Consider the following 41,055-nt stretch of genomic DNA (forward strand, 5'->3'; position numbering starts at 1 on the left):
GCCGGCCGGGGACGTGCCGGTGGCGCGGGACGGGAAGCCGGTGGGGACCGGGACGGATCGCGCGGGAGAGCGGCGTGAATGGGGGGAACGGGACGGGACGGGGCCGGATGGGGCACCGGACGCACGAGTGGTGCGCCCGCCCGGAGTCCGGTCCGTGCCGCCGGCCGCGAGGGGCGGTCCGGCTGTCCGCTGTAGCGGTTGTCGCGTGCCGCAACCGTACGCCGGTGGGTGGCGAGCATGTCAAGCCGCGCCCGGCGGATGACCGGTTCTCCACGCCTTCCGGCGTTCCGTGTCCGCTGTGGCGTACGCCGGACGGCCCGGCCCGTTACGCGTCCCGGCCGGTGGGAGCCGCTCCGCCGGCCCGGCACGCGTCCGGCACCCGCCCGGTCCCGGTGGCCGGGATCAGTCGCTGGCCGGTGAAGTAGCCAAGTTCCGCTGGCAGTTGCTGTTGTCAGCCGACATGGACGGCTGTTTGACTGGACCAAGGTCCCGGCCTGGTGTTCCGGGCCCGGTCCCCTCCGGGCTCCGGCCGACGCCGGGCCGGCCCGGACCCGCCCGACACACCCGGGCCGCCGAACACGGACAGGGGTGCTGGATGAGCAGCGAGCACGACACGGCGAGACCGTCGCCGGACCGGCCGGTGCCCGGCGGGTTCGACGAGCGGCTGGTCCGGCTGATCACCATCTACTACGCAGGCGAGGGCAAGCGCCCCGGCTACGCGCGGCTGGCCCGGGAGATCTCCGAGAAGACCGGCCGGGCCATCTCCGGCACCTATCTCTGGGAGCTCGCCACCGGGCGGAAGCGCAATGTGACGCTGGACCAGGTCGGTGTGCTGGCGGACTTCTTCGGCGTGCCGGCCGGCTACTTCGTGGACGACGAGGTGGCCGCCCGCGTCGACGCCCAGCTCGAACTCGCCGCCGCCCTGCGGGACACCCGGGTACGCAATCTCGCGCTGCGCGCCGACGGGCTGTCACCCGCCACCCTGGACGCTCTGCTGACCATGGTCAACGAGGCACGGAGAGTGCAGAACCTCCCGGTCGACGACTCCGCCGGGCCGCCCCCGGGCGAGGGAGGCCCCGGGGTGTAGCCTCCGCCACCACCCCGCCGGGCCCCGTGGCGGCCCGTGACCGGACACTCCGCCGGGGGCCCGCCCGGCCGTGCCGGCCCGGGCATCGCTCCGGGGGCGGGCGACCGGAGCCGATCGCCGCCCCGCGCCCGTACCCCACCCGCCTTCCCTCCCTCCGTCCGCCCCGCCCTTCTGCCCATCCCGTCCTTCCGGCGTCCGCCCCCTTCTGCTCGTCCCGCTCTGCTGCCCGTCCCGCCCTTCTGTCCGTTCCGTTCTTCCGGCGTTCGCCCTTCCGCCCGTCCCGCCGCCGACCGGGCCGGACACCGTCACGCGCGCGTTCCGCCCGCCGCCCCAGCCCCCGCCTCGCAGGAGAGCAGATGTCCTTGTGCGACACCCGATTACGCCGCCGCCGGTGCGAGGCCGCGATGGCCGGACTCCGGCTGTCCCGCCCCTTCTCCGTGCCGGAGCTCTGCAGCCAGGTCGCCGAGCGGCGCGGCCGGCCCCTGCACCTCCACCCGCTCCCGGTCGGCGCGGCGGCGGCGGGCACCTGCGGGCTGTGGATCGGCACCGAGACCGCCGACCACATCTTCTACGAGCAGCGCACCGGGCGGCTCCATCAGGAGCACATCGTGCTCCACGAGCTGGCCCACATCCTCCTGGACCACCACCGCATCGCCCCGGGCGGGGCGGGCGCCGAGCGACTGCTGCCCGACCTGGACAGCCGGCTCGTCCTCCGGCTGATGCCCCGCGCCGACTACTCCACCCCGCAGGAGCGGGAGGCCGAGACCCTCGCCACCATGCTCCGGCTCGGCGGCACGGCCCCCGCCCGCCGCCCGGGCGAGGTGCTGGACCGGCTGCGGGACGCCACCGGAGCGTGGCCCTGACATGGCGGCGCACCTGCCCGCCTGGGTCGTCTGGTACCAGGCGCTGACCACCGGGTTCCTGGTCGCCGCGGTCCTCTCCAGCCTGCCCGGCGCCGTCCGCCGCCCGCGTCAGCGCCTGCTGTGGGGCGGCGTGGCGCTGGCCGCCGTCGCCATGGTGCTCGACCTGCCGTTCCCCCGGCAGGCCTCCGGCGCGTCCGGCGCGCCCTGGGCCCTGCCGCTGGTCAGGAACGCCGCCGGAGTCCTCTCGGCCGGCGCCGTCCTGCTCTTCGTGGCCGACGCGGCGGACAAGCCCCGGCTGCGCACCGCGGTACGGGCCGGGGCCCTGATCGCCCTGACGGTGCTGCCGGCGCTCGTGCTCGCCGAACGTTCCCGCGCCCCCACCCTGGTGGACGGCGTGCTCCGGGTCACCCACTCGGCGCTCTACTGGCTGGTCCTCGGCGGCATCCACCTCGCGGCCAACACCGCCTGCGCGACGCTCTGCCTCCGCCACGGCCGCCGGTCGGCCGACCGGGGGCTCGGGCTGAGCCTGCGGCTCTTCGGCGCCGGTGCGGTCTGCGCGGGGATCTACTGGGCGGGCCGGCTCGCCGGGATCCTCACCCCGGCCCCGCTGCCCGGCGAAGGCGCGGCGCTGCGGCTGGTCATCGGGCTGCACGCGGTACTGCGCGGTGCCGCGCTGCTCGTTCCGCTGCTCGGCGCGGCCCGCCGGGCCGCCGGCGACGCCCGTGCCCTGTGGCGGTTGTGGCCGCTCTGGCACGAGCTGGTCCGGGCATCGCCGCAGGTGGTGCTCGACCGCCACCGCTCCCGCTGCGCCGAACTGCTGACCCCGCCCTCCCACTGGCGCTTCCTCGCCTACCGCAAGGTGATCGAGACCCGGGACGCGGTGCTGGTGCTCCGGGACCGCGCGGGACCGGCCGCCCTCGACTGCGCACAACGCCGGCCGGCCGGCCCGCCCGGCGGCGAGGGAGGTGCCGAACCCGCTTGCCTGTTCGGCGGTGGCTGTGCCCAGCAGCCCCGGTCCGTCCCGCCCGCCGCGCCCCGGGCCGGCCCGGTGGGCGACGGCGGGACGGCCGTGACCGCCGAGGTCGCCTTCCTGCTGCACGCCTCCCGCCACTGCCCGGCCCTCCGGTCGTTCCGGTCCGGCACCGGCACCGGACCCGGGGCGGACGGCGGCCGGCGCACCGCCTGAGCCCCCCGGGAGCCCCGGCCGGGGCCCCCCGGGGGCGAGGCCGCGGCCCGGGTCGAGACCCGGGCCGAGACCCGGGCCGTGGAAGTCCCCGGGAGGGGCCCGCCCACGCGGGGGCCGGGGACCTCCGGCCCCGGGGGCGGGCGGGAGCCGGGCCCTTCGGCGCGGTGGATGGGGCCCGTCCGCCCGGCCCGCCCGCGCCGCGTTCCGCCGAGACTGAGGGGACGAGGCCGGGGAGGGAGCATGCCCCGGCCCGGCGAGGACGGGACGTCGGTGACGCCGTGCCGGCCCTGGCGCCGGCGTGGAATCGCCGGCCGTCACCGGCTCCGGCACTCGGGCCGCCTCGTGGAGGCGGGCGTACGGCACAGGGGAGGAACGGCATGGAGACACGCGGCATCACGGTCGGGGTGGACGGCTCGCCGGAGAGCCTGCGGGCGGTGGACTGGGCGGCCGCCGAGGCCGAGCGACGGAAGGTGCCGCTCAGAGCGCTGCACGCCTGGCTGTGGCAGCCTCTCGATGTGGCGCCCGTGGTGGTGGAGGAGACCCGCGAACGGGTGTCGGCGGCCATCCTGCGCCAGGTGGAGACCAGGCTGGCCGCCCGCCGGCCGCAGGTGTCGTTGCGTACGGAAGCGGTCGCCGAGCCACCCGTCCCCGCCCTGCTCAAGGCCGCCCAGGAGTCCGGCCTGCTCGTCCTGGGCAGTCGCGGCCACGGCGCCGTTCTCGGTTTTCTCCTCGGCTCCTACGGCCTGCAGGTCATCGCCTCGGCCACCTGCCCGGTGGTCGCCGTACGGGAGGCCGGCCCGGACCGGGGAGAAGCGGCCACCGGCGAGGTGGTGGTGGGCCAGCAGGCCGGTGACGCCGACGACGCCGACAATGAGGTCCTCGCCTTCGCCTTCGGGTACGCGGCGCTGCACGGGGCGCGGGTGCGGGCGGTCCGCGCCTGGAACCTGCCGGTCCCCGACGCCTTCCGTCCCGCGGCGATGGAGCGGGCCGTCGAGGCCGCCGCCCTCGAACCGATGGAGCGGGCACGCCTCGCCGCCGCTGTGGCGCCCTGGCGGGAGCGCTACCCCGGCGTCCCGGTGGTCGAGCACGTCGAGCTCGGAAACGCCGGGCAGGTCCTGCTGTCGGCGGCCGCCGGCGCCCGGCTGCTCGTCGTCGGACGGCGTGCCCGGCCGTACGCGCTGGGGGCGCGCATCGGCTCCACCGCGTACGCCGCCCTCCACCACGCCGGCTGCCCGGTCGCCGTCGTCCCGCACGACTGAACACGACACGGACGGCCGGTGGCTGCCGCCATGGCACCCCGGGTCATCCCTCCCCGGTGGCGTGGGCCCGTGCCCTGACCCGTGCCGGGTACCACTTGGTGAACTTGATCGCCAGGACCAGCAGGATGACGGGGACGACCCAGTTGAGCCAGTCGTCCCCGCCCGTGGTGTGCAGGGCGATCAGTCCGAGGACGGCGGTGACCAGGAAGACCGCCGCCCATACGGCGGTGATCACCCGGTTGGTGCGATGGAAGCCGGGGCTGTCCCACAGTTCCCGGGGCACCGACTCCCGCGCGTACTGCTCGGTGAAGGGGACGGTGGCCAGCGAGGCGAGGGCGACCACCGCGAGGACACCGTTGGACAGCACCTGGGCATAGGTCTCCAGCCAGACGAGGTCCTGGCGGTCGAGGGCGAACCCGAGCAACCAGACCACGCCGAAGAAGAGGATGCCGGCCACGTTGAGGACCTTGGCCGTGCCGTGCCGGAAGTCGGGCAGGCTGAGCACCACCGAGGCGACGAACGCGGTGAAGGCGGCGAGCTTCCAGGTGCTGGGGCCGGCGATCACATCGAAGATGATCCAGGGCGCGAAGCTGATGAGGATGCCGCCGTGCGGGCCCGGTGGACGGGTGGAGTGCGCGCTGCGGGTCCGTTCGTGGGTGTGGGCCATGAGTGCCTCCGACGCGGGCCGGGAAACGGAGCTGCCCTTTCATGCTGCGAGCCCGACCCCCCTCCCCGCATCCCAGCCCGTGGATCATCCCGCACCACCGCGCCCGCGACCTGCCCGCCGGCCGCCGAGTGCCGCCTGCCCGCCGGCCGGCCGAACGCGGCCTTCAGGACCGGACGGCGGCGCGTGAGCGCCTGTCTCGTCAACATGACGAGAACGGCCCGGTCCACCGGGCCGGACGCCGAGCCGGTATCCCGCCGTCGCCAGGCGTTCGCGGACCTCGTCAGCGCCACCCGGCAGGACCGGCCCTGGGGCCGCTCTCCTCCCCGAAAGCGAGACAACACCACGTTGTCCGGTCCGACCTCGGCCGCTGCCGCCCGGGCGTCGGGCGCCGGGCGTGCGCGCCGGGCATCACCGCCCGGGAAGCCGACCGCGCCGAGTTCGGGGGAGAACGCCTGGCGGCGGCCTGTCGCCGCCTCCTCGAAGTCCCGGCGCGACGGTTCCGGTTCGTTCGAGGACGACTGGGGCGGTGGCGGCGGAGCTCGGTGGCACCGCCGGTTCTGTCAGTCGTCACCTGCGCGGTGCGTTCGGCATCACCGAGCGGACCGGCATGCGCCACCTCGGCGCGGCCCACCCGGAACACACCGCCAAGCTGCGCCGGCGGCCCGCCTGTTTCAGCTCTGAATCGTGGCGAGCCAGTCGGTCAGCAGGCTGTTGACCTCGTCTGGGCGTTCCTGCTGGATCCAGTGGCCGCAACCTTCCAGGAGGTGGGAGGCCGACAGGCGGGGGAGGGTGGTGGGGTGGGCGTCGATGGCGTCGGCCATCCAGGTGGTGGAGGCGTCCAGTGCGCCGCCGATGAACAGGGACGGCTGCTTGATCGGGGCGCCGTGGTGGGGGGCGAGGTCTTCCCAGTCGCGGTCCAGGTTGCGGTAGCGGTTGAGTGCGCCGGTCAGGCCGGTGCGCTCGAACTCCCCGGCGTAGACGTCGAGATCCTCCTCGCTCAGCCACGCCGGGAGCGGGCCGGCGGGGAAACGGTCGCGCAGCTGACAGCCCGGGGCGACGAAGTGCGGGTCGGGTTCGCCGTCGGCCGGCATGGTGCCGGCGGACAGGGCCGCGTAGAAGCCGGCGAGCCAGCCCCGGACGTCGGGCTCGATCTCCGCCTCGGCGCGGCCGGGCTCCTGGAAGTAGGAGACGTAGAACTCCTGCTCGGGGCCGCCGATCCGGTCGAAGATGTCGGTGGGGCGGGGACCGCCGGGCGGTGCGTAGGGGACGCTCAGCAGGCCGACGGCGTGGAAGACTCCGGGGTGGAGCAGGGCGGAGGCGGCGGCGATGTTGGAGCCCCAGTCGTGGCCGACGATCACCGCGCTCTCCTCGCCGAGGGCGCGCACGACGGCGACGTTGTCCTCCACCAGGTCGGGCATTCGGTAGGCGTCGGTCGCGGCGGGCTTGGAGGAGCGGCCGTAGCCCCGCACGTCGATCGCCACTGCCCGGTACCCGGCCGCGGCGAGGGCCGGGAGCTGACGGCGCCAGGAGTACCAGGACTCGGGGAAGCCGTGCACGAGCAGGACCAACGGGCCGGTGCCCTGCTCTACCAGGTGCAGCCGCCCGGCCGGGGCCTCGACGGTGCGGTGGCGGGGTGCGGCGGTCGGCTCGGATCGCATGGGGGACTTCTCCTCGGTTCGCGGGCGGCCGGTACCCATTGATCATGCGGCGCGGCGGCCACTCGGCGCGATCGGCGTTGCCATTCCGGCAAAGTCGCGGGGACAGGGCGGTGTTGCCGCCGCCCCGGCACGTCGGTGGCCCGCACCCCCACAAGGACGTCCTGCCTGCCGTCGCGGAGCCGGCCGGCGCCGACCCCGCCCCCCCCGGGTGTCGCCGCCGCACCCCCGGCCCCCGCGGAGGGACGCTCCGGCTCCTGCTGAGGGACGGACGGTCCGGCCGGGTACCGGGTCCCGGCCGGCGGAGGATGTCGGGTCAGGGGCGGCCGGCGACGTACCAGCGGGCGGGGAGTTGTACCGGGGAGCCATCGGGGCGGGTCTCGCTCATGGCGAGGGCGGTCGTGCCTTCGGCGAGGACGGTGAGGCCGCCCGCGCGCAGCAGGGCGGCGACTTCACCCTCGGCGACTTCGCCGGGGCGCAGGTCGTGTTCCTTGACACGGCGCAGTTTGGGGGAGGGGCCGCCGGGCTGCGCCGCGAGGGCGGAAATGACCTCCTTGGCCTCGCCGGTCGGTTCCAGGACCAGGGCGCGGCCGTGTGTGCCGGTCAGCCGGGCGACTGCGGCGGCCACCGCGGGTCGGTCCTCGGGGTCGCTCTGGTGCAGGACGGCCCGCATGTAGACGTTGGCGTCACCGAGGCGTTCGTGCAGGTCGCCGGCCTGGGCCGGGTCGGCGAGGTTGAGCTGTTCGTACGCGGCGGCGCCGTCCGGATCGGCGCGGCGGGCGTGGGCGACGGCGGCGGCGGAGAGGTCGACGCCGACGGCCCGGGCGAAGCGGGTGGCGAGGAAGCGGGTCTGGGTGCCGTTGCCGCACCCGAGGTCGGCGATCGGGAGGGAGGGGTCGGCGTACGGGGCGAGGTGATCGAGGTCGCGCCGCGCTGTCAGGGCCGGGTCCGCGTCCCAGAAGGGTTCGCCCTGTTCGCCGGAGCTCTGCTCCCAGAAACCGTCCCAGCTGGTGCGGTAGCGGTCGGACACGGTCATCAGGGCTCCTCGCGGTGTGCGGTGCGCGGTGTGCGGTGTGCGGTGGGTCGGGGTTTGCCGTGCCTGGTGAGTACCCGGTGGGCGGCCGGGCTAGCCTCCGGGGAGGGGTGAGGGAAGTGGTGTCACACAGCGGGGTATGACTTCGTCGCCGGGCCACCGCGCCGGGAGGGCCGCAGGGGCGTGGGGCTGCGGCGCAGGGGCCGGAGGACGCACGCGGCCGGGGCGCCGTGCGATCTCCACGGGGCGGGCGGGGCGCACGCCGGCGCGGACGGCGCCCGGGGCAGGCACCGGGCCCGGTCCGGGCCGGACAGGGCCGGACAGGGCTTCTGACGACCCCGCTCGCCTCGTCCCGCCCGCGAGAGAACCCATGAACCTGCGGGCCGCCAACGGCGGTGGGTGGTGAAGCGCCGGCTGGAGCTCTCCCCGGCCCGTGTCCGTGAGAGGGTCGCCGGCCGTCGGCGGCCCACCAGGGCTCCATAGCCCGCTGCCCCGGCGGAGCCGGTGGCCGCCTACCGGGGGGAGTGGCTCCGGGATGTCCGGTGGTCGCCGCCTCGAGTCCGTCTCCGGTCGATTGCCGGGTGCCGGAGCACACCACGGTCGGGTCGGACGCGCGGGCCCGCCGGCTGCCGGCCGAGAGTGCGCTGGAGGAGTGTCCGTGGTGTCGGCCCGTCGTGCGCTCGGGGACCCGGTCCGGGGGCGGCCGCGTACCGTGGGTGCGCCGGCCGGCGCTCGGGCCCGTGTTTTCGCTCGTCGTGGCCGGGTCCGTCGTTCCGCGGGACGACGGGGTCTCGGTGACGAGCACTCAGCGCAGTTGCTCGGCCAGCCCGACGATGATGCCCTCCGGGCCGCGGAGGTAGCAGAGCAGATAGCTGTCCTCGAACCGGGCGATCTCGCCCACGAGTTCGGCACCGTGGGGGCGCAGGCGGTCAACGGTGTCCTCGATGTCGTCGACGGAGAACATGACGCGGTGCGTGCCCAGAACATTGTGCGGACGGTTGCGCGGTCCGGCGCTGATCACCGCCGGGTGGTGGTACTTCGCCAGCTCGAGCCGGCTGTGACCGTCCGGGGTGCGGAGCATCGCGATATCACAGCGGACGCCGTCGAGTCCGGTGCACTGGTCGGCGAAGAGGCCCCCGACCTCCGCTCTGCCTTCCAGCTCCATGCCGAGTTCCACGAAGAACGCGATGGCGGCGTCCATGTCCTCGACGACGATGCCGACATTGTCCATCCGCTGGATCGCCATACCGGTTCGTCCTTCTTCCTCGTGCGGCCGGTGGTGGCCGCTGATGTTCCCGGGAGGGAGCCGGCGGTACGTTCCCGGCGTCCGCGGGCCGCCGGCCTCCGGAAGTACTTCCGTCGCCGTGACACTCTCTCGGAACGGTGACTCCCGTCCCACGTCACGCTCCCTCCCCGACCTGCCCTCGCGAGGTACTCACACACTCACTCGGCTGGTTGTTCAACCGGTTCGCCGTGGTTGGGTGCCGGCCTTGTGGCGGGCCGGTCGCCGGTGTGCCCGGCTGCTGGCGAGAGCCGGCCCCACGGCCGTGGCGGAATGGGACCAGCGGTTCTTCGGACCCGGCGGGCGCCCGGGCCGGGTCGTGCGGGTTTCGGCGCACAGGGGTGAACCGGTCGCCGACCGGCCGGGGAACCGGTCGCCGTGCGAAGGTTCCCGGACTCGCGCCGGGCCCGGGCCGGGTGTGCGCGCGGGCCCCGCCTGCCCCTCCCGCTCCGCGGCCTCCGGGTGACCGGGGCAGGCGGTGGAGACGGCCACCGCACCGTACCCGACGGGATCCTGTCCCGGATCCGCACCGGTGCCCCGTGGCCCGGCCCGCCGGGACTGCCGCGGCTGCCGGGAAACCGTCTGCGGGCGGCACCGGCGCCGGCCGGCGGAGCAGACCCGGGCCGGCCCCCACGGGCGGCCCGGACCGGCGCCGGCCGTGGGGACCGGTCGACTGGTCGATGATCGGCACCGACCCGGCGCCCTGTCGGGCCCGCCGGCCCGCGGCCGGCGCCCGCAGGCCCCGGCCGCAGGGCCCCGGAGAAAGGGACGGCACCCCGGTGCCACCGCTGCCCCGGCGCCGTCACCGCGGCAGCGGTGCGCTGATGGCTCCGCCCGTGACCTGCCGGGACAGTGCCTAGCAGGCGCGTCCGGTCACGACGCCGGTGGGCTGTGTGACGTTGACGAACTCGGTCGAGTAGTTGCCCCAGATGTCGGACGTGGTGATCGCGTAGACATTGGTCTGGTACTCGACGTACACGGCCCAGGACTCACCCGGCTTGAGAGTGAGCTCGGTGTTGTAGGTCTCGGTGACGGTGGTGTTGAGCTGCGTGCCTATCTGGGCGGTGAGCAGCTGGAGCGCCGTCGCCGAGATATTGGTGCTGGTCTGGGAGGAGACCGTGTAGGTCAGCCCCCGGCTGTACTTGGCCTCGACGGAGGTGGACTGGTTGCGGTAGCACTTCCCGCGCTCCTCCCACACCCTGCCCCGGCTGTGCACGGTGACCAGGGGGCCGGACCCGCTGAGACCGCCCCCATGGGTCGTCGGGATGCCGGGAGTGGCCGGGGCGGACGGGCGGGTGGCGTGTCCGGTGACCACGACCTCGGGCAGGGTCGCGTCGATGGGCTGGCCGATCGGCCCGTCCACGATCTCCACCCCCGGGCCTCCGGGATCGGACGGGACGTTCCCGGGGTCGCCCGGCTCTCCGGGGTCGCCCGGGTCGCCCGGATCGTCACTCCAGTCGCCGCTGCCGTCTCCGCCGTCTCCGCTGCCGCCTTCGCCGCCCCAGTCGCCACCGCCCCAGTCACCGCCGCCCCAGTCGCTGCCGCCGCCGCCCTCGTCGCCCGTGTCCTCGTCCGAGCACAGGGTGGAGCCGCCGCAGGCGTAGGCGGTGAAGGGGACGGCCGCGGCCGGAACGGCGGTGAAGACGACGGCGCCGAGTACGGCCGTCGCCGTCATGGATCTCAACTTCACGGGTTCTCCCGGGTCGGGGTGATGAGCTGACGGCTCAGCAGTCTTCCCGGTGGCCCGGCCCCGCACAGCCGTAGAACTACGCAACCGGCTACGCAGCGCGGAGTGCCGGCGGGACCGTCGGCATGCTCGGCGGTCCGGGTCCGTGCGGGCGCGCGATCTGTCCCGGAGCGAACCGTCGGCGGCGCCGAGTCGCTGTCAGTGCGGCGCGCTACTTTGGATCCGAAGTGAGGAGCGGGGGAGAGGTTTCCGAGACTGGCGTGCGGCCTCGCCGTGGCATTGCCCGGGGCGAGCAGCGGCCGCAGGGGGGAGGGGGTGGTGTTCGTTGTGCCGTCACCGATGGCGGACGGTCCACCGGTGGGACGTGAGGCGGAGAGCGCCCGGCTCGCCCAGGTTCTGGACGGGCTGGAGCGCGGCCGGGGGGCCGTGGTCGAGATAACCGGTGAACCGGGCGCGGGCAAGACGCAATTGGCCTGCGGGCTGGCCGAGCAGGCCGCGCGGCGCGGGCTTCCGGTGATCTGGGCCCGCGCGCCCCGTTCGGGCGAGGGCCCCTTCCGGGTCTTCCGCGACACCGCGGGGCCGGCCGGGGCCGCCGAGGCGTCCGACCCGGCCGCCTGGTGCGAGCTGATCCGGCGGCGGGCCGCCGGTGGCGTGCTGTTGGTCGACGAGCTGCACCGGGCCGATCCGTCCTCGTTGGAGCTGGCGCTCCGGCTGATCCGCTCCTTTTCCTCCTCCGCTCCCTTCTCCGCTCCTTCTTCCTCGTCCTCGCCCCCGCCCTCCTCCCCGCCCTCGTCCCGCTCTGCCTTCGTACTGGTTCTGGCGCACCGGCCCCGGCAGAGTCCGCCGGCCCTGCTGGAGGCGCTCGATCTCGGTGTGCGGACGGACCGGATCGTCCGGGTGGAGGCCGGCCCGCTGGACGTGGCGGCGGTGGCGGCCCTGCTCGACCGCTGGCGCCGGCCGGCCGGAGCGGTGGTGTACGGGGCCGGGGCGCCGGACGCGGACATGGCGCCCGCGCATGCGCTCCCGGGCGGGACGGGGGCCTCCGCGGCGGCCCTTCACACCGCGTCGAAGGGACTTCCGGGCTACCTGCGGCTGCTGGTCGCGGCCGGCTTCGATGCCGGGCTGTGGCCGGACCTGGCCGGCGGGGACGAGGATCGTCTGCTGCGTGAGGCGGCGCCGCTGCTCGCCGAGCTCGGCGAGCTGAGCGGACCGGCCCGGGCCGCCGCGCGGGCGGCGGCCGTGCTGGGCGGGATGTTCCGGCCGGCGGACGCCGCCCGGATCGCCGGGCTCGGCGCGCGGGAGGGCCTGGAAGCGTGCGCGGAGCTGGTCCGCGCGGACCTGGTGCGTCCGGCGGACCACGGCCAGCGGCTGGCGTTCCGCCACCCGGTCGTCGGACAGGTCGCTCACGCCGAGTGCGAGCTGCCCTTCCTGCTGGACGCCCATCGGCGGGCCCTGCGGATCGCCGCCGAGCGGGGTGCCCCGGCCCTGGAGCGGGCCCGGCACGCCGAGCACCTGGTGCACACCGACGGGGCCGCCGCGGCTCGCGTGCTCGCCGAAGGAGCCGCGCAGACGGTCACCCGGGCGCCCGCGCTCGCGGCCCGCTGGCTGCGGCTCGCCCTGGACGCGCTGCCCGCCCGGGGCCGGGGGACCGGGGAGCGGGCCGCCTGGGAGCTCGCGCACTGCCGGGCGCTGATCGCCTCCGGACGTGTCCGGGAGGCCCGCGCCCGCGCCCATGACCTGCTGGCCGGGGGCGGCCCCTCTCTCACCGGGCGGGCCGGCGACGGAGGCGCGCGGCCGGCCCCCGGGCTGCTGCTGCGGGCGTACGCGGTGTGCGCCGACGCGGAGCGGCTGCTGTGCCGCTACGAGGAGGCGGAGGCCATCGCCCGCGCCGGGATGGCGCTGCTGCCCCGGCCGCTGCCCGCCGTGCTGTCCGCCGAGGCCACCGAGCTGATCTACGAGTACGGGCTGGTGCACGTCCTGAGCGGCACCCACGACCGGATCCGGCCGCTGCTGCGGGAGGCCGCCCGGGCGCGGACCGAGGCCGGACCCTCCGCCTCGGTGGCCCTGGGCGTCCTCATCGCCTTCTGCGACGTCTTCTCCGGCGACATCGCGCGGGGAGCACCCGACGTGGCCCACTGCGCCGCGCTGGTGGACGCGTTGCCGGACGGTGTGGCCGGCCACACCCCGGACGTCCTCGCCCTGCTCGGCTGCGCGGAGCTGTACCTGGAGCGGTTCACGGACGCTCGCCGCCACCTCCAACGGGGTCTGGACGCCGCGACCGGCGGGGCGCACAAGCACATCCGCGCCCACCAGCTGCTGGGCCTGACCATGATCGACCAGTGGGCCGGCCGGCTCGACGAGGCGGAGCGCCGGGCCGCCGAGGCGGAGGAGCTGGCCCGCGCGGTCGGCGCGCCCGACGTGGTGACGCTGGCGACGGCGATGCGCGCCATGACGCTGGTCTGGGCCCGGGGGCGGCGGTACGCCGGCGAGGCGGTCGCGCTCGCGGCACGGGCGGTGGACACCACCGCCCTCGGCCGGGGCTGGTGGGCCACCTCCGCGATCAGCCTGCTGGCCCACGCGCAGCTGCTCACCGGGGACGCCACCGGCTGCCTGCGGACGCTGCTGGACGGCGGGGGCGGTGAGGGCCTGCCGCAGGTGCAGCCCACCTTCCGTCCCTCGCTCCTCGCCCTGATGGCGACCGCCGCGCTGGCCGGCGGGGACGCCGAGGGTGCCGGGCGGTTGCTCGCCGACGCGGAGGCGGACGCCGGCCGGCTCGGCCTGCCGCTGCAGTGGGCGTGCGTCCACCGGGCCGGCGCCCAGCTGCGGTCGACACGCGGGGAGCACGCCGGGGCGCTGGAGCTGTTCGAGCGGGCCGCGGCGGGCTTCCGTGGCGGAGGGCTGCCCGTGCAGCACGCGTGGACGCTCATCGCCGCGGCCCCGGTGACCGCGGCGGTACGCGGTCCGGCCGCCGCGCTGGACGTCCTGGGGCGGGCCGGGGCCCTGGCCCGGCTCCACGGGGCGACCCTGGCCGTGGAGGAAGCCGAACGTGTTCGCGGCCGGCTCTGCGCGGACAGCCGCCCGGGCCGGGGCGCCAGTCCGACAGCGGGCCCCCGGACCGCGGATGCCCCCGCCACCGATCCCTCGGCCGTGGATCTCCGGTCCGCGTTGAGCGAGCGCGAGCGGGAGGTCGCCGATCTGGCCGCCACGGGACTGCGCTCCCGGCAGATCGCCGAACGCCTCTTCCTCAGCCACCGCACCGTCGACTCCCATCTGGGCAGCGCCTACCGCAAGTTGGGCGTCTCCTCCCGCACCGCCCTGGCCCGGGCACTCGGCCCGGCCGTCCCCGGCCAAGCACTGCCCGGCGGCTCATGGGCGGAGCCGTAGCGGACTGCTGCCGCGGTGGCGGTGCCGTGGCCGACGCGGGCCCGCTTGTCCCAGTCGTAGCGGGTTGCGACCGCCGGAAGTTCCTGAGCCGGCCGATCGTCCATTCGACTCCCGTCGCGTGCGCCGGTGGCGGTCGCGGCCGACCCCGGAGGGCCGGCCGCCCGCACCGCCTCTGCGCCGGCGGGTGCCCGCCGGCCCCTCCGGCTCCGGGTCCCGTGCACCGGATCCGGTGTCGTCTCAGCCGGCGGCGGTCGCGGCGGGAACCATGTGCCGTATCGCCGCTGACATGGCTGGGCCGGGCCGGGCCCGGAGCCGTCCCCCGTCGGCCGGGCACCTGACCCCGGTCATCTGGCGCCGCCGGGCCGGCTGCCTCTTCTCCGACGAGCCCGACGGCTGGTTCGCGTACGCGAAGAAACCGTTCCGCCGAAGGCCGTGGGGCGGGGAACAGCGCAGCAGCAGAGACGGGTGGCCATGCCTGCTGGTCTTCGTCGGCGGGTAGCCCCGGGGCCGGTGTCCTGGCTGTGGGAGCGGCTGTCCGGGTGGCAGCAGGACCAGGTGGAGGCGGCCGCGAAGGCGGCGCCGGCGGGCCCGGGCGCGGCGCCGGAGGGTGCGCCGCCGCTGCTGGCCGACGACCGGGGCGGATGTCCGGGCCACGCACGTCCGGACGCCCGTCGTCCGCATCGGCACCACGGCGACGGTCGACGGCCCGGACCCGCGCCCGGTCGTTCCAGCCGGGCGGGGTGAAGACGAGGGAGAGCACGTCGGCCGACTACCACCGCGCCCCCGCCCCGCCCCATCAGGGACCCGGCCCTGGCCGCTGCCGTCGAACGGCAGGAACAGGTCCGCCCGCGAGCACGCCGAGCAGACTTCCCCGGTGTCGGCCGGGACCAGGAGGACGAGGCGCCGGCGACGTTCGGCGGCGCCCGCGCCCAGCAGCGGCAGGCCGCCGAAGCCGTGCGGACCGCCGCGATCCAGCCGACCCGCGCCGAACGCACCGGACGGCCGTCGGAGAACGTGGCTTCGTTGATCGCCAGGAACAGCGTTTCTCGAGGGGTTCCGGAGTCAGTTGGTGATCACCGGGTCCACGAGTGCTGGCCAGAATCGACGGCGTTGCCTGGTCGCGGCGCGAAAACGGGAGGCGGGCGCCAACGGGCCGTTGGCAGGATGTCCACGCTCAAGACTCCATGGGAAAGGACCCGACGACCGTGGCTCGTGCCATCACTCTGATCCGCTCCGCCTCCCTGTCCGACGTCGCCGAGTACGCCTACGCGGCCACGGCTCCCGCCGACTCCCGTCTGATCTTCCTCGCCGGGGCGTGTCCCCTGAATGACGACGGCTCGACGGCAGCGGTCGGGGACTACGCGGGCCAGGCGCTGAAAGCCGTCGAGAACATGCGGGCTGCTCTCGCTTCCTCGGGCGCGTCACTCCAGGACGTCATCAGTACAAGGGTTCTCGTCGCATCGGCCCGGCGGGAGGACCTGGTGTCTGCCTGGGAGGTAGTCCGTGACTCGTTCGCTGACCACGATGTCCCCAGTACCTTGATGGGGGTCACCGTCCTCGGCTATCAGGACCAGCTCGTCGAGATCGAGGCCGTCGCCGCGGTGCTCGACTCTTGAGGTCCATTCACACAACGCGGCGGCCGAGCGTGCCCCGGACCGGAAGTGCCTGGCGGTAGCGGCGCGAATGCGGGATCGCCGGCCGCCTGCGAAGGCGGCCGGCAATCGAGGCAGACAGCTCCGCGGGTCAGCCGGCCCTGACCGGTTCCTCGACTCGGGCTCGTGCGGAGGCGAGCCGGCAGGAGTCGGTGCCGGTTCCGATGATGGTGCCGTCGAAGGCGAGCCGGTCGACGACGCCCGCGCAGAGGCGGGGGTCGGTGAAGGTCTTGGTCCAGCCGTCGAACGACTCGTTGGAGGCGATCGCCAAGCGACTTCACTACTGCTCGGCAGAGCCATCGCGGAGTATCGGCACCAGGCGCTGGCGATGCTGGGACGCAGCGAGGAGGCAGAGGCCGGGGCCCGGCAGGCGTACGCCACCGGGCGCGGCAAGCCGTGGCACCGGTCTCGGCCCGAGGGCGACGATGCCCTGGGTGCCGCGACCGAGGCCACCGGGCAGGCCCAGGCCCGCACCGCCGAACACCTCCTGGCCGTGCCGCTGGAGCAGCTGCGTACCGATACCCGTTTCGAGCCGGTCCGGCCCGCGCCGGGTCGTGGCGCCTGTCCGAACCCGCTGCCTGCCCGCTGGACGGCGAAACCCCGGGGACGATCGCGTGAGCTCCGTCCCGGAGACGTCCGGCGTCGACCTCGCCCCCAGGCCCTCCTCGCCGCCCGCGAGAGGGCGAAGGCGAGGAAGGCCGAGGTCCGGCAGAAGCCGGAGCGGGGGACCGCCACCGTGGTGTGCGACGGCCGCTCGCCGCTCGCGTTCGGTACGGCGATCAGTGTGCCGATGACCGAGCGTGGCCTGGCCGCCCCGGCCGCCGGCGGCAACGTCCTGGCCCAGTGGCAGACCATCCTCACCACGGCCGCGTCCGAGTGGGCGGCGAGGAGCCGGATGATGGCCGGGCGGCGCCGGAACACAGCGGGTTATGCCTTCGCTTTGGAGGTTGTCGTGGTGCCAGAAGGAGGAGCGCGGGTGGACGGGTGTCGGACCGGTCGTCACGGGCCCCGGCGCGGGCCGTGGTCGGCGGACCGGATGAGGCGGGTGTGTTCGCCCACGAGAGGTGACCAGGGCCGGGGTGTCGGAGATGGTGTCGTGGAACGCGCCGGAGCCGAAGTCGGGCCGGTCGCCTCGATGGTGAGGCCGAACACTGCGATGAGAGCGTCGAACCAGGCGGCTCGCTCGGGGTGTTGGTAGGCTCTGAGCTGAGTCTGAGAGACGCTGCAGCGGGCCGAGCCCGCCACGCTCGGGCTTTCGTTTACTCAAAGGGCGTCTATACCCGGAGAGAGACGTCCATTGTATCCAGACACGAGTGAGTTGATCACCTACGCCTCCCCCGAGGCGGGCCGGAGCGAGGCGCTGAGGGCGATGGCGCGGTCGTCATTCTCAGCGGCGTTCGGGCACTTGTACGATGCCGACGCATTCGCCGTCTTCCTCGACCGCGTCTACGGTCCTGAGGGCAGCATGGAGCATGATCTCAGAGATCCGACGGTCCGCTGGCTCGTAGGTTCCCATCTGTCTGCCCCGGTCGGCTATGCCAAGCTCACGCCGCTTCGTGCCCCAGCTCCGGCGCCAATGCCCGGTGCTCTCGAACTGCAACAGATCTATGTCCTCGGCGAATGGCACGGCCGCGGGGTCGCCGCCCATCTCATGGAGTGGGCGTTGGCCACCGCCGTCGCAGACCAGGCCCCGGAAATCTACCTCACCGTCTTTGATCACAACGAGCGCGCGAAGCGCTTCTACCGCCGGTACGGGTTCGCAGAGGTCGGACACTGTACCTTCACCCTCGGCGATCGCGTCGACGACGACCGCATATGGCGTCGCGGCCTGTGAAGCACCGCGACAACCACCTCACCGAGCGCAGGGGCCGCCTCAGCAGTCGGTAACCGGGCATCAGGTACCGACCTCTACCGTCCTCTGCCGCGAGGCTCGACTTCAGACGGCTCCAGCCGATCATCAGCTACTTCGCGTCCGGCTGTGGCGACCGGAGAACTGGTGCCACCCGGTGCGGCCGGCCACGCCCCCAGTGCAGGCGTTCGGGTCGAGGTCGGCGGTCATGGCCCCCGAGCCGGCCGGGCATGTCGCCGTGTCGTACGACGCGGCTTCCGGCTGGTCGACTGTGTGCCCGCGGCCACCGGCCTGCCGGCGAGGCCCGTGCCCGGGGGCGGGTTCAGCGGGCGCCGGGGCCAGGCGGTTGATGTGGGAGCGGTAGGCGGTCGTCTCCTCCTCGGCCAGGACGCGCCGTCCGGGCCCGGGCGGCGCGGGCGGTCACTCATCGGCTTTCAGGAGCACGTCGAACATGGTGCCGGGGAAGCTGAGCATCGACTGGCCCTGACGCAGGCAGGGTTGTCCATCGGCAACCGCCCGCGGGGCGTCGGCCCGGCCCCCGCCGCTCCGCAGTCCCCGGCCGAGCGGGCGGCCGGCACGCCGGCCGCCCTGGAGACCGTGGCGGTCCGGGTGCCGGTGATCGACGCGGCCCTCGCGTTCCTGGAGGAGTTGGAGAAAGGGACGGCCGATCCGGCCGTACGGCACACGGCCGCCACCACGGCGCGGCTCCTGCGCGAGGCCCGGGAAACCGCCGGCCCCGGGCAGATGGCCGACTGACCGGCACGGTGCCGGGCGTCCGCCGAGGTCGGCTCCCCCGAAGGCTGCGCCCCCGCCCGCCACGGCCGGCATCACCGCCCTCGCTCTCACCCACGCCACTACCTGGGCCACCGCCCACTGCCGGCACGCCGCCCAGCCCACCGCCGACCGCCCCGACGGCGCCGTCGTCGTCACCACCACCTCCGACCAGTGGACAAGCCAGCCGGTCCGCGTCCTGGACCTCATACCCTGAACCACGCGGACGACGTGGACCGGGACCTGATCGCGCGCTGCGGCGGACGGAGCATCACCGGCTCGGGTTCGCGCTCCAGCTGTGCACGGTGCGATACGCCGGCGTGTTCCTGGAGGACCCGCTCGCGGTGCCGTGGCCCGGTGATCGAGCACCTGGCCGTGCACCTCGGCATTGAGGGCCCGTCGGTGGTCAAGCGGTACGCGGAGCGGCCTCAGACGCTGCACGACCACGCGTGGGAGGTCCGGAACGCCTACGGCTACCACCCCTGGGAGGACGCCGAGTGGGGCCGGCGGTTCCGAACGTTCCCGTACGGGCGGGCGTGGACGCACGCCCAGGGCCCGAAGGCGCTGTCCGACCACGCGGTGGGCCGGCCGCGCCGTCACCGGGTGCTGCCGCCCACTGACCCAGGCCGTCCCGGCCGGTGGGCGACCGGCCGGGACGGCCCGCCGTCCGAGGCCCGGGCGTCGGCTCGATCCCTACTGGTCACCGCTCCCGCTCCCCGTCAGGATGGGCGTCAAGAGCAGAAGGACGGTGGCACCGGCCGGGGCCGGTCGGGCTCCGGGAGTTGGCGACGACATGCCGTTACGCATCCACTTCACCATGGAGGACCTCGCGCGGACCCGTGTCGCAGACGGCCCTGCGCCCTGCATGGAGCTGACCTCCGCCACACGCCAGCTCCAGGAACGCTCGCACCGGGTGCGGCTCGGGGCCTGGCGCCACCGCACCCTCTCCGCCCTGCATCCCGCCTCCCGCATGGCCCTCACGCTCATGCCCCCGAGGGGAAGGATCACCGGCTTCCTCAGCGGCGCGGCCGGCGCGACCCCCGCCGAACTGCTCGAACAGATCCGGTCCACGCCTCGGGCCCGGCTGCGGGCCAGCCTGGAGACCACCGCCCGGCACCAGCCCCTGCCCAGCTGGGCCCACCGCCTGTCCGACGAACCGCTGCTGCTGCGCCAGTTGTGCGACAGCCTTGAGCACGTGGCCGAACACGCCCTCGTCCCCCACTGGCAGGAAGTCCGGGCCATGACAGCGGCCGATGCCGCCGTGAGGTCCCGCCAGATGCTCAACGGCGGCGTCGAGACCCTCCTCGGACGCGTCAACCCACGCTGGATCCGCTGGCGGGCGCCCGTCCTGGAGATCACGACCGTCTCCGGTCTGGACGCCGACGTACACCTGGCCGGACGGGGGATGCTGCTCCAGCCGTCGGTGTTCGCCGCCGAGGCCCCGATCATCGACCTCGACGCGATACCCCAACCCGTCCTCTCCTATCCGGTGGCCCGGCTCCAGGAGACGGCGATCGCCCCGCTGTTCGCCTCCTCCCCGCCCACCGACGGCCGGACGGCGTCGGCGGTCGACGCCGTCGGATCCGCGCTGGGCCACACCCGAGCTGCGGTGCTCAGGGCCATCGCCGGGCACCCGGGCTGCTCGACCCAGCAGCTCGCCGCGCTCGTCGGCATCGCCAAGGCCAGCGCCAGCGAGCACGCCACGATCCTGCGCAACGCGGGCCTCATCGACACCCACCGAGAGCACCGGACGACCGCGCACGTCGCCACACCCACAGGCATCGCGCTGCTCAACGCCCCCTCCGGGCGCTCCTGACAGGTCCCGGTTCGGGATCACTGGTAGGCGGACCCGGCCATCAGGTCGGCGGGCGCTCGGGGCATTCGGGGTGTTCGCGCGTTACTCGCGGCCAGGGTGCGGGGCCGCGGCCGGGAGCCAGGTATCCGGCGGCTGCCGGTTCGAAAAGGCACCCGGCTGTGTGGGCGTGAGGCACAGCGTTCGTGGCCGGAAGGGCGGTTCTGCGAGTTCTTGGGGGGGCAGAGCCGGGGGCGGCCGCAGCGTCGGGATGTGCAGCACGGCAGGCAGGGCCGGGTACGCCGGGCATCAGCGATCACCGGTCCGGTTACCGGAAGTCCACCGTCCGCTCGTTCGATGTCGCTTGGCCATTCTATGTTCGAGTTCTGCGTTTCTCGGTGAGGAGGCCCCGTGCACTCGCACGAGGAGAAGTCCCGTTCCGATGCCCCCGGCGGCCCACGCCGGGCGACGCGTGCCGCTCCGTCGGGGTTGCAGGCCAGCATCGGTAACCAGGCGGTGGCCAGGATGATGCGCGCCGCCCGCGAGGCGGAGGAGGACGAGCACCAGCAGGAGCACGTCGGCGAGTGCGAGCAGACCGTCCAGCGCCCGGATACCGGTGTCGCCGCGCACATGACGGCCTTCCCGGGAGGGCTGTTGGGCTTGCAGGCCACTGTCGGTAACCAGGCAGTGGCCAGGACGGTGCGTGCCGCCCGCGAGGCGGAGCGGGGCAGACACCAGCCCGCTGGGGGCCCCGGGCAGGCAGTGCAGCGTACGCATACCGGGGAAGGTCCGCGCGTTCCCGAGCGCTCCGATGTCGAAGCTGGCCTGCTGGCGCCCGGCCGTCCTCTGGATCCGGGGGTGCGGGCCCGTAAGGAGGAGCAGTTCCAGGCCGACCTGTCCAGTGTGCGCGTGCACACCGGCGCGGCCGCGGAGCAGGCTGCCGCCGCTGTCCAGGCACGTGCGTTCACGGTGGGGCAGGACATCATGATCGGCAGACAGGGCAGTGATTCCCGCACCCTGGACCACGAACTCACCCATATGATCCGTAACCAGCACAAGTCCTCGGTCGGGCATCAGACAGGCGGCGGGTTCCACATGACCCACCCGCACGACCATGAGGAACGCGAGGCGGAGTCGAACGCCGCGCGGATGAGCTCGGGCGGCGCCAGCACGGTCCGGGGACCGGGCCTCGCCGGTAACGTGCCGGTGCAGCGCTCGGAACACACGCCCGGGGAACCGCCGCCGGCCAGGAGCCCCGGGGCGCCGGCTGCACGAGCGTCGCGGAACGGCGGGCACCTTCCGCTGGTCCAGCGCGCGTCACCGGGATCGGACAGCGACATCGAACTCGACGACCTGCCGGTCCACATACCCCAGGCGGCACCACCGCAGCAGGACACGGTCATGCACGACGCCCCGGCCACCCAGGCGCCGGGGGAGACGACGCCGAGGAGCCGGCAGGGCAGCCACGTGCGCAGGACCGGAAGGATGCCTCCCGGCTACTCGGAGAGGCAGAAACAGATTTCCCAGCGCGAGGCAGAGGTGAGGTTTCTCGACAGGATCGCCCGCATCCTCATCGCCGGCGTGGAGGGCGCGCCGCGCCCTGACGGCCAGAAGCCGACGCCCCATATAGCGGTCGTCCTGCGAAACGGTGTGCTGCACGCGTCCCCGAACACGGACGTGCCGTTCACAGGACCTCAGAGGGTCCGGGCGGACGCGCTTCTGCGTCACGCTGTGCGGAATTCAGTGCCGCCCACCGACTCCGTTCCGGAGGACCGTCAGGAACGTCACCTGCGCGACACGCACAAGATCGCCGCCTTGGTGGACGGGAGTTACGACGACGAAGGCCGCATGACGCCTTGGATGGAAGCGGCGAGGGCAGCGGTACAGCGGGGCGTCACCTGGGATGTGCAGATGGGAAACAGGGCGGAACGCCCCAGAGGCGGGGGCTTGCACGCCGAGATGAGAATGCTCCAGTCCATCATCGCGGACCGCGCGCGAAACGGACCAGTTCCCGAGGGAGAGGAAGAGAAGGTCCGCCTCGGAGGTTCCAAGATGCCGTGTCTCCTGTGCCACTGGGTCATCGACGCGGTCAATGTGGTCATCGGCCAGGCGCACGGGTTCACGGTCGTGGCGACGCAGACACACAGCCGCCCCTACCCCTGGTTCCTGCCCCCTTGGCTGTTCGACGGAACGGCGCACATGGAGAAGGTCCGCCGAATGGTCATGGCGAGAGTGCAAGGGGACCGCCGCCTTGAAGCAAAAGGTCGGAAGATCGAAGTGAAGGGCACCCCGGCATCAACGAGCGAGGACCCGCCGTGGTCCGACTCCGAGTACGAGCCGGAGTGACGGCCCCCGCCGGCCCCAACGCGACGGGGAGGGTTCAGGCGGGCCAGGGCCGCTGAGTGCCTGATGAGGTACCTCCAAAGCGCAGGTCGGACGTCGGACCAGACATGTGACGTCAGGGGCGGGAGTGCCGTTCCTGGGCGGTATCTCGGATCCCTGGAGCTGTACGTCAGGGCCACAACGGGCCGCGCGGCTGGAGGCTCCCGCGTTGTCGCGGTCTGCCGCTCCACCACCTCCAAGGGTGCGGGGCTCACGGACGAGGCGCCCGTCTCCGGCCTCAGGCAACCGGCACCTGCTGGGTCGGCCGGCCTTGGCGACCTCAGATGCGGGCCGGTTCGTCCTCTTCGTAGTTCGCCAGCGCGAGTCCGAGGGCGAAGAAGGTCGGCGCCCACTCGCCGACGAAGATGCCCCACCGGTCTGCCCGGTCCATGCCCCGGCCCTCGGCCTTCAGCGATCCGAGCCACGAGACGACCGTCAGCCCGATCGACGCGAACCCGGCGCAGTAGGCGTGCTCGGCCTTCAGGCCCTTGTCGTGCAGCATCTTCACGATCATGTGCATCCTCCAGACGCTCATGGGGACCCCCGCGTTCCACCCTGCGGGGCGCTTCGGCCGGGCGCATCCCGGGCACCCGGCCGCCCGCGCCGGCGAGGGCACTCGACGGCCTGCTCACCGACGTCACGGGTGCGGACCGTTCCACCGGACACCGCGCCGGCCGGCATCCGGGGCGCTCTTCGCCGCTTCGGCCGCGACCCTGCCGGGCTGGCCGCGGGCGGATCGAACACGGCTCCGCCGGGAGCGGGCAGGGCCCCTGGCCGGCCGGGGGCGTCGATCGGGCGGTGGGGCGGAAGGGTAGCGTCGGGGAGACGAATGGAGACTCATGCCGCGTACGTTCACTGTCAGTGACAGCATCCTCATCTATGCCGACCGGGCCGCCATCTACCGGCAGGTTTCGCAACCTGCCCTCATGGGCCGGTGGAGCCCGGAGAATCGGGGCGCCACCGTGCGGGAGCCGCGGGAGCACACCCGGGTGGGCCTGGTCTTCGACGGACACAACAAGCGCGGCGCCGTCCGCTGGACCACTCGCTGCACGGTGACCGCGGCCGACGAGGGCCGGCTCTTCCGCTTCCGCGTCCACGCCATCGGTCTCAAGCGGCCCCGCCTGCGGGGCCCGATCGCCACCTGGGAGTACCGCTTCGAAGAGGCGGAGGGAGGCACCCGGGTCACGGAGACCTGGACGGACGACCGCCGCAAGTGGCCCGATTTCGCGGCCAACGCCTTCGACCGGATCGTGACCCGCGGCCACACCTTCGCCGACTTCCAGCGGCAGAACATCAGGACCACCCTGCGCAACCTCAAAGCAGCCATGGAGAGCCCGCCGCACAGCCCCGAGACGTGAACACCCGCCGGGAAGGCGCGAGAGCGCGCGCCTGACGTCCCCTCCTCAGCGGAACAGTGGCGCCTTCTAGACGAAGGCGGCACTCACCCGTCGGCACCGGCCAGACAGCGTACGCAGACCCCAGCCCCCTGCCGACCGGTTACCGAGGCGCGATCGACACCACTTCCGACTCCGCCCCGGCGGCCGGGGCCCTGGGCCAAGATGCCCGGTCCGGACGTTGGGGCGATCCGGCGCGGTCCCGGCGCCCGAGATGGCCGGCGCCGATCCGGCGCCCCGCAGGGGCCGCCCGGCCGCCACCGTACGCCCGCCGCGCTTCAGGGCGGCCCGGCTATTCCGGCGGCCCCGGCCACCGCAGAGGTAATGGGGTGGCAGACGGCTGCGCTCCGGGAGCCGTCCCGGCGGGCCTGATGCCGGGAAGCACCGTCCCGGGGAACCGCCGCCGGGCGCACCGAGCCACCCCGTTTCCGTGATCCCGTCTGGCTGTTGGGCTGGCCCTGAACCACGTCCCAGCGGGCAGTTCGTGCCTGCGGGAGGTCCGTACGCCGGGTCCGGAGGGCGGGGCGGCCCGGCGGCTCGCTCGGTCTGCGAGTCGAGCGCCGGTGCCGCCGGCATGCGGCGGTCGGTGAGAGTCCGAGCTGACGGAGGAGTGCGCCCGGTGCGGTGGCCGTGTCTTCGGGCCGGGGAACGCCCAGGGCGCGTGGGCAAGACGGCGTGGGCAGCGGCCGGCTTTTGGAGGGGCGGGACGGCCCGGCGGCCCGCGCGGTCCCCGCCTAGCCGAGCGCCAGTGCCGCCGTCGGCACTGGCGGACGGCGTGAGGCCGGGCAGAAGGCGGAGTCCGCCCGGGGCGGCGGCCGTGTCTTCGGCCAAGGCAAGGGACTTGGGGCCGGGTGCACTTGGGGGGTCGGGCTGCTGGAGGCCGGGCCGTGTGCGGTGTGCGGCCCCCGACGGCTGGCCGAGGTCCTGATCGGCGAAGCCGGTCTCCTCGCGGCAGCTTGATCGGGCCGACTTGACCGACTCGCTGACCTGGGAGCGGTCGGCCCGCCGGCCGTAGAGGACGCTGCCGCGCACAACGCCTTCCTGGCCCCAACTCCGCCTGGACGTCGCACCAGCCACCCCGGCCGTCGGCGCGAAGCTGTGCTGGAGCGCGCCGAAGCTGATCGCGGTGGCCAACGAGCGGGTGCGGGGTGCGCCCGTCCGCGCCGTCCGTGTCCTGGCGTCCGCGCCCGTGACGGCCGGCTCCGTCACGGCGTCCGCCGCCCCCGCCCCGCCGTCGGCCTCCCCCGCCAGGCCGGGCCGCGAGCGGCCCCGCCGGAGGGCTACCGCCCCGGCGGGGAGCGGCGACGCCCAACCCGATCCGCCGTGCGCTGCTGGGGACCAACCCCCGCCCGGGCGGGGAGCGGGTCCCCCACCGGTCGGGGCCAGGACCGTGACGTGCGGACCAACCCCGCCCGCGCGGGGCCGATGCCCTCCTCATCCGCAAGGACATGAACCAGCTCGGAGCACCCCCGCAGGCGCGGGGCCGACGCGAGCACCCGCGCGCGGGTGGACTTCAACCAGGGAGCACCCCCGCAGGCGCGGGGCCGACACTTGTTGAGCTGGGCTGATGCTAGCAAGAGGCCGTGTTTTCATTCACTTGGATTCGCTGCCAACCGAGCACTATGCCGCCGTCATCGCCGCCTTCGCGGCAGGACGGCCAGTCAGCGGCTTGAGCGTGGTGGCGTGCGATGTCGTGTCCAAGGTTGTTCGCCTTCGGCCGGGAAGGACCGTGCTCAGGGTGCCGCCGGGCCGGCGGCCGTGCCCAGTGCCGGTGGTCGCGGCCGCCTGCGACCCCGTGCTGCCGGGTGCCTCCGCGAGCGAGCGCCGGGTGGCCGCCGGCTGGCAGGTGCACCGGGACGTGACCGCGCAGGCGCCGTACGGCTGTCGAGCAGCAGCTGCACCAGGGGAGGAAGGCGGAAGCGTGGGCCAGGGCCGGCCGGTGGGAGCAGGCCCGGGAGCAGCAGGCCGCCGCGGCTGGGGCGCGTGCCGACGTCGTCGGCCGCGCAGCCCGGCCGGCGACGTCGTGGTCGGGCCGGTGGCCCCGGCCGTGCTGCCCGGGCCGCGCCCGGTCGTCGCCGTCGCCCCCGCTGCGGAACCGGAGTTCGCCGACGTCGACGACGGCCAGGAGCTGGTCCTGGGGGAACTTACCCGGGAGCAGTCTTGGACTGGCGCGACCGCGCCGCCGCCGACCACCAGCTGGTCTTCGGGCACATCGACCGGGACGGCGAGCTGTCGGCGCAGCGCCTGGTCACCCGGGCGTTCGTCGCCCGGGTGCAGCGCCTGGCCGGCCTGGGCACCTGGAGCGGCGGCGAGACGTCCGGCGTCAACCTGGCCCGGGTCCGGGCGGGGAGCGGGCCGCCTGGTCGGCCAGCGTGATGTCGTCCTCCGCTGTCCCGACGCCCCGGCCGAGCGGGCGGCCACCGCGCCGGCCGTCCCCGACACAGCGCCGGTCCGGGTACCGGTGATCGACGCAGCCGTCGCGCTCCTGGAGGACCTGCGGGAGCGCGACGGCCGATCCGGCCGTACGGCACACGGCGGCCACTACGGCGCGGCTTCTGCGCGAGGCATGGGAAACCGCTGGCCCCCGGGGGGATGGCGGGCTGACCGGCGCGGGGTCGGCCGCTCCGTCCCCGGGGGAGCGGGCGTACGTGGCGGCCCGTGCGGTGACGGGGTCTCAGGTGTGCGGTGCACTATTGACTCGGCGGGGGTGCCGGCTACCTCCAGCAGCATCGGTTCGTGCTCCATCCGTAAGCCCGGCACCCGGCGACCGGCTGGCAGGTGCCGGGGGAGGCGGTCGGCAAGGACCTGTACGGAGGCGGGTCTCACCAGTGCTGGGCCCGGGCTGTCCGCCGGCTCCGGGCCTGCCCGCCGCAGGGACTCCAGCAAGACTCCAGTCAGCAGGCCAGTGCCAAGTTTTCCCAGCCCATGTCCACCCAGTGCTCAGTACTGGCGGGCGTCCGGGGGGCCCTGCGCATTCGGGCGCCCGCCGGTGGACTGGCCGTGCTGAAACGGTCTGGAGAGGTCGGCCCGGGCGCGGTCTCCCGCAGCCGGATCCGTGTGGTGACCAGCGAGCGGCCCGGGAGGGCGGCGCGGACGCCGCTCTCCGTTGAGGTCTTCAACGGGCCAGCCAGGGCGGTGGTGAACTTTCCGGTGTCACGGTAGGCCGCCAGCTCGTCGGCGATACGGGCGCGGACCCGCGCGGTGGTGCCGCTGATCCGTTTGAGCGGCCGCCGGGGGCTTTGGGGCTGAAGAGGAGAGGAGAGGGAAGGAGTGCGCTCGTGCATCGGTGTCGATGGTCCCGTACTCGCCGATGGCCTCCACGATCAGGAAGGGTTGAGTTCATGTCGCAGGTTGAGGAATCCATCGAGGTCAAGGCCCCCGTCCGCGCCGTCTACAACCAGTGGACTCAGTTCGAGGACTTCCCCCGGTTCATGGACGGCGTCGAGCGGATCGAGCAGCGCACCGAGACCCTCACCCACTGGAAGACGAAGATCGCCGGGGTGGAGCGGGAGTTCGACGCGGAGATCACCGAGCAGATCCCCGACGAGCGGGTCGCCTGGACCAGCATCGGCGGGGAGGCCCGGCAGGCCGGTGTCGTCACCTTCCACCGCATCGACGACACCACCACCAAGGTCATGCTCCAGCTCGACCACGACCCCGAGGGCCTGGCCGAGGCCGTCGGCGACAAGCTCGGCTTCGTCAAGCGCCAGGCCACGGGAGACCTGAAGAGGTTCAAGGAGTTCATCGAGTCCCGCGGTGGCACCGAGACCGGCGCCTGGCGCGGCAACGTCTGACCCCCGGCCAGCCCCGCCCGGACGCCCTGGGCCGGCACACGACAGTGGCGGCCCGACCGCCATCTCGTATCGACGTGGAGCCCGGGTCTGCCGGGCTCCCGGCGGATGAACTTCCCGTGCGGGTCACCGTCGGTTCGCCGCTCTGCTGCTCCCTTCCGCCAGGCCCTCCTGCGGGCAGTCCGGCCGATCGGACCGGGCGCCCCGGCCGGCCCAGGGGTGCGCACTCGGCGGCCGGAGCGGTGAGGAACCCCCCGACGTCGCAGTGGGCCGCAGGCTCGTCGGCGGTCCCGGCCGCCCCCCTCAGCGGCATCCCGTGCTCTATCCGTACGTCCGGCACCACGCGTCCGGACGAGCGAACGCCGGGCGAGACGGGGGCATGGGCCGTGGGGGGCGGTGCTTACCGGCGCGGTGCCGGGTGCCGCCCGTCGGCTCGGTGGCTCCCGGGGGCCGGCAGGCGGGCTCGGCCGACCGCTTGAACTCCGGCGCGCGGTCCGGCACGGCCAGTGCCGGCACCTGATCCCCGACTGGTGCTGCGACACCCGGGGGGGAGTGTGGGGTGGTCGGTGTCGGCGGTCATGGTTCCTCGGCCGTCGTGGCGTCCGGGCCCGCCGGGCTCCCGGCCGGCGGACTTCCCGCGCGGGTTCACAGGCGGTGGGCCGCACTGCCGTCCCGTTCCACCGGGCCCTCCTCCGGGCCGTCCGGCCGGCCGGGGCCGGGCGAACGGCCGGCCCGGAGGGACGCGGCTGAGGTGCGGCCGGACTGCGCAGGCGGCCGTCCGGCGTGGCGGCACCCGGCCGGGCGCAGCACACGGCCGCAGCGCGCCTCTGGAGGAGCGGTGGGCAGCCGTCGCCCCCGAGCGGACTCCGGCCGGCCGACTGTCCCCTCGGGATCGCCGGTCCCCGGGGTGCTCCTATGTATTTGGTCAAGGTCCAAGGCCAGTAGGTTCGTGCGGTCAAGGGCGGGTCGAGCCGTAGGGGTGTGTATGAGTGACAGCCAGGTGACGATCAAGCTCACGAGTGACGAGGCACTGGTGCTGTCGCACTGGCTGGAGAAGCTCCAGATGACGGACCTCAGCCGCGTTGTCGACGATCCGGCGGTCTGGGCGCCGATCCATCGGATCGCAGGAACGCTCGACAAGGCGCTTCCTGAGCTGTTCGCAGCGGACTATGACCAGCGGCTTGAGGCGGCTTGTCAGCGGCTTCGGCCGGAGGACTGATCGAGCAGTCTGGACTCTCCTCACCTGACCGTAGCGGGTTGGGGCTCGTAGAAGGTTCCGTCGCGGAGCATCGCGAAGAGGACGTCGGCCCGGCGCCTGGCGAGGCAGAGGTCGACCCCGCGCCCGCGGAGCAGTCGGCCGCCTCGGCGGCCAGGTCGCCGAACCCGCTTCGCGCTCCGGCCCGGCGGACTGGACCGCTCGGCCCGGGGCCTGCGTTGAGCCGGCGACAGGCCCTGACCCGCCGCACGGCACGCCGCCGCGGCGCACCCTCCCGCCCGGGCCGGCCCGGGCGCCGGTCGGCTGCCGGGCACCGCCCGGGCGCGGGCCTGCGGCGCTGGGCCCGCGGTCCGTGGGGGCGGGAGCAGATGGCTGTCGCCACGCTGGTGACCGCGGTGGTGTGGACGGTTCTGGCCGGTCTGGTGCGCTGGCTCGCCGCCCACCCGCTGGTGCCCGCGCTCCTGGCGGGCGCCGCCCTCAGCGCGGGTGCGGCATGGTTGTGGCGGCGCCGGGAGCAGGTCCAGGCTCGGGGGCTGCGGTATTCGCTGCCCCAGATCGATGCCCTGCACCACCGGGACTTCGAGCACGCGGTGCGCGACCTGATGCGCCGCGACGGCTGCCCGGACGCGGTCCAGGTCGGCGGCGCCGGTGACGACGGCGCGGACGTGAAGGCCACCGATCCCTACGGGCGGCTGTGGGTCATCCAGTGCAAGCACCGCGCCGCGGGCTGGGAGGGGGCTGCGATCGGCACCCCGGACCTGCACGTGCTCAACGGCACCGGCCGCCCATCCACGGCGGCGACGTCATCGTCCTGGTCACCAACGGCCGCATCACCGACCGCGCCGTACGGCTCGCCGCCACCCAGCGCCTGCACCTGGTCGACCGCCACCTCCTGGCCCAGTGGGCCGCCGGCTCCACCCCGATCTGGAACCTCCTGCGCGTCATCCCCCCACCGCGCCGGCCCCCACACCGCTGCTGAGCCACCACCCGGCCCCACCGACTTCACCGGCCCGAGCCGACGGAGACCCGAGATGAACCGACTTCGACGTAATCGGTGGATTCTCACGCCGATCAAGGAGGGGCTCCGCAAGAAGGACTGGAACCGCTGAACCAGACGAGCATCACGACCGGGACCCGTTCGTCGTCTGCAAGGGTGAATCCGGTCCGGGGCCGTATCGCCGCGCGCTCGGGCCGCCGTACGGTGAGCGGTTGCAGGCCAGAGGCCCGGAGACAGGTGTGGAGGGCAGAGCAGTGGAAAAGACACCGGAGCGGTGGACGACGACCGTTCACGACCAGGAGGTGGAGCTGCCGTCCACGATCGCGGGCGTCCGCGCCGCCCTCCCCGAAGGCCAGCGGGCCGCGTTCGACACCGAGATCGGCACCACCCCCGGCCCGGACCTCCCGCTCCGCCTGGCGATGTGGGCCCTGCGCACCGTCCAGGGCGCGATCGAGGAGATGGACGACCAGGTCGACCGGCTCCGCGCCGGCGACTACTCCGGCGTCACCATCCTCGACGACCAGGACGGCGAGGCCGCCTGATGGCCTACAGAATCGCCTACGCCTCGCAGGCAGATGCCGCCCGCCGACGGCTCCCCGCGCAGCGCCGTTCCGCGCTGGACAAGGCCATGAAGTCCACGATCGGCGCCAACCCCTACGGGCACGGGTCGGTGGAGACCAAGCCCGGCGAACGGGACTACCGCGAAGTGACCATCGCCGGAGCCGACGCGATCGTCGTCTACTACGTCAGCGCACCCGACGTCCTCACCGTCACCGCGGTCAAGCTCATCACCTTCTAGCGCCAGTGCCAGCGCGGCGGCCGACCGGGCCGGCCGGCACCACCCACCCCCGACCGGTGGAAAGGCCAGCCGGTCCGCGTCCTTGACCTCACACCCTGAACCCCGTCCGGGCCCGGGCTCGCCGCTCAGCGGGACCGTGCCGGACGGCAACCGGCTGGGCCGCGTGGAGGTCGGGGCGGTCACCGCTTGCGGTTGGCGGCTTTCGTGGCCGTCGACTGCGCGCGGGGAGGGGACCCGGACGCGGCCGACTTGCCGGAGGGGTTCTTCGCGGCCGAGGACTGCACCCGGGAGACGCCTTCGCCGTCATCGGGGTCTTCTTGCCGTTGCCGCTCATACCGATCACCTCACCCATACCCTCCGTCGGCAGGCAGCAGCCCGCACCCTCGGCGCCCCACCCGGTCTCCGCGCAGGCGGAGGTGGGGTGGAGGCCAAGGCCCGGTGCGGCGAGCCGGGCGCCCGGTCTCTGCCCGGGCGGAGATGAGGCGTTCGCGCGGTAGGGCAGCGCCGTCGCCGGTGCCCTACCGCGGGCGCCGGCGCCGGTGCCCGGCCTGCGCGCGTGGGCGGGCGGTGGTCGGTGCCCGGGACTTCCCGCCGTGCCGCGAGGAGCGCCGGGCCGACCGGCGTGCCCTGTGCTCCACAACCGCAGCCGCCGAAGACACCGCGCATTCGGGGCCGGGGCCCGGCGACGTCTACGACGATCAGGAACTGGTCCTGCGGGGAGCTCACCGGCAACCAGCTCCTGGAGGGACGCCGTCGCGCAGCTGCCGATGACCAGCCGGTGGTGGGCGGCCATCGTCCCCGAGCCGGTCCGGCAGGCGGGCCGTACGGCTGGCCGCCTCCCCCGCCAGTCCTGGCGCCCGCCGCGGCGGCGGAACTGCTCGCCGCGCCCGCCGGACCGGCGCGTCCCCAGGGCCCCGGGGACGCCGCCTCGGACCACGTACGCTCGTCGCGCGGCCGGGAGGCGACGCCGCTCCCTCGGGCGAACCCGTCTATCGCGGCTGGTAAAGCGGCAGACCGCAACCATGTGAGAGCTGTCCTGCCGGCCGCTTAACGAGCCCGATGCCGCACCGGACGATGCGCCAGCCCCGGCATCGGTTCACCTCCGCTCGCGCGGAGAGCGGGCTTACTGAGCTGGTGGCCGGCTCAGGCACCGGCTTTCCCCGGACGCACCTCACCAGCCTCCGGCTCACCCGACGGGTAGGCTGCCCAGCCATAACATCGCCGACCGAACAACACCCGCCCCAGTCGCTGAGCACCAGTCAAGTATTTGCAAAGCCCCGATAACAGCCCAAGTCGGAAAGCCCGCTCTCCGCGCAGGCGGAGGTGAACCGGCCAGGCTCGGGGTGATGACCTCGTCACCGACCCGCTCTCCGCGCAGGCGGAGGTGAACCGCCCACCGTGCCCGCCGGGTGCACCACGATCACTGCTCTCCGCGCAGGCGGAGGTGGACCGTCGCGAACGCTGGGCAGGCGGGTGCCATAGCGCCGGTCTCCGTGCAGGCGGAGGTGGACCACCCGTAGACCACCGGTCCGGTCCGTCCCCGCTCCGGTCTCCGCGCAGACGGGTGGGGCCGAGGTCAAGGCCCGGTGCCGCGAGCCGGGCGCCGGGTCTTCGCGCGGGCGGAGGTGAGCGTCTGTGCAGTACGGCAGCGCCGTCGCCAGTCCCGGTCCGCGCGCATGGGCGGGGAGGGTAGTCCGGTGCCTGGGCTCCGGCTTGCCCTGCGCGTGACGGACCAGCCACGGCTGGGTACTGCTCGTCCCCGGCCGCCGGAACTATCCACTGTGCCGCGAGGACCGTCAGGCCGACGCCGTGCCCAGTGTCTACGCCGCAGCCGCCGGAGACGCCTCGGTTTCGGAGCCGTGTCCCGGCGGCATCTACGACGGTCGGGAGCTGGTCCTGGGGAAAAGTCCTCCCCGGACCAGCTCCCGGAGCGTCGCCGCGTCGCCGTCGCCCATTAGCCGGTGGTGGGCGGCCCACGCCCCCGAGCCGGCCGGCAGGCAGTCCGTACGGCGCGGGCTCCGGCCGACTGACCGTGTGCCCGGAGTCCGCCGATGAGCGGTGAAGGCCCGGCCAGAGCAAATCCGGGGCACCACGGCCGCGAACACACCGACGGACCGTACGACTACTGGCGATCTCCGCCAGCCCTGGTGCCCAGCGCGGTGGCGGAACTCATCGCTGCACCCGCCGTACTGATGCGTACCCGGGGGGCCGCCCTCGGAGCGCCATGCGCTCGCCCCGCAACAGGAGGTGACACTGCCCCTGCGGGTCAACCCGACCATCACGGGTGATGGAGCGGCAGACCGCGACGATGTGGGAGCTGGCCTGCCAGGCATTCCCCGAGCCCGATGCGCCGGTTCACCTCCGCCTGCGCGGAGAGCAGGTGCTGCGCCCCGTCGGCCGCCCCACTCCCTCGGTTCACGTCCGCGCCCGCGTGGCACCGTCGCCTGCCCACCTTCGCCCGCGCGGAGACCGGTCCTCGAATTGCGTGCTCTTCCTGCGGTTCCCACACCTTCATGCCCATGCTGCGTAACGGTCACGTATAAGCGCCCTCGGTCGCGCCGCTCCGACCGATTCTCTTCCACGATCATGTCGTTCTGGGGCCATGGGTCGCTCTCAGGTGCTGAAGGCGAGGTAGCTGGCTGTCGTGAGTCCGGAGAAGGTGATGAGCTGGCGGGGCTTGAGGCAGGTGAAGGCGGTGTGCATGGCGATGCCGGCGGCGACGGCGTACGGCATGGTCCGGGGGAAGAGCATCGCGGGCGGCAGGACGGCCTCCAGGGTGATGACGGTGGCCGCCACCAGGCGCCATAGACGGATGTCGCGGGGGGTGAGGTTGCCGGTGTGGCGGCGAACGACGCCGGGGACTGCGAATTGGTGGCGGTAGGGCAGCTGGTCCCGGAGGCGGTCAAGGGTGTGGATCCACTGGGCGAGGTAGAGCCCCGAGCGGAACTGTGGGGAACGGAGCTTCTGCCAGGCCGAGTTCCAGTAGAGGTCTGTGGTGATCAGAACGAGGAGGCACTGGGCCCAGGTGTTCGCGGTGCTGGCCCCGTGCCGGACGGCCGGCCCGGTGCCGAGGTCGCCGGCGAGCAGAAGGGCTCCGCCGGCGAGCAGGGTGTAGCGGACGGCGTTGGGGCTGCGCAGGTAGAGCAGTTCCATGGCGGCGCCGGTCAGGACGAACGCGAGCGCCAGGCGCGGGAGGAGGCCGGCGGTGAGGGCGGGAGCGGCGGCGGTACGGGCGATGAGCACGGGCCGGTAGGCGGTGGTCAGCAGCCGGGCGCGGGCGGCGCCGAAGCGCTGGGCGGCAAGGCGGGTGCTGAGTGAGCCGGGGGTGAAGCGGTCCCAGCCGCCCTGGCCGAAGGCGAGGGCGAAGCGGGCGGTGAGCACCGCGCCGAACACGATCCGGAAAGTGTGCAGGCGGGCGGGATCGGTCGTCGTCTGGAAGCCGGAGGCCAGGGTGTCAAAGAACCACACGGCTCGCCGTCACCTCCAGCGGGTGCTCGCCGCGGGCGGAAAGGACGCGGCCGTGGCCGTCGATCCGGGTGTATCCGCCGCTGGCGGTGAGGTGATCGAGGATGGTCTGGAGTTGCGGCGGCCCGAGGATGAACGACCCCGGGGAGAGATGCTCGTAGACGTTGACCGGCTGGGTGCGGCCGTCGGGCCTGGTGCCGGTGAGCGTGACATGGGTGAAGGTGGCGCGGCAGAACATCTTCCACCGCAGCCAGCGGCCGGGCAGCGGGGTGAACCCGGTGATCATCCACGCCACCAGGACGATGGTGATCGTGAACTGGACGGCGGGCAACGTGAATGCGGGCATGGCGGAAGCCTCCATGGCCGGAGGGTGAAGGAGGGGGTGGACGCCACCCGGCGATGGTGGCGGGGGCGCCCGGGGATCAGCGCTCGGGCTTGGGGGGCCGCTGCATCAGCGCGGCCGCTGCCTCGTCCAGGGTGATCTTCTGGTGCAGCAGGGCGGCCATCACCTCGGTGATGGGCATCTCCACGCCGTGCGCGCGGGCCAGTTCCAGCACGGCGTCGGCGGACTTGACGCCCTCGGTGGTCTGCCGGGTGGCGGCCGTGGCCTGCTCGACCGTCATGCCCTGGCCCAGGTGGGCGCCGAAGGTGCGGTTGCGGGAGAGCGGGGAGGAACAGGTGGCCACCAGGTCACCGAGGCCGGCGAGACCGGAGAAGGTGAGCGGGTCGGCGCCCATCGCCAGGCCGAGGCGGGTGGTCTCCGCCAGGCCCCGGGTGATGAGCATCGCGCCCGCGTTGTCGCCCAGTTCCATGCCGGCGGCGATACCGACGGCCAGGGCGATGACGTTCTTCAGCGCTCCGCCCAGCTCGCAGCCGACCACGTCGGGGCTGGTGTAGGGGCGGAAGTAGGGGGTGTGGCAGGCGCGCTGAAAGCGGCGGGCTGCGGCGTTGTCGGGGCAGGCGATGGTGGCGGCGGTCGGCCGGCCCGCCATGATCTCGGCCGCCAGGTTCGGGCCGGAGAGCACCGCGACCCGCTCGGCGGCCATACCGGTCACTTCGGTGATGATCTGGCTGGCCCGCAGCCCGCTCGTCTGCTCGATGCCCTTCATCAGCGACACGATCACCGTGCCGGGGGCGATGTGCGGCGCCCAGGCGGCCAGATTGGTGCGGAGGGTCTGGGCCGGAATGGACAGGACGAGGAAGTCGGCTCCCTCAAGGGCGGCGGGCGGGTCGGTCGTCGCGGTCAGGGAGGCGGGCAGCTCTATGTCGGGGTGGTAATCGGGGTTGCGGTGGCGGCTGTTGATGCCGGTGGCGATCTCGGGGCGGCGGGCGTGGACGGTGACCGTGGTGCCGGCGTCCGCGAGGACCTTGGCCACGGCGGTGCCCCATGACCCGGCCGAGAACACCGCCGCGGTGGATCGGTGCGTCACAGGGGCGTCCTCTCGGGAGCGGCGGGCCGGGCGTCGGGCTCGCCGGTCGGCGACATCGTACCGGCCGCACCGGCAACCGCCCGGCCGCTGCCAGGCGGGTCCGCCGGGGGACGGCGCAGGGTCAGCAGGACCGCGCGCCGCCCGGACAGGGTAGGGAGCATCCGGTGGGCCTCCTCCAGCATGTGGCGGGCCGGCACCTCACCCACCTCGGCGCGCAACCGGTCTGCGTGGGTGATCCACAGCCGATACAGCCGCTGCCACATGCCGGGCTCGCCCGGCCGTTCGTCCACGTGTTCCACCATCAGCCCGGCTGCCCGCGCCTGTTCCTCCCACGTGGGGGCGGTCCCGGAGCGTACGGCCCGGGTGAGCAGCAGCCGGCCGCCCGGGGCCAGGGCGCGGCCGAGTTCGTGGACGGCCGCGTCCCGGTCGGTGACGCGGCCGAGGGCGTCGACGCAGATGATGCCGGCGGCCGAGGCGAGGGTGAGGCCGGGGTGCTCCAGGTCAGCGATGTGGAAGGCGGCCCGGCCGGAGTGGAGGCCGAAGCGGGTGCGGCGGCGGGTGGCCTGGGTGACGGCTACCGAAGAAAGGTCGAAGCCGGACAGGCGGCAGTTCAGGGCGCGAGTCAGCCACAGGCCGATGCCGCCGGTGCCGCAGCCGGCGTCCACCAGCAGAGCACCAGGACTCATACGAAGCCGGGCGGTCATCAGTCCGAGCAGGGGCCAGTCGCAGGAACTGGAGGCGCAGACCTCGGCGGGATGGTCCGCTCCCATCGCCTCGGCGTAGAAGCGGGCGACCAAGGTGGTGCGGGCGCGGGCGGTGTGGAAGGCGTCGTACGGGGCCGCCCGGGACGGCACCCGGCCCGGGGCCGACTGAGCGCCGGGACCCGGGCCGGGCGGGATGACCGGGATGAGGCCGGTCCGGGGACCCGGGGTGTTCGTGGTGGCGGGGTTCATCGGGGCATCGACCTCCTGAGGCGGGAGCGGGCGCCGGGGCAGACGATCTGCACCGCGTGGACGGGCCCGCCCGGCGCGGACAGGTCCAGGGCCACCGGCTGGTGGCCGGTGACGGCCGCGACGCGGCCGGCCACCGCGGCCACCTGCGCGGCGAAACCGCTCAAGGCGGGGGCGAACTGCTCGGTGGCCTGCGGCCACGGCACGAGCCCGGTCGTGGTCGCCGGACGGAACAGGACACGGCCGGCACTGCCGGTGTCGGTGGGCAGGTCGTCGCGGGTACCGGCGACGGCGGCCAGCCGGGACTGCACCGCCTCGCTCACCGCCCGGCTCAGCGCGATGCCCGGGTCGATGTGGCAGCCGCCCCCGGCGAAGACGACCGGGTAGTCCTCGGACCACAGGTAGGCCGCACACACCGGCAGCCCGTACGGGCCGGCGACCAGCGCGACCTCCAGCTCCATGCCCGCGGCCGCCAGCCGGTCGAGCATCTCGCGGCCGTACGGGTCGTCCACCGTGGCCGGGTCGATCAAAGTGCGACACCGGCCACCGGACACCGCGTCCCGGTACAGCACATCACGCTCCACCACCTCCAACAGCCCGTGCAGCCGCGCCTCGTCCCGGGTGTTGCCGACCGCCAGGCCGGTGCTGGTGGTCCGCAGCAGGTCCGGGGCCCACTCCGACCGCTGCGCCCGGCGGCGCACCAGGCCCACCGGCAGCAGCCGCCGCAGGCCGTCGACCAGACCGGTGCCGGGCGTCCACTCCCACACCACCCCGGCCAGCACCCGCCCGGGGTGAGGCACGATCAGCGGCAGCGCGGCCACCGGACAGTCGGGGGCGACCTCGGCGGCCGGGCCCCGGGCGGCGACGGGGAGCGGCTGCTCGACGTGCCACAGCTCGACCGCCTCCAATACGGCCGACAACTTCGCCAGCAGGGCGGTCGCACCCTTGCCCAGTGAGGTGGTCAAGGTCAGCGACGCGGGCCGGACCGCCGTCCACACCGGCAGCCCGATACAGTCGAGGCCGGTCAGGTCCGCGACCCGGGTGATACCGAAATCGGGCAGCAGCCCGGCCAGCGCCTCCCATGTCTCCTCCGGCGTCCGGGCCCTCACCGTGCCCGGCAGGACCACCCACTCCTCAGCCCCCGGCACAGGACACCTCCACCCGCCTCCCGGCCGTCCCAGCCGCGACGTCTTCCAGCAGCCCGGGCACGAACCGCCGCAGCGCATCGACGGCCCGGGCCCCGCTCACCAGCCCCCGCGCGGACGCCGTGACGTCCAGTCGCTCGGGTGAAACCCGCCACTGGTGCAGGAGCAGATGACAGGCGAGGTCCTCGCGCACCGCGCCCACTGTGAACCCGGGCCGCGAACGGCGAGCCCAGGCATGCGCGTCGGCGTACCGGGCGACCGCCGCGCGGTCCTGCCCGCTCTCGCCCGCCAGCAGCCGGGCCACGGTCTCCTCGTCCCGCAAGTCCAGACGCGGATGGAAGACCTGGTGCGCGGCCATGCCGGTGGCACCGGCTTCAGCCAGCCGCCGCCCCAGCGGCACCCCGGGACCGCCGTCGGTCGGATGCAGGGAACAGTGGGCGAGGAAATCCGCCCACCGGCCGGGGAACTCCGGGTCGAACAACTGCTGGTAGAGCACCCGGTCCTCGGTGGACAACGTCAACCCCCGTACGACGGTGCGCAGCGCGGCGTTGGACCAGCGCAGGAAGTACGGCGTCCGCCACACCGGCACCTGCCCGGCAAAGCCCGGCGCGCCCGTCCCGCCGCCGGTCGCTGCCACCCGCACGGCCTCCAGCGCATCGGCGCGCTTCACGTCACCGAAATACCGGTCACGCTCGCGCTGCCCGTCCAGCCATCGGACGAACCCGTCCTGCCCATGGCGGCGGCATACCGCCCGGACGGCGCTCCAGGTCCGTTGCGGGTAATAGACCGCTCGCAGCGCCGTCAGCAGCCCGCCCATCCACTCGCCGTCCAGCACCCCGGCCTCCCGGGCCAACTCCAGCACATGGCGCAGGTTCACCAACGGCCACGTCAGAGCCTCGTAGTCACCATCCGGGGCCTGGCCGACGGCCACCTCGTCATCACCGGTGATCTCCCCCCGGGCATAGGCGGCGTGGACCCGGCCCACCCCGAGCATCCCGAAGGGCGCGAGTTCCACCGCTCGCAGCGCGCCGATGCTCGCCGCTCCGATCACCCGCGCCCCCGATCCAGCGCGGCCAGGATCTCCTTGTGCCGCAGCGCCGGGGCCTGGTGATACACCCCGTCGATCAGCACCACCACGTCCCCGCTCCGAATCGCCGGCGCGAACAGGTCTCCGTGCCGGGCCGGCGGCCACACCCGCACCCCCGGTGCGCACAGCTCCGGCTCCGAACGTGGCAGCGTCGGCCTCACGAACACATGCCTCATCGCGTCCTCCTGACGAGCGAAAGAGAGAAACAAGGGAGAGCGGCCCCCTGCGGCCGGGCACCGGACGGGACACCGGCCGCAGGGGTCACCAGAACGGGGCGGCAGACGGCTACTCCTCGTCCTCGACGTCGACCGCGATGACGACGGGGCCGGCCATGTCCCCGTTCTCCTCCATCTGCACCGCCTGGGCCTGCTCGGACGTGGGCACCATGAACGCCTCCTTCACAAGGGATTGGGTGGAACGGCCCACCGCGCGGAAGCCCGTGGCAGCCACGGGCGGGCCGGTTCGACCATCCTCCGGGCCGGGCACCCCTCAAACAGGGGCCGGCGAGGGGTGCGATTTCCCGGCGGGGGGCCGCTTCGGAGGGCCACCATGGGACGGCAGCAGCCGCCGGTGGAAAGGTGCCTCATGCTGGATCACGAGCGGATCGGAATCGGGGCTCTCTTACGTGCCGCCCGGCAGCAGGCCGGCCGCACCCGCCGGGAGCAAGCCACACTCGTCCAGGACACCCATGGCTCCTGGTTCGACCCGGACAACATCAAACGGTGGGAGACCGAAAGACGACTGCCCACCCCCGTATGGCGCCCGGCGCTCGCCCGCGCCTACGCCCTGACGCCCGACCAGATCGACCGCGCCGTCGCCACCTCCCGGCGGGCCCGGCGCACGAAGGAAGGGAACGACGACGTGGACCGACGCCGATTCATGGAAACCGCGACCGCCGCCCTCGGCGCCCTGCCCGGCATCTCACGGGCCCGCGACGGGATCGACACCGCCCTGACCGGCACCGACGCCGGCGACATCGCCTACCTGACCAGCGCCGCCGAGCGGCACCAAGGCGGCTACCGCGGCCGCTCCCCCGACACCGTCCTCGCGGAAATGGAACGCGACCTGGTCCTGCTGCGCGAGGTACTGACCCGTCCCCATCCCGCCCGGCAGCGCGCCGAGCTGGCCCGCACGACCGCCGGCGTCGCCGGACTGGTCGCCATCATCCAGCACGACCGCGGCGACCAGGCCGACGCCCACCGGTGGTTCACCACCGCCGCCACCGCCGCCCGGGAAGCGGGCGACCGGCGGCTGACCGCCTGGGTCCTCGCCCGCCACGCCATGGTGCCCCTCAACTACGGCGCCCCCGCACAGGCCCTCCGACTGGCCCAGCAAGCCCGCCGCGCCGCCGGACCCACACCAACCGCCCCGGCCGCCCTCGCCACCGCTGTCTGCGCCCGCGCCCTGGCCGCCGCGGGCAACCACGCCACCGCCCGGGCCGCCATCACCGAGGCCGAAAACCTGTCCCAGCGGCTCGACACGACGGCCGCCGCCGACACCTGGGCCGGCTACCCGCCACAGAAGCACCTCGTCCACCTCAGCCAGGCGTACACCCTCCTCGGCGACACAGCGGCCGCGTACGCCGCCCAGGACACCGCCCACACCCTGACCAGCACCTCATCCGTCATGACCCGCGCCCTGCTCACCATGGACACCGCCACCTGTCACGCCCACGACGGCGACCACCAGACGGCCGCCGACACCGCGACCGCCGTCCTCACCGGACTGCCACCCGGCTTCCGCACCGGACTGGTCCACTCCCGCGCCACACAGCTGTGCCACACCCTCACCGGCCGCCCACACACCCAACTCATAGCCGCCCTCCGGTAAGCCGGAGCAGGACCTCTGCCTGGCCACACCCGGCTCGATGGCCAACCGCCTCCGCCTGGGCGGGGAGTGGGGCGGCTGGTACGGCTACGCGGGCGCCGGGGTGGGAGCAGCCCCGCGTGGGCGGGGAGTGGGCTACCTGACCATTGACTTTAGGGTGGCCCAGCCGGGCTTTCGACCACTTTCACAGTTTCCGGCTTAAGCGGCTTTTCGGTCATCTTCTGTCGGGAGGGGTGATCGAGGCAGCCGTGGTGCTCCGGGGAGAGCTGCCCGGGGAAGCCCGGCCGCCGTTCCCGCCCTGGCCCTGGCCCTGGCCGGGCGGTCGGCTGCATGCTGTGGGTCCTGGCGCCCGGCACGGTCCCGGTACTTGAGCCGGCCAGCGCCGGTCCGGCACAGGTCGGTACG

The 41,055-nt window shown here is 74.1% G+C and carries 32 protein-coding genes and 2 pseudogenes; 19 read left to right on the forward strand and 15 right to left on the reverse strand.

Features of this window, described 5'->3' with window-relative positions; translation table 11 throughout:
• Window positions 1-595: 595 nt before the first annotated feature.
• From NX801_RS04665 to NX801_RS04680, 4 genes are all read left to right on the forward strand, one after another.
• Window positions 596-1,087 (forward strand): hypothetical protein, encoded by a 492-nt coding sequence (locus NX801_RS04665; protein WP_258785613.1) that lies wholly within the window; start codon window positions 596-598, stop codon window positions 1,085-1,087.
• A 356-nt stretch (window positions 1,088-1,443) separates the two neighbouring features.
• Window positions 1,444-1,950, forward strand: coding sequence for a hypothetical protein (locus tag NX801_RS04670; protein WP_258785614.1), 507 nt, complete (start codon window positions 1,444-1,446; stop codon window positions 1,948-1,950).
• A gap of 1 nt (window position 1,951) precedes the next feature.
• On the forward strand, window positions 1,952-3,136 hold the full coding sequence (locus NX801_RS04675) for an MAB_1171c family putative transporter (protein ID WP_258785615.1): 1,185 nt from the start codon (window positions 1,952-1,954) through the stop codon (window positions 3,134-3,136).
• Window positions 3,137-3,513: 377 nt separating this feature from the next.
• On the forward strand, window positions 3,514-4,395 hold the full coding sequence (locus tag NX801_RS04680; protein ID WP_258785616.1) for a universal stress protein: 882 nt from the start codon (window positions 3,514-3,516) through the stop codon (window positions 4,393-4,395).
• A 43-nt stretch (window positions 4,396-4,438) separates the two neighbouring features.
• Here NX801_RS04680 and NX801_RS04685 read toward each other — a convergent pair whose 3' ends face one another.
• The 5 genes from NX801_RS04685 to NX801_RS04705 all read right to left on the reverse strand — a co-directional run bounded on the left by NX801_RS04685 (window position 4,439) and on the right by NX801_RS04705 (window position 10,707).
• Window positions 4,439-5,062, reverse strand: a complete 624-nt coding sequence (locus NX801_RS04685) for a DUF3159 domain-containing protein (RefSeq protein ID WP_258785617.1) — start codon at window positions 5,060-5,062, stop codon at window positions 4,439-4,441.
• Between the two features lie 671 nt (window positions 5,063-5,733).
• Window positions 5,734-6,720: an alpha/beta fold hydrolase gene (locus tag NX801_RS04690; RefSeq protein WP_258785618.1), complete on the reverse strand. Its 987-nt coding sequence runs from the start codon at window positions 6,718-6,720 to the stop codon at window positions 5,734-5,736.
• 313 nt (window positions 6,721-7,033) lie between these two features.
• Window positions 7,034-7,753 (reverse strand): methyltransferase domain-containing protein, encoded by a 720-nt coding sequence (locus NX801_RS04695; RefSeq protein WP_258785619.1) that lies wholly within the window; start codon window positions 7,751-7,753, stop codon window positions 7,034-7,036.
• Window positions 7,754-8,555: 802 nt separating this feature from the next.
• On the reverse strand, window positions 8,556-8,996 hold the full coding sequence (locus tag NX801_RS04700) for a VOC family protein (RefSeq protein ID WP_258785620.1): 441 nt from the start codon (window positions 8,994-8,996) through the stop codon (window positions 8,556-8,558).
• Between the two features lie 892 nt (window positions 8,997-9,888).
• Window positions 9,889-10,707 carry a DUF6426 family protein gene (locus NX801_RS04705; protein WP_258785621.1) on the reverse strand — a complete coding sequence of 273 codons (819 nt, stop codon included), beginning with the start codon at window positions 10,705-10,707 and terminating at the stop codon, window positions 9,889-9,891.
• Between the two features lie 369 nt (window positions 10,708-11,076).
• Between NX801_RS04705 and NX801_RS04710 the strand changes: the two genes are divergently transcribed.
• Window positions 11,077-14,103 (forward strand): helix-turn-helix transcriptional regulator, encoded by a 3,027-nt coding sequence (locus NX801_RS04710; RefSeq protein WP_258785622.1) that lies wholly within the window; start codon window positions 11,077-11,079, stop codon window positions 14,101-14,103.
• A 1,205-nt stretch (window positions 14,104-15,308) separates the two neighbouring features.
• Window positions 15,309-15,719, forward strand: coding sequence for a RidA family protein (locus NX801_RS04720; protein WP_258785623.1), 411 nt, complete (start codon window positions 15,309-15,311; stop codon window positions 15,717-15,719).
• A gap of 127 nt (window positions 15,720-15,846) precedes the next feature.
• Here the strand turns inward: NX801_RS04720 and NX801_RS04725 are convergent.
• Window positions 15,847-16,026, reverse strand: a pseudogene (locus NX801_RS04725) (ATP-binding protein); the annotation flags it as partial.
• 1,047 nt (window positions 16,027-17,073) lie between these two features.
• Between NX801_RS04725 and NX801_RS04735 the strand changes: the two are divergent.
• The 5 genes and pseudogenes from NX801_RS04735 to NX801_RS04760 all read left to right on the forward strand — a co-directional run bounded on the left by NX801_RS04735 (window position 17,074) and on the right by NX801_RS04760 (window position 22,513).
• Window positions 17,074-17,589, forward strand: a complete 516-nt coding sequence (locus tag NX801_RS04735) for a GNAT family N-acetyltransferase (protein WP_258785624.1) — start codon at window positions 17,074-17,076, stop codon at window positions 17,587-17,589.
• 513 nt (window positions 17,590-18,102) lie between these two features.
• Entirely contained in the window at window positions 18,103-18,360 is a 258-nt protein-coding gene (locus tag NX801_RS04740; protein ID WP_258785625.1) for a hypothetical protein, read from the forward strand.
• 237 nt (window positions 18,361-18,597) lie between these two features.
• Window positions 18,598-18,990 (forward strand): annotated as a pseudogene (locus tag NX801_RS30915) (DUF4158 domain-containing protein); the annotation flags it as partial.
• A 178-nt stretch (window positions 18,991-19,168) separates the two neighbouring features.
• Entirely contained in the window at window positions 19,169-20,191 is a 1,023-nt protein-coding gene (locus NX801_RS04755; protein WP_258785626.1) for an ArsR/SmtB family transcription factor, read from the forward strand.
• Between the two features lie 387 nt (window positions 20,192-20,578).
• The gene (locus NX801_RS04760; protein ID WP_258785627.1) at window positions 20,579-22,513 is read left to right on the forward strand and encodes an eCIS core domain-containing protein; all 1,935 of its coding nucleotides are present in this window, start codon (window positions 20,579-20,581) and stop codon (window positions 22,511-22,513) included.
• A 316-nt stretch (window positions 22,514-22,829) separates the two neighbouring features.
• On the opposite strand, the gene NX801_RS04765 is transcribed toward NX801_RS04760, so the two are convergent.
• Entirely contained in the window at window positions 22,830-23,063 is a 234-nt protein-coding gene (locus NX801_RS04765; RefSeq protein WP_258785675.1) for a hypothetical protein, read from the reverse strand.
• A 325-nt stretch (window positions 23,064-23,388) separates the two neighbouring features.
• Here NX801_RS04765 and NX801_RS04770 point away from each other — a divergent pair, with 325 nt between their 5' ends.
• Both NX801_RS04770 and NX801_RS04775 read left to right on the forward strand, forming a co-directional pair.
• Window positions 23,389-23,907 (forward strand): SRPBCC family protein, encoded by a 519-nt coding sequence (locus tag NX801_RS04770; RefSeq protein ID WP_258785628.1) that lies wholly within the window; start codon window positions 23,389-23,391, stop codon window positions 23,905-23,907.
• Between the two features lie 2,196 nt (window positions 23,908-26,103).
• The gene (locus tag NX801_RS04775) at window positions 26,104-26,319 is read left to right on the forward strand and encodes a hypothetical protein (RefSeq protein ID WP_258785629.1); all 216 of its coding nucleotides are present in this window, start codon (window positions 26,104-26,106) and stop codon (window positions 26,317-26,319) included.
• Between the two features lie 518 nt (window positions 26,320-26,837).
• On the opposite strand, the gene NX801_RS04780 is transcribed toward NX801_RS04775, so the two are convergent.
• A complete protein-coding gene (locus NX801_RS04780; protein ID WP_258785630.1) occupies window positions 26,838-27,227 on the reverse strand; it encodes a hypothetical protein in 390 nt (129 codons plus the stop codon).
• A 57-nt stretch (window positions 27,228-27,284) separates the two neighbouring features.
• Here NX801_RS04780 and NX801_RS04785 point away from each other — a divergent pair, with 57 nt between their 5' ends.
• The 5 genes from NX801_RS04785 to NX801_RS04805 all read left to right on the forward strand — a co-directional run bounded on the left by NX801_RS04785 (window position 27,285) and on the right by NX801_RS04805 (window position 30,746).
• Complete coding sequence (locus tag NX801_RS04785; RefSeq protein WP_258785631.1) at window positions 27,285-27,737, forward strand: SRPBCC family protein; 453 nt, start codon at window positions 27,285-27,287, stop codon at window positions 27,735-27,737.
• 982 nt (window positions 27,738-28,719) lie between these two features.
• Entirely contained in the window at window positions 28,720-28,953 is a 234-nt protein-coding gene (locus NX801_RS04790) for a hypothetical protein (RefSeq protein ID WP_258785632.1), read from the forward strand.
• 365 nt (window positions 28,954-29,318) lie between these two features.
• A complete protein-coding gene (locus tag NX801_RS04795; RefSeq protein ID WP_428986056.1) occupies window positions 29,319-30,059 on the forward strand; it encodes a restriction endonuclease in 741 nt (246 codons plus the stop codon).
• Between the two features lie 142 nt (window positions 30,060-30,201).
• Entirely contained in the window at window positions 30,202-30,489 is a 288-nt protein-coding gene (locus NX801_RS04800) for a hypothetical protein (RefSeq protein WP_258785633.1), read from the forward strand.
• Window positions 30,489-30,746, forward strand: coding sequence for a hypothetical protein (locus NX801_RS04805; RefSeq protein ID WP_258785634.1), 258 nt, complete (start codon window positions 30,489-30,491; stop codon window positions 30,744-30,746). Before NX801_RS04800 ends, NX801_RS04805 begins: the two co-directional genes overlap by 1 nt.
• 2,613 nt (window positions 30,747-33,359) lie before the next feature.
• Here NX801_RS04805 and NX801_RS04810 read toward each other — a convergent pair.
• From NX801_RS04810 to NX801_RS04840, 7 genes are all read right to left on the reverse strand, one after another.
• Window positions 33,360-34,214: a hypothetical protein gene (locus NX801_RS04810; RefSeq protein WP_258785635.1), complete on the reverse strand. Its 855-nt coding sequence runs from the start codon at window positions 34,212-34,214 to the stop codon at window positions 33,360-33,362.
• Window positions 34,201-34,557 (reverse strand): hypothetical protein, encoded by a 357-nt coding sequence (locus NX801_RS04815; RefSeq protein ID WP_258785636.1) that lies wholly within the window; start codon window positions 34,555-34,557, stop codon window positions 34,201-34,203. Before NX801_RS04815 ends, NX801_RS04810 begins: the two co-directional genes overlap by 14 nt.
• A gap of 76 nt (window positions 34,558-34,633) precedes the next feature.
• Window positions 34,634-35,641: an NAD(P)H-dependent glycerol-3-phosphate dehydrogenase gene (locus NX801_RS04820; protein ID WP_258785637.1), complete on the reverse strand. Its 1,008-nt coding sequence runs from the start codon at window positions 35,639-35,641 to the stop codon at window positions 34,634-34,636.
• Window positions 35,638-36,594 carry a class I SAM-dependent methyltransferase gene (locus NX801_RS04825; RefSeq protein WP_258785638.1) on the reverse strand — a complete coding sequence of 319 codons (957 nt, stop codon included), beginning with the start codon at window positions 36,592-36,594 and terminating at the stop codon, window positions 35,638-35,640. Before NX801_RS04825 ends, NX801_RS04820 begins: the two co-directional genes overlap by 4 nt.
• Window positions 36,591-37,739, reverse strand: coding sequence for a YcaO-like family protein (locus tag NX801_RS04830; RefSeq protein ID WP_258785639.1), 1,149 nt, complete (start codon window positions 37,737-37,739; stop codon window positions 36,591-36,593). Before NX801_RS04830 ends, NX801_RS04825 begins: the two co-directional genes overlap by 4 nt.
• A complete protein-coding gene (locus NX801_RS04835) occupies window positions 37,726-38,787 on the reverse strand; it encodes a TfuA domain-containing protein (protein ID WP_258785640.1) in 1,062 nt (353 codons plus the stop codon). Before NX801_RS04835 ends, NX801_RS04830 begins: the two co-directional genes overlap by 14 nt.
• Window positions 38,784-38,999, reverse strand: a complete 216-nt coding sequence (locus tag NX801_RS04840; protein WP_258785641.1) for a hypothetical protein — start codon at window positions 38,997-38,999, stop codon at window positions 38,784-38,786. Before NX801_RS04840 ends, NX801_RS04835 begins: the two co-directional genes overlap by 4 nt.
• Before the next feature lie 409 nt (window positions 39,000-39,408).
• Here NX801_RS04840 and NX801_RS04845 point away from each other — a divergent pair, with 409 nt between their 5' ends.
• Entirely contained in the window at window positions 39,409-40,653 is a 1,245-nt protein-coding gene (locus NX801_RS04845; protein WP_258785642.1) for an NsdA family TPR-like regulatory protein, read from the forward strand.
• Window positions 40,654-41,055: the final 402 nt, after the last annotated feature.

The sequence above is a fragment of the Streptomyces pyxinae genome, from assembly GCF_024756275.1.
In the GTDB taxonomy this organism is placed as follows: domain Bacteria; phylum Actinomycetota; class Actinomycetes; order Streptomycetales; family Streptomycetaceae; genus Streptomyces; species Streptomyces pyxinae.

Coding starts and splice junctions, on each gene's coding strand:
- NX801_RS04840 (WP_258785641.1), bottom strand. CDS start 38,999: ATGAGGCATGTGTTCGTGAGGCCGACGCTGCCACGTTCGGAGCCGGAG.
- NX801_RS04770 (WP_258785628.1), top strand. CDS start 23,389: ATGCCGCGTACGTTCACTGTCAGTGACAGCATCCTCATCTATGCCGAC.
- NX801_RS04665 (WP_258785613.1), top strand. CDS start 596: ATGAGCAGCGAGCACGACACGGCGAGACCGTCGCCGGACCGGCCGGTG.
- NX801_RS04845 (WP_258785642.1), top strand. CDS start 39,409: ATGCTGGATCACGAGCGGATCGGAATCGGGGCTCTCTTACGTGCCGCC.
- NX801_RS04790 (WP_258785632.1), top strand. CDS start 28,720: ATGAGTGACAGCCAGGTGACGATCAAGCTCACGAGTGACGAGGCACTG.
- NX801_RS04805 (WP_258785634.1), top strand. CDS start 30,489: ATGGCCTACAGAATCGCCTACGCCTCGCAGGCAGATGCCGCCCGCCGA.
- NX801_RS04690 (WP_258785618.1), bottom strand. CDS start 6,720: ATGCGATCCGAGCCGACCGCCGCACCCCGCCACCGCACCGTCGAGGCC.
- NX801_RS04815 (WP_258785636.1), bottom strand. CDS start 34,557: ATGCCCGCATTCACGTTGCCCGCCGTCCAGTTCACGATCACCATCGTC.
- NX801_RS04680 (WP_258785616.1), top strand. CDS start 3,514: ATGGAGACACGCGGCATCACGGTCGGGGTGGACGGCTCGCCGGAGAGC.
- NX801_RS04765 (WP_258785675.1), bottom strand. CDS start 23,063: ATGATCGTGAAGATGCTGCACGACAAGGGCCTGAAGGCCGAGCACGCC.
- NX801_RS04780 (WP_258785630.1), bottom strand. CDS start 27,227: ATGCACGAGCGCACTCCTTCCCTCTCCTCTCCTCTTCAGCCCCAAAGC.
- NX801_RS04785 (WP_258785631.1), top strand. CDS start 27,285: ATGTCGCAGGTTGAGGAATCCATCGAGGTCAAGGCCCCCGTCCGCGCC.
- NX801_RS04825 (WP_258785638.1), bottom strand. CDS start 36,594: ATGAACCCCGCCACCACGAACACCCCGGGTCCCCGGACCGGCCTCATC.
- NX801_RS04755 (WP_258785626.1), top strand. CDS start 19,169: ATGCCGTTACGCATCCACTTCACCATGGAGGACCTCGCGCGGACCCGT.
- NX801_RS04670 (WP_258785614.1), top strand. CDS start 1,444: ATGTCCTTGTGCGACACCCGATTACGCCGCCGCCGGTGCGAGGCCGCG.
- NX801_RS04705 (WP_258785621.1), bottom strand. CDS start 10,707: ATGACGGCGACGGCCGTACTCGGCGCCGTCGTCTTCACCGCCGTTCCG.
- NX801_RS04685 (WP_258785617.1), bottom strand. CDS start 5,062: ATGGCCCACACCCACGAACGGACCCGCAGCGCGCACTCCACCCGTCCA.
- NX801_RS04795 (WP_428986056.1), top strand. CDS start 29,319: ATGGCTGTCGCCACGCTGGTGACCGCGGTGGTGTGGACGGTTCTGGCC.
- NX801_RS04675 (WP_258785615.1), top strand. CDS start 1,952: ATGGCGGCGCACCTGCCCGCCTGGGTCGTCTGGTACCAGGCGCTGACC.
- NX801_RS04700 (WP_258785620.1), bottom strand. CDS start 8,996: ATGGCGATCCAGCGGATGGACAATGTCGGCATCGTCGTCGAGGACATG.
- NX801_RS04695 (WP_258785619.1), bottom strand. CDS start 7,753: ATGACCGTGTCCGACCGCTACCGCACCAGCTGGGACGGTTTCTGGGAG.